Raw genomic sequence first — 54,010 nt, 5'->3', positions numbered from 1 at the left:
GAAGATACGGCTGGGATCGGTCAAACGGGATGAAGCGGCTCATCGCGACACTCTACAGCCTTACCCCTTCACAGGGTACCCCAACCCGACAGGCTGCTAAAAAATTTTATCATTCATGGCAATATTGGGCCGCACCTTGGCAGGGATTACTGTAATTTCTCGCTATCTTCATCCATGTCATGCAAAAGCGCCTGCGTCAGCGCCCGGTGGGACTGGATCAGCCGCACGTTATCCCGGTTCAGTTTCGGGGCCTTTTTCTTGTCTGCCGGGGGCGCATCGCTCATGGTGGCCGTCATTTCAAAAGTGGTGAGGCTCATGACAAAATCCCGCGCCGACATATCATGCGCCTGCAGGATTGCCTGAAGGTCCGGCATGGCCTCGGTGCGGCGGATCGTGACGGCGAGCGGCATGTTTTTTGTCTGCATCGGCGGCGTGAGATGCGCCTGCCGGATTGCCCTGATGAGGGGCAGCATGCGGGCGAAAAAATCCTTGGGTAGCCTGTAATCGGCCGCGCTTTGAATATCATGCTGCATGGCCTCGTGCACGGCCTGTTCAATCTCGGCCCGCTGGGCGGCAGAGGGGCCGTGCGAATCAGCATCCTGCGCCTGTACATCCCGCAACCCGAGGGAAAAAACTGCAAGAGCGCCGGCGCAGAAGAAAAGAATTCTGCACGGAATAAACGAATTCATGCGCGTGCCTCTCTGATGCCGAGCTGTTCATTCATGACTGTTCTGCCGATTGTGCGGCAGATCGTGCATCAGTCAATATGGATTGGCAACTAACGCATGCGGCCTGTTGTAGACATGACCCATAATCGGTTCAGGAAAACGGGGTTTCAACATTAAATGGCAATGCATTTACGACATTAAAAATGATAATCAGTTATTGCGATTAATAAAGCGTTTTAAGAAAAGCCAGTTGCCAGATCGCTCCCTGAGCCTTTGTCAGGGCGATGGCCACGCTGAACGCGTAATCCATGCATGCCCGGCATGGATTTGTATAATGTAACAAAAATGGATACGATTATCGCTGGAACACAGCATGAGATCATTTTTTTATGGAAATTATACAGTAATGAATAAGTGCATATTTATAATTTTAGGTCTGTTTCTGGCAGCGTGCCATCCCTATCCTGATTCTATACGGGCACCAGCCAGTGCGCAGGATATGTCATGGTCTACCAAAGAGGGGACGGCCACCATCACCGGCTCGGCATCCAAGCGTGTTTTTGACCATCAGAGTGTTCCCAATCTTCATGGCGGACTTATCCAGTATGCTGTTGGCAAAGGGCATGAACTGACCTGTGCCGGGTACGACGTGCAACTGCTGCCTCAAAGTCCGGCTTCTGATCCTGTCGTGGATAATATGTTCCGTTACAATACGATGACCGGACCCAAGGTTGATTCTGCTGCTCTCGCGCCGTTCGTCCGGCATGCCACATGTGGTGCGGACGGAGAGTTTGCCTTCTCCCGCCTGCCTGCTGGCGTCTGGTATGCGGTTACGGAAATCGGCGCCATGAATATTGCCGTCAAGGAAATCCGGACCCAGCCTGACCAGACCACGTCAGTCATTCTGCAGCATCGCTGGAATTATCCCCCTTCATGGCGACATGGACCGTCGTTGTGGTAGGCCGCATGCGGATCATGCCCGTTACCCGGCACGAGAGGCGGTCCCCATTTTTCGGGCAGGTGGTTAAGCTATACCCCGACCTGAGCGAGGACGGGTTTTATGGGCAAGGTTACGCGGAAACGGTATTCGGGTGAGTTCAGGTCTCGTGTTGCGCTGGAGGCGATCCGGGGCGAGCAGACGCTGGCGAAACTGGCGTCGAAGCATGGCGCGCATCTTTTCTGGCAAGACCGCAGCGGAGGCGACAGCCCGCCCGGCCGACGTGGAGAAGCGGCATGCGAAGATTGGCCAATTGCTGGTGGAACGTGATTTTTTGCGCGATGCCTCTGTTCGGTTGGGTGTGATCAGGGGCGGTAAATGATCGACCTGAAGCGGCCCCGGGTTTCGGTCGTGCGGCAATGCACGTTGCTGCAACTCAACCGATCGGGCGTTTCCTGCCAGCCTGTGCCGCAGGGCGAGGCGAATCTGGAACTGATGCGGCTGATCGACGCGCAGTTCCTGGAGACATCGTATTACGGGTCCCGTCAGATGGGCCGACATCTTCGTCGTCTCGGCCACGATGTCGGCCGCAAGCGGACTCGCCGCTCATGGCGGGAAGGGGCCTGCGGGCGATCTACCAGAAGCCGCGCATGACCGGCGCCACATCCGGAGCATCGGAAATATCCGTATCTGCTGCGGGATCTGGTCATCGACCGACCCAGCCAGGTGTGGTGTTCCGACATCACTTATATCCTGATGCACAAGGGCTTTCTCTATCTTGGTGGCGGTCATGGACTGGCGCACGCGCAAGGTGCTGTCCTGGCGTCTGTCGAACACGATGGATGCGGAGTTCTGCGTCGAGGCCCGGAATGCGCTGGTGCGCTACGGCACACCCCGGAGATTTTCAACACGGACCAGGGTTCACAATTCCCGACGCTCCCGTTCACCGAGGTCCTGGAACGACGCCAGGTTCGCATCAGCATGGATGGGCGCGGTCGCTGGCTGGACAACGCGCTCATCGAACGTCTGTGGTGGCCGTTGAAATATGAATGCGTCTATTTGCACGCGTTCGAGACCGGATCGGAGCTACGGGCCAGGCTTGCCGGATGGATCGCCCATTATAACGGGTAACGTCCGCACCCGGCACTGGCTCGACGCACGCCCGATGAGGCGTATCATGATGTGCCTGGGCCATCTGGCCCGGTGTTAACCCCGGGCCAGATGGCCAATAGCAGCGCCGTCAGGATGGCGGCATAACGACAACCGGGTATAGCTTATCAAGCCCACAAAACTGTCCGAACGGACGGGCCACCTCTGTAGGCTGGTGACTGTGGAGGGAACTGAAATGATGGGGGTTTGGAACAGAGCCAGACAGCATAAGAAACCGGTCTGAACGTGTCAGCACGTCCCCGGAAAGCGCATCGCCCATCGCGGGTTCAGATTTGACGAAATCCGTAACCTACTGATCTAACACTAATTTTTAAAGAAAGGTGGCTCCCGAAGTAGGACTCGAACCTACGACCCAGCGATTAACAGTCGCTTGCTCTACCAACTGAGCTATTCGGGATCAGCGTTGGTGAGCAGCTTATAGCCACACTGATGGGGGAGCGTAAACCCCTCTTTTGAACTTTTTTTAAAAAAGGGGAAAAAAGGGAACCCCGGCAGGCTAAAAGAAGGGTAATGCCTTCGCATCTCAGGAGAAACCGCAGCCAATGGTCGAACAGAACAGGGAAGGAAAGCCGCGTCAGCTGCTCCGTCGCGCCGTAGTGCCCATGCTGGTGGCGGGTGGATGCGCCGTGTTGGGCTCGCAATGGGTGCAGAGCCGCCAGCAGGCGCGCCTCGTCCGCCGCGATGATGCCCTGCTTGATGGCCAGCCCCATGACATGATGCTGTCATGGCCCTACGCCCAGTCCTCCACCCTGTACAATGTGGCCCTGCGGCAGGATTTCTTTTTGCAGTACCACCTGAACGTGCAATTGCGTGAAAACGTGGCCAACGGGCGCGACGCCATTGCCGATGTGCAGGCCGGGCGCGCCATGGCGGCGGTAGCGCCCGTGCTGTCATGGCTGCAGGCCTGGCAGGCCAGCCCTGATCTGCCGGTGCGGCTGGTCATGGGGTTGCAGGCGGGCACCTTCCGCCTGCTGGTGCGGCGGAAGCTGCGCATTGCCAAGATCGAGGATCTGGTGGGCCGCCGCATTGCCGTGCTGAATGCCGATATGGCCGACCGGCTGTTCTTCTCCATCATTCTGCGCCGCAAGGGGCTGAACCCTGACACCGCGCCCAACTGGGTCATCCTTCCGCCAGATGAAATTGATGACGCGCTTGCCGCAGGCACGGTCGATGCCGTGGCCCTGCACGATCCCCTGGCCTGGCGGCTGCTGCGCAACCCGGCGCTGGATGTGGTGGAACTGGTCAATAGCGTAAACGGGTTATATGCCGGGCGCACCAATCTCGCGCTGGGTCTTTCCACCGATGTGCTGCGTGATACGCCTGCGGCTGCCGTAGCCCTCGTGCTGGCGCTTTATAACGCTGCCCACTGGCTCCCCGCCCATATGGCCGAGGCGGCCAGCCTGCTCGATGGTCGCGTTGATGGTATGGAGCAGGACGCCATATTGCAGATGATGCGCCATGAGGTGCTCGGCATCAGCCCCGTGGGTAATGACCTGAAAACCCAGATCGCGCGTTATGTCGATGAACTCAAGCTGCTCGGCCAGTTTCCCGACAGCCTCAATTCCGCCAGCTACGCCCGCCGCATCTCCGCCGATATCCTGCACCCTGTCCAGCCCCTGCCATAAGGCGGGGCTAACGCACGTCGCGGTAATAGGGCTGGGCCAGGGCGGCTGGCGCTGCCATCACCCGGCGCATGCGGTGCCATACCACCACCGGCACGATGATGAAGGCCATGGTGCCAACATAGGGCAGCATGTTGAGGAAGGCGGGGTCAATCGGCCAGTTATGCGCCTGTCCCACAAAGGACAGCGCCGTGACCAGCCCGAACAGGAGCGCCGAGAGGGTGACGATAACAGGCCGGTAGCCCGCGAAGATCACCAGCGCCAGCGCAATCCATCCACGTCCCGCCACCATGCCCTCCGACCAGACCGGCACATAGGTCAGTGTCAGGTAGCCGCCTGCCATGCCCGCCATGGCGCCGCCAAGGGTTACGTACCAAAAGCGCATGGCCATGACCGGAATGCCCGCCGCATCCGCCGCCGCCGGGTTCTCGCCCACCGCGCGCATGTTCAGCCCGTGCCGGGTGCGGAACATGATGAAATGCACCGCCAGCGGCAGCAGCACGTAAATCGGTATGATCAGGATATTCTGCCCGAACAGCGCCGGGCCGATAACGGGAATGGAGGAAAGCAGCGGGATGGTGACATGCCCGAACGTTGTCTCCACAGGCTGGCCCGCGTAGCTGTGGCCCAGCGCGGTTGACAGCCCCAGCCCCATGAAGGTCGTGGCCAGTCCGCACAGCACCTGGTTGGCCCGCATCACCACTGCGCCAAAGGCAAACACCATGCCGCCAATAGCGCCAACCATGATGGCCACCAGCAGCCCGACCCACGGCGAATGCACCGCCGAGACGGTCATCACCGCCGTCACCGCGCCCAGCGCCATGAGGCCTTCCACCCCGAGGTTGGTCACGCCCACGCGCTCGGCCAGCACTTCCCCAAGGGCTGCCAGCGCCAGCACGCCACCAGCCAGTACGGCGGTGGCCAGCATGCCTGTCAGCAGCATGATCATGAGGCTTTCCCCTTCGCTGGCGTGGTGGCGACGGGCCGGTAATGGGCCAGTTCATCGCCAATGGCGATCATGAACAGGATCAGCCCGGTAATGGCCAGAATGACCGAGGCCGAGAGCTGCTGCGTTTGCATGACAATGCCCGAGTCAAGGATCAGCGCCATCAGCAGCGCCGCCGGGATCACGTTCAGGCACGACCCGCGCGCCAGCACCGCCACCACAATGCCCAGATAGCCAAAGTTGTTGGCCATGCCGCCCTGCAGCCGGTGCACCGTGCCCGCGACCTCGAACATGCCAGCCAGCCCCGCCAGCCCGCCAGAAAGCAGCATGACCGAGATGATGCGCAGCCGCACCGGAATGCCTGCATAGCGCGCGGCCTCCGGGTTGGCCCCGCCAATGCGGATCTCGTACCCCCACCGCGTGCGCGACAGCACCAGCGCCAGCCCGACCACGATCACGATGGCGACCGGAAAGCCCCAGTGCACGATGCCCCACATCTCGGGAATGGAAACCGAAAGCCGCCGGGTCGAGACCTGCGCCCCGCTGATCCGGTCACGCCACGGCCCCGTGGTCAGGTAATAGGTGAGCAGGGATGCGATGAAGTTGAGCAGAAGCGTGGTGATGATCTCGTTCACCCCGGCATAGGCGCGCGCCAGCGTGGGCACGGTAATCCACGCCATGCCACCCAGTATGCCCGCAATGGTCATGAGCGGCAGCATGACCAGCACCGGACCATGCAGGCCAAGGGCTACGCCTGTCGCGGCAATGGCGCCTGCATAGAACTGGCCCTCCGCCCCGATGTTCCATAGCCCGATGGTGCCGCACACCGTAACGGCCGCCCCCGTGAGCAGCAGCGGGCACATGAACAGCGCCAGATCCTCCAGCCCGAAGCGCGAGCCAAGGGTGGAGCGCAGGATCAGTTCCGCCAGCATGACGGGGCTGTGGCCCGAAAGGGCCAGCACGCCCGCGATGATGCACAGCGAGACCACGATGGCCACCAGCCGCAGGGCAAGGATGCGACCCGCGGGGGCAGTGGGCAGACGCTGGAAGGCGCGTGTCGCCATTACTGCGTCCCTCCCGGCTGGAGGTCGGTGGGCTCACGCCCGCCCATCAGCATGCCGATGGTGGCGATATCCGCGTTTTCGGCATCAATCACATCCATCATGCGCCCGTGGAACATGACCCCGATGCGGTCGGACACGTTCAGCAGGTCTTCCAGATCTTCTGAAATGAACACGACAGCCACCCCCTGGTCGCGCAGGTCGGTCAGATAGCCCAGCATGGTGGCGATGGCCCCGATATCGAGCCCGCGCGCGGGGTAGGCGGCCACGAGCACCCGGCTGGCGATGCGGATCTCGCGCCGTGCCACCAGCCGCTGCTGGTTGCCGCCCGAGAGGTTGCGGATGGGCATGGCAAAATCGGGAATGGTCACGTCCGCCAGGTCCGCAATGTCGCGCGCCAGCATGCCTGCCGCTGCTGCATCATACAGGCCGTGGCGGCCAATGGGTGGTTCGGCATATTCACGCAGCGCCATGTTGGTGGTGATGGACAGCGAGGGCGCCAGCGCGCTGCGCAGCCGGTCCTCGGGGATGTGGCCTATGCCTGCATGGGCAAACAGGGCCGGGTCGGCACGTTCCACCACGCTGCCATCAAGCATGATCTCGCCCGATGTCCGGGCCATCAGGCCGGTCAGCACATGGGTCAGTTCGCGCTGGCCGTTGCCCGCAACGCCTGCAATGCCCAGGATCTCGCCGCCATGCAGGTCAAGGCTGACATCGCGCAGCGTTTCCACGCCCCGGTCGTCGCGCACGCTTACGTGGCGGAGTTGCATGATGGGCTGCGGGGCGATCGGGGCAGCCCCTTCAGGCCGCGCGCGCATGTTGCGCCGCACGATGTCGCGCCCCACCATGGTGGCCGCCAGCATGGTAGGATTGCAGTCCGCCGTTCTGAACGTGCCCACCTTGCGCCCGCCGCGCAGGATGCTGACGCGATCGGAGATTTCCATCACCTCATCAAGCTTGTGGCTGATGATGATGACCGCATTGCCCTGTGCGCGGAAAGCGCGCAATGCGCGGAACAGCTCGCCCGTCTCCTCCGGTGTCAGCACGGCGGTGGGCTCATCCATGATCAGCAGCCGCGCCCGGCGCGCCAGAACGCGCAGGATTTCAACGCGCTGCTGCTCGCCAGCCGAAAGGTCTGCCACGCGTGCCGCCGGATCGACAGGAAAGCCGAAGCGCTCCGAAATCTCGCGCGTGCGCGCCTCCATTACGGCAGGCGAGGCGAGGCGGGGGGCCTCGTCCCACCCCAGATGGATGTTTTCGGCCACGCTGAAGGCCTGCACCAGCTTGAAGTGCTGGTGTACCATGCCGATGCCCGCGCGGATGGCCTCCTGCGGGGCGGTGAAGGTCTGGCCATAGCCATCGAGGATGATCTCGCCTTCCTCGGGCTGGTAGATGCCGGTCACCACGTTCATGAGCGTGGACTTGCCAGCCCCGTTCTCACCGAGCAGGGCATGGATCTCGCCCGGCCACACGTCAAGGTCCACATCCTTGTTGGCGATCACACCGGGGAAGAACTTTCCAATACCGCGCAACTGCAGCACCGGCGGCGTGCCCGGCGCCATGCCGGAGGGAGCAGCGGGATTATTCAAGGCCCGATACTCCCGCCACCGCCCAGTCGGAGTGATAGATCTCGAGATCGCTCAGCGCCGTGCCCGCAGGCACGCGCAGGCGGCCATGGTTATCGTGTAGTGGGCCGACAAAGGGGTTGTGGCCCGCCAGCATGCGCGTGCGCATGTCATCGGCGCGCGCGGCGACCTCGGGCGGCACGGTCGGCCCCCAGGCGTCGCGGTCCACGCCATGGCCCAGCGTGAGGAAATGCCCCTCCGGCTGCCATGTGCCCGCCAGCAGGTTGCGCACCTGACTTATGTAATACTCATTGAAGTCGAGGCACACGGAGCTGACATAGGCCTGCGGCCCGTAATCGAGCATGCCGGTGTTCCACATGGCGGCTTTCAGCCCACGCTGCACGGCCACGCGCAGATAGGCGGGCTCATCCATGATGCCGCACAGGAAATCACACCCGTTATCGGCCAGCGCGGTGGCCGCCTGCGTTGCCGCCTGCGGGTCGAACCAGGCATTGATGGTGATGCTCTGCAGCGTAATCGCCGGATTGACCGACTGCGCGCCCAGCAGCGTTGCATTGGCCGAAGCATAGACCGAGGGAATGGGAAACGCGCCCAGAAAGCCAATCTTGTTCGTTTTGGTCATGAGGGCCGCGGCAATGCCGATAATGTAGCTGGCATACCAGTGCGCCACGTAATACCAGCCGAGATTGCCGGTTACATTGGTGCCATCGCATTCCATGAACGCGACATCGGGCGCACGATCTGACACATCCTTGATGAAGTCGCCATATTCCGACGTGGCCATGACCATCTGCGCACCCTCGGCCACGAACTGGCGGAAGAGGCGCGTGGCATCGGCGGAATAGGGCACGCTTTCCACATAGATGGTGCGCAGCTTGGGGAACGTGCGGCGCACGGCCTGCACGCCCCGGTCATGCACCATCGACCAGCCGCCATCGGTAATGGGGCCGGTATGGCCAAACGCCACGATGGCGTCGGATTCAGCCAGTGGCCTGCGCCATGCGGGCTGGGCCTGCGCCCGTGCGTGGCGGGGCAGCAGCAGGCTGGAGCCTGCGCCACCCGCAAGGCCCAGCATCTCGCGGCGCGTTGTCAGCAGCCGCCCCCGCGACCCTGAAACTGTCATAAGATGTCATCCCTCTGAAAATCCATGCCGCGCCCCGTTGCGGCGGTCTGGCGTGCTGGTCGGTCTGGTGCTCCCGCGCGTGTCAGCCTGTATTCGGTTCCGGCATAAATGTTACGCGACAGGACCATGCAAGGCCACAGTTATGTTGTGCATCAGGGTGTTGCCTTTTTTCAAAAAAGGCGGTGGACCCCGATGCATCAGGAGTTCTTTCCGTAAATCTCTACAACCAGTTCCGGGTCATCAAAACTGCCCCATGTCCGGATCGGGATGACGCCGTGCCCGAGCAGGAGCGCGATCGTGGCCCGTTCGTCGAGTGTCAGGGCCATGCCACTTTCGGGCTGAGCGGCATAAAATGCCTGCATGAGGCTTTCCGCCCGTGCGGGCGGCAATATGTGGCGGGAGAGGACAATAAAACTGTATCGCGCCGATCGAACGGCGCCCGCCATGTCCGCCGTGCTGTCCGGGTCGCAATAGACATATTCAGCAGTCCGTAATTGCGGTTGATCTGCGTCAGCCTGTGGCGGGTAGGGGCGGAGAGGAAAAAGGTAACATCTGAATTCCTGCGCCCGGCACAATGTCTGCACCCGTGCCGAGGCGCATCGGGTCACGACTGGCCAGCGAGTTCCGGCGGCCCGATGGAAAGTCAGGCTCAATCATATCCTGAAATTATAAAAGTTTTTATCAATTACTTGTTTTCAAACAATTTTTTAAGCAGGCCACACATGTCCAGGCTGCGGTATGGGCCTGTCAGCCCTCGGCCTCAGGGGCAGGGGGCATGTCCGCAAGGATGCGCCAGCTTGCCTCATCCATGGTTTCAATGCCCAGTTCGGTGGCCTTGCGCGCCTTGGAGCCCGCTTTTTCACCCAGCACCACAAGGTCGGTCTTTTTCGAGACACTGTCCGACACCCGTGCGCCCAGCCGCTCGGCCACGGCACGGGCCTCGGGGCGGGTCATGGTGGTCAGCGTGCCGGTAAACACGATGGTTTTGCCCGACAGGTTGCCTTCCTCGGGTGCTTCCTCATCAAGCACGCGGGTCAGTTCGCCGGTCAGGTCATCAAGGGTCGCGCGGTTATGGGCCTCGGCAAAGAAGGCGACCAGTTCATCGGCAATGGTCGTGCCGATGCCGGTGATCGAGCCGAGCTCCAGCCGCTCGTCCGACCCTACGACGGCGGCCTTTTCCATCTGCGTGCGCCAGTTGGCCAGCGAACCATAATGCCGCGCCAGCAGGCGTGCATTACTGGTGCCAATGCGGCGGATGCCCAGCGCATAGATCAGGCGCGAGAGTTCAATGGTGCGCCGGGCGGCGATTGCGTTGACCAGATTGCGCGCCGAGACCTTGCCCCAGCCGTCACGGGCCGCGATATCTTCCTCATGTGCACCAAGGCGGAAGATATCGGCTGGCGTGCGCAGCCAGCCGAGTTCATGGAACTCGACAATGGTGCGATCGCCCAGGCCATCAATATCGAACGCATCACGCGAGACGAAATGGATCAGCCGCTCCATCACCTGCGCGGGGCAGGTCAGCCCGCCCGAGCAGCGCCAGACCACCTCGCCCTCGGGCCGCTCGGCATGTGCCCCGCAGGCTGGGCAGGTATGGGGAAAGGCGAAGGGTTGCGTTTCACGGTCACGCGGCAGCACCACGCCGGTTATCTGCGGAATCACATCGCCCGCGCGCTGCACATGCACAAGGTCGCCCACGCGGATGTCCTTGCGCGCGATTTCATCCTCATTATGCAGGCTGGCGCGGGTCACGATCACGCCGCCCACATTGACCGGCTCCAAAAAGGCCACAGGCGTCAGCGCGCCGGTGCGGCCCACCTGAATGTCGATCTTTTCCAGCCGGGTAATGGCCTGCTCGGCGGGGAACTTCCACGCCACCGCCCAGCGGGGCGCACGCCCCGCAAAGCCCAGGCGCTCCTGCAATGCGCGGTCGTCAAGCTTGTACACCACGCCGTCAATGTCGTAATCCAGCCCCGAGCGCTCGCGCGTCAGGCGCTCCATGAAGGCTTCGGCGGCCTGTGCGTCCTTGACCTGCGTGCTTAGCGGGTTGACCTGAAAACCCCAGATCCGAAGCTGTTCCAGATAGCCATGATGCGTGGCGGCAAGCGGTGCATCGCAATAGCCCGCGGCATAGGCAAACAGCGAGAGCGGACGTTTTGCCGTAATGGTGGGGTCTAGCTGGCGCAGCGAGCCTGCGGCAGCATTGCGCGGGTTGGCAAATGGCTTCTCGCCCGCTTCTTCCTGTGCTGCGTTCAGTTCAAGAAACGCCTGTTTGGACAGGAAAATCTCGCCCCGGATCTCGATCGTGTCGGGGAAGGGAGTGGCAAGCTGGTTGGGAATATCGCGCAATGTGCGCAGGTTGGCGGTTACGTCCTCGCCTTCCGTGCCGTCGCCGCGCGTGGTGCCGCGCACGAAACGCCCGTGCACGTAGGTCAGGCTGATTGACAGGCCATCGATCTTGGGTTCCGCCACGAAGGAAAGCGCGCGTGCCTGCTCATCGCCCAGGCCAAGAAAACGGGCAATACGGCTGACAAAGCCCTCGAATTCCTCCCGCGAGAACACATTGTCCAGCGACAGCATCGGCACCATGTGCCGGTGGCGGCGGAAGGGGCCGCTGGCCGGTGCCCCCACCGTGGCACTGGGGCTGTGGGCCAGGGCGTGGCGGGGAAATTCCAGCTCCAGCCGCGTGTTCAGGCGGCGCAGCGCGTCATAGGTCGCATCATCAACCACCGGCGCATCGTGCTGGTGGTAGGCGGCATCGAGTGCTGGCAGCAGGGCGGCAAGCTGCGTCAGCGTGGCTGCGGCATGGGCTTCAGTCTGCGCGTCTGCCGCGTAATCGGCCAGCAGCGCGCGGGCCTGCGCGGCCAGTTCATCGGTCGGGGCGGCGGCCATGTCAGCCTCCTTTCAGCAGGCTGTCGGCTGCGGCACGGGCGGCAGGGGTTATGGTGTCGCCTGAAAGCATGCGGGCGATTTCTTCACGCCTTGCCTGTGCGTCGAGCGGGGCTGCATGCGTTTCGGTGCGGCCTTTGTTCACGCTCTTGCTGATGCGCAGATGGGCGTCACCGCGTGCGGCCACCTGCGGGCTGTGGGTCACCACCAGCACCTGCACGCTACGGCCTACGGTATAAAGCCGCTCGCCAATGGCCGAAGCGGTAGCGCCCCCCACACCGGAATCGACTTCATCAAACACCAGTGTGGGAATGGCCGAGCGCCCCGCCAGCACCACCTTGAGCGCCAGCATGAGGCGTGAAAGCTCGCCACCCGAGGCCACCTTGGCCAGAGGCCCCGGCGGCTGGCCGGGATTGGCCGCGATCAGGAACGAGGCCTGTTCCTTGCCTCGCGCGTTCCACGCCTCGGCCTCAAGCGGCACCAGGGATACGATAAAGCGCGCGCGCTCCAGCTTGAGCGGCTTGAGTTCGGCCATGACCGCCTGCTCCAGCCTGCGCGCCGCCTTCTCGCGTGCGGCGGTCAGTTCAAGGGCGATGTCCTCAAACCGGTCGCGGGCTTCGGCCACGGTTTTTTCCAGCCCTTCAATGCGGGCATTGCCCGAATCGAGGGCGGCCAGCCGTTCGGTAAAGGCGGCGAGCAGGCCCGGCAGTTCAGGCACGGATACACCATGCTTGCGGGCCTCGGCACGGAGCGCGAACAGGCGCTCCTCGGTCTGTTCCAGCAGGCGCGGGTCGGCCTGTGCGTCCGACGCCAGGCGCGAGAGCATGTTCTCGGCCTCGGCCAGGGCCTCTTCCGCGCGTTCCAGCGCATTGAGCGCTTCCTGTGCCGCGACCTGCTCGGCCGCGCCTACGGCCTCGGGGTTGAGGTCGGTGGGGGCGGGCAGCAGGCGTTGCAGGGCGCGGCTGGCATTGCGCAGCGCCGAGGCCGGGCCGGGGGAGCGTCGGTCACGCGGGGCAAGGTCGGCCAGGGCCGCGGCAATGGCCTCGGCGCGGCGTTCGCCCTGCTGCAGCGCCTGGCGCAGGCCGGCAAGCTGGGCTTCCTCGTCATCCTGCGGGGCGAGGGTGCCCAGATCATCCACTGCCTGGCGCAGCCAGTCTTCCTCGCGCGCGGCATTTTCCATTTCGGCGCGTGCGGCGGCGAGTTCCGCTGTGGCCTCGATCCATGTGCGATAGGCGCCCGCCGTGCGGCCGCGCAGCGGGCCGGGCACGCCAAAGGCATCGAGCAGGTCGAGATGGGTGGCCTGATCGGCCAGGCCCATCTGCTCGTGCTGGCCCTGTATTTCCACCAGCAGGGTGGCGGCCCGGCGCAGCAGGCTTACGGCCACGGGCTGGTCGTTGATATAGGCGCGCGAGCGGCCATCGGTCGTGACCACGCGGCGCAGCAGGATTGGCTCACGCTCGTCATCGAGCATGATGCCCTGCTCGCGCAACAGTTCATGCAGCGGGTGGTCGGGTATGATCTCGAAACTGGCGCTGACACTGGCCTGCCCGCAGCCCGCGCGCACGAGCGAGGCGCTGGCCCGCTCGCCCAGGGCCAGGCCAAGGCTATCAAGCAGGATGGACTTACCCGCCCCGGTCTCGCCCGTCAGCACGGTCAGGCCGGGCGGGAAGGCGAGGTCCAGTTTTTCGATCAGGACCACATCCCGTATCGAGAGCTGTGTCAGCATGCTCGGTTCCTGTTCAGCACGAAGGATCGTTTGCGGAAATCAGAAAATCGAGTGCCAGGCACGCTGCAGCGCGTTGCGTCCCTGCTTGTTGTCCTTGCTGTCCACGCCCTTGATGAGGTGGTGGGCGCGCAGATGATCGTACGCATCCTCATACCACTTGCTGCTGGGGTAGTTATAGGCCAGCACGGAGCCGGTCTTGCGCGCCTGTTCCAGCAGGCCCATGTCCAGATACACTTCAACCAGCCGCTCGAGCGCCTCAGGCACGTGGTTGGTGGTCTGGAAATCCTGCACCACGCGCTGGTAGCGCCCGGCGGCGGCGGGGAAGTCGTTCTGCTGCTGGTAGTAGCGGCCCACCAGCATTTCCTTGCCCGCCAGATGGTCGCGGCACAGGTCGATCTTGAGCTGCGCATCACGTGCATAGGGGCTCTGGGGGAAGCGGGTAATCACCTCTTCCAGCGCGTCCATGGCCTCGATGGTGCCCTGCTGGTCGCGTTGCACGTCGGCAACCTGCTCGTAATAGCATAGCGCGCGCAGGTAGAAGGCATAGGCGGCATCGGTGCTGGTGGGGTGCAGTTCCAGAAAGCGGTCAAGCTGCTGCACGGCCTCGGGGTATTTGTTGAGCAGGTAGTTGGCATACCCCTCCATCAACTGCGCATTGGCCGTGTACTGCGAGTAGGGGTAGTTGCGCTGAAGCGTGTCGAACTGGTTGACCGACAGCAGGTAGCGGTCCGAACGCAGGGCATCGACACCGTTATTATACAATGTTTCGGCCGAGCCGACGCGCGGCGCGCGCTCGTTGATGGTGCTTGCGCTGTTGCCGCATGCCGCCAGCAGGCCCGCCAGGGGCAGGAACGCCAGCCAGCGTGCCGACTGGCAGGGGCGGCGCGAAGGCTGCGGGGTTTGTTGTGATATGCGTGCGAACATGCCAGCTCTTCCAGTTACGGGAGCTTTATATCATGTGCCGGGTGTGGGTGAAGTCTCCGCGTGCGGATTTCACACTCCTTCATCACGCGGCCTGCGTGCAGGGCTGGTCCGCGGGCGCGCCAGCGGGGGTGACATGCCAGTTCGCCTTATCGGCAAACAGCTTGCGCAACAGGCGGTTATTGAGGGTATGCCCCGATTTGTGCCCCCTGAAGCACCCTTCGATCAGGCCGCCCGCCAGATACAGGTCGCCAATGGCGTCAAGCACCTTGTGGCGCACGAATTCATCCGGGTGGCGCAGGCCCGCAGGGTTGAGCACGCAGTCGCCATTGACCACCACGGCATTGTCGAGCGAGCCGCCTTGCGCGAGCCCGATGGCGTGCAGGTGCTCGATCTCGGGCTGGAGCACGAAAGTGCGCGCCCGGCTCAGGTGCTGGCGGAACAGGTGGCTGTTAACCTGCGTTGCATAGCGCTGCTGGCCTATGGCGGCAGCAGGAAAGTCGATGGAAATATCAATGGCAAGCCCCGGCTGCGTGGCGGGGGAGAGTTCGGCGAAGGCATCGCCTTCCTCCACCCGTACGGGCCGGGTGACATGGATATGCTTGCGGCGCGCCTCCTGCCGCCTGACCCCGGCGCATTCAAGCAGAAACACGAACTCGGCGGCTGACCCGTCAAACACCGGGATTTCCGGCCCATCCACTTCGACAAGCACGTTATCGATGCCGCAGCCCGCGAGTGCCGCCATCAGGTGTTCCACCGTGGCAATGCGCGCGCCCTGCGGCCCGTGCCCAAGCACCGTGCTCAGCTGGGTGTCCACCACCGTATCGTAACGGGCGGTGACGGGCGGCATGGCGCAGTCGGTGCGGTGAAAAACGATGCCGGTATTCTCTGCCGCGGGCGAGAGGCGCAGGCTGATTCGTGCGCCGGTATGCAGGCCGGTACCCACGCTGCTGATCGGCTGGCTCAGGGTATGCTGCATCTGCCCATCATGGCTGGATGGCGGCATGAAGGAAAAATGTGCGTGCGGCACCATGCCGTTCATTGCCTGTATCCTTGACGGGAAAGTGGGAGAACTCGCGGTAACTGGCATGGTCTCATGCTAGCGCCTTGTTCCCCGTCGGAATAGTCAAGGATTATTGCCTATTGTTACCTGCCTGCAAGGAACAGGCGTGGCCCGAGGGGGCCACGCCTGAAGCGTATCAGTTCGAGCGCCGCCGCAGGAAGGCGGGGATATCGAGCCCGCCATCTTCAGGCGGCGTGGCGTTGCCCGGCGCAGGCGGGGCGGAAGGCTGCGCCATGGGTTGCTGCTGCACCGAAGGCTCGGTGCGCTGGGGTTGTGGCGCCTCGGGCTGCGGCGGGGTGGAATGGCGCCGCAGCGCACCGGTCACGATGCCAAACAGGCTGCGGGGCGCTGCCTGCGGCTCGGGCGCCTGAGCGCGGGCGTTTTCCGTAAACAGGGGCGAACGGGGCGAGCTGCGCTGCACCTGCGGCGGCACGGCATGGGGCGAGGGCGCGCGTGGCGCGGCGGGCGGCCGCTGTGCCGCACCGTGCGCCGGGGCATGGCCCGGCCGTGCGGGAGCGGCAGGTTGCTGCGCGGCGGGCTGCTGCGGTGCGGCCTGTGCCGTAGCAGGGGCCACGGGCGCTGCGGCCGCTTCCGGCGCGGGCTGCGCCGGGGTGGCGGGGGCTGCCGCCTCGGCAGGCTGGGTGGTGGCCCGGCCCGCTGGCGGGTTGTCGATGCCCGTGGCCACGACCGAGACGCGAATCTTGCCATTGAGCGAGGTGTCGATGGCAGAACCGAAGATGATGTTGGCGTCTTCCGCCACTTCCTCGCGGATGCGGTTGGCCGCCTGATCCACCTCGAACAGGGTCAGGTCCTCGCCGCCGGTAATGTTGATGAGCAGGCCCTGCGCCCCCTTCATCGAGGTGTCTTCAAGCAGCGGGTTGGAGATCGCGGCCTCGGCGGCGGCAATGGCGCGGTTATCGCCCTCGGCGTCGCCCGTGCCCATCATCGCCTTGCCCATTTCCGCCATGATGGTGCGGATATCGGCAAAGTCGAGGTTGACGAGGCCCGGCGCCATCATGAGGTCGGTCACGCCGCGCACGCCCATGTACAGCACGTTGTCCGCCATCTTGAAGGCGTCACGCCAGCTCGTGCTTTCATTGGCCATGCGGAAGAGGTTCTGGTTCGGGATCACGATCAGCGTGTCAACGAACTGCTGCAGCTCGGCAATGCCTGCCTCGGCCGACTTGGTGCGGCGCATGCCTTCGAACATGAAGGGCTTGGTCACCACGCCCACGGTCAGGATGCCGCGCTCGCGCGCCATGCGGGCAATGACCGGGGCTGCCCCCGTGCCGGTGCCGCCGCCCATGCCTGCGGTAATGAACACCATGTGCGCGCCATCGAGGTGGCGGGAGAGCTCATCGCACGCTTCTTCCGCCGCGGCGCGGCCGATCTCGGGCTTTGCGCCCGCGCCAAGGCCCTGCGTCAGGTGCGGGCCAAGCTGGATGCGGCGGTCGGCCTTGCTGTGCGAAAGCTGCTGGGCATCAGTGTTGGCGACAATGAATTCCACCCCCTGCAACTGCGACTGGATCATGTTGTCCACCGCGTTGGTACCACCACCGCCAACCCCGATCACTGTAATGCGGGGGGTGAAATCGGAATGATTCTGCTGCGGGATGGTCAGGTTGAGGGTCATGCTGGGCTCCCGATGGATGGGGGGTAGGCGTGCTGGCATACTAACGGCAAAAGTACAATAAAGGGTTTCCGCGCAAGATCATACCCTATCACGTATGAAATCCACAAAACGTCTTACAAGACCGCCGGGGCGGGCATCGCGCGTGTCGGGTTCGCCCATTTCATCGGCGGCGCCCGCAGCCCAGGCCAGCAGCCCGGCCGATGTGGAGAACATGGGCCATGTGGCTGAATTTTCAGGCAGGCCCACAATGCGGCGCGGGCGGCCAAGGCGCACCTGCCGGTTGAGGATGCGCGCCGCCATGGGGCCGATTCCCTCAAGCAGCGAGCCGCCGCCCGTCAGGATCACGCGGCCGTCCGCCGCGGGGCCTACGGCTGCCATTTCCAGCCTGTCACGTATCATTTCCAGGGTTTCCTCCACGCGTGGATGTATGATCGAGACAATTTTTGAGCGTGAAATTCTGACATAATGATGGTCGTTGTCGCCAATAAGCTGCACGAGAATGGGATCGTTATCATCGCCCGCAAGCAGTTCGGCCGAGCCATACATGGTCTTGAGTCGCTCGGCGCTGTCGATCGAGGTGGAAAGCCCCTGTGCAATATCGCGTGTGATGTGCAGCCCCCCCACCGGAATTGTGGCGGTGTGCAGCAGCCTGCCTTCACCAAATACCCCGATCGAGGTCAGCCCGCCGCCCATGTCCACCACGGTTGCGCCGAGGTTGCGCTCGTCCTCGCTCATCACCGCAAGGCCCGAGGCCAGCGGTGAGGACACCATGCCCGCGATCTTGAGTTCCACGCGTGACAGCACGGCCTCGAGGTTGCGCAGCGCGGTGGTGTTGGCGTCGATCACATGCAGTCGCGCCGAGAGCAGGTCGCACAGATGGCCACGCGGATCGAGCACTTCCTGCGTGTCATCCACCGCATAGTCGAGCGGCAGGGTGTGGATGGCCGAGCGCCCTTCCGATACGGCGCGCAGCCGCCCTTCGGCGATGATGCGGTTGACATCGGCCTTGGTGATCTCGCGCCCGCCAATGGGCCAGCGCGCGTTGATGTGCCGGCTTTCAGGGTGGCCGCATGACAGGTTGACGAAAATCGAATCGCGCCGCTCCGTCGCCATGTCCTCCGCCTGGGCCACGGCGTTGCGGATGGCCGATTCCGCTTCGCGCAGATCCACGATTCCGCCCGAGCGCACCCCGTGCGAGCGCCGCCAGCCATGGCCAAGGATACGGATGGTGTTGTCTGGCTCGCCGCGCCCGATCAGGCAGACGATCTTGGTCGAGCCGATATCAAGCACGCTGAACGGCCCGGTACGCAGCTTGCGCGCGGGCATGCGCTCGGCGGCGGGCACAAGGGGTGCGGGCGCGCGCGGGCGGGGCACGCGGGCTGGCACGGCAGGGCCACGGATGGCTGGCACCGCAGGGGTTGCCGGTGTGGTCGTGCGCGTTGCGGGAAGGGTCGTGCTGACCGGTCCCGGCACTGGATAAGTCATGCCCGCCTCCGTCTCAGGCCGTTATCGGGGGAAAGCCATGGCTGCTGCCGGGGCGTCTGGTCGCTCGTGGGGGCCGCCGGTGGCGGGCTATCGCCCTGGTCTGGTCCATTGTTGTTGTCATTCGGCGTCACGGGGTTCTCACGGATGATCAGGCGGTCTGGCAGGCGCATGTCTATGGCGATAACGGGCCGGTCGAGTATTTTTATGGTTTCCTGCATTTGTGCAAGGCGCTTGAGTGCTGCCACTTCCTGCCCCTCGGGCAGCAGGATGGTCGTGCCGTTGCGCAGCGTCAGGTTCCACCGGCGCTGCCCCACGCGGGCCGCGGCCACGACATGGCTGCTCACCTCGGGCTGGGCCGTGAGTTCATCGATCATGGCGGCGGCGGCGAGATTGGCATCCGGCCCGACCACGAGCGGCAGCTGGCGGAAGGCCTCGGCATCCTTGCCGGTCATGCCCTTGTCGCGCACCTGGTTGCCCGCCCGGTCGATCAGCATGAAATGTCCGTGATTCTGCCACACGGCAAAGGGCTGGCGCTCGAACAGATGGATGAGAATGGTGCCCGGCAGGTGGCGCTCGACTACGGAATGATCGACAAAGGGCAGCGCGTCGATGCGCTCGCGCGCCGCCTTGACCGAAAAGCCGAGAATGAAATCCCCCGTGCGCACGCCCAACGCTTCCTGCAGCGCGCTTTCGCTGGTCAGCACGCAGCCGGTTACGTCAATCTCGGTAATGCGCAGCGGCAGCATGTTGATGATCCGCCCCCTGAGCGCCGCAAAGCGCGGGTCCGAGCCGACATGGCGCAGCATTGTGATGCCGCCCGCCACCAGCCCCACCAGCACCAGCACCAGCAGGGCCGGGCGGAGCAGGCGTTTCTGGCGGCGCAGGAAGATCGACAGCCTTGATGGGCGGTCGCCGCTGTCGGTCGGTCGCCTCATGTACGGCAGGTCGCCTGGTCGATCATCCACTGGCACAGCGTGGCATAGTCCATGCCACAGGCGGCGGCCTGCTCGGGCAGCAGTGATGTGGGCGTCATGCCCGGCTGGGTGTTGGTCTCGAGGATCACCAGACGGCCGGGCAGGTCCGTGCCCGCCGTGTCGTCATAACGGAAATCAGTGCGGCTCGCGCCCCGGCAGCCCAGCGCGCGGTGGGTCGCCAGGGCCAGTTCGCGCGCCTGCTCGAAGGCAGTAGGGTGGATGCGCGCGGGCAGTTCATGGCATGAGCCGCCAGCGGCGTATTTGGCCTGATAGTCATAGAAGGTGGGGCCGCTGCCGGTCGGCGTGATGTCGGTTACGGTCAGGGCGCGGTCATGTAGCACGCCCACGGTCAGCTCGCGGCCGGGAATGTATTCCTCCACCAGCATATGGGTGCCGAATGTCCAGCCCCGTGCGATCTCGGCACGGCGGTTGCTGCCCGCGTGGAGGATCTCCACGCCCACCGATGACCCTTCATTGAGCGGCTTGACCACGTAGGGCGCGGGCAGCGGGTCGGCGGGTTCGAGTTCGGCGGGGGTCAGGCACATTCCGGTGGCGATGGGCAGGCCGGCGGCGGCAAACACGGCGCGGGCGGCATCCTTGTCCATGGCGGTGGCCGAGGCCCGCACGCCGGAATGGGTGTAGGGGATGCCCATCCAGTCGAGTATGCCCTGGATCGACCCGTCCTCGCCAAAGCGGCCATGCAGGGCGTTGAACACGGCGTCGGGCCGACTGTCCTGCAGGTCGCGCACCAGGGCGAGCAGGTCCGTGCCGGGGTCGATGGTGTGCACGTCATGGTCCAGGCTGCGCAGCGCCTCAGCCACGTTGCGCCCGCTATCAAGGCTGACCGCGCGCTCGGCGGAGAGACCACCCATCAGCACGCAGATGCGGCGGCGTTTCATGTGTTTTCTCCCATGCCGTGGGGGGCGGTCCGCCCGATGCGCTTTATCTCCCACCGCAGCATGACGGCCGTATGGTCATGCACGCGCTGGCGCACGACATCACCAAGCCGCTCAAGGTCGGCGGCGGTGGCGGTGCCGGTGTTGAGCATGAAGTTGCAGTGCTTTTCGCTGATCTGCGCACCACCCACCATAAGCCCGCGGCAGCCGGCGGCGTCGATCAGTTCCCACGCCTTGCGCTCCGATTCGTCAGGGGCGGGGTTGCGGAAGGTGGAGCCGCCCGTGCGCGCGCGCACAGGCTGGGCGCTCTCGCGTGCCGTGCGGATCTCGTCAATGCGCTGGCGGATGACGGCAGGCGGCGCCTCCTGCGCGTTGAGGCGTGCGCGCACAACCACGGCCTGCGGCGGCAGGCTGGCATGGCGGTAGCCAAAATCGAGCGAGGCGGCGGGCAGGCGCAGCAGCCCGCCATCGCGGGTTACGATTTCCACCCAGTCCAGCACGGTGGCCATGTCCGAGCCGTAGGCGCCTGCGTTCATCGCCACCGCGCCGCCGATTGAGCCGGGAATGCCCGCCAGGAATTCAAGCCCCGCCAGCCCGGCTTCGGCGGCATGTTCGGCAACCGTCATGTCCAGGCAGGCAGCGCCTGCGATCAGGCCATCGCCATCGCGCCGGATGGTCGAAAAACCACGGGCGAGGCGGATGACCAGCCCGTCAATCCCGCCATCGCGCACGATCACGTTCGAGCACGCGCCCAGCGGCAGCACCGGCACCTCAAGCGGCAGGCGCCCCAGAACCTGCGCCAGATCCTCGGCGCTGGCGGGTTGGAACAGCAGCTCGGCCGCACCACCTACGCGGAACCACGTGCGCGGGCCAAGGGCGGCCTGCGGGGTCAGGCGGCCACGAGGGCGGAAGCCGTCCGTGTCCAGACACTGCGCCCATTGCGGCAGGGGCATGGTGGCGGTCATGAATGGGCATCCGCCTTCTGGGCGGGGGCATGGGCAATGCCCTGCAGGTCCGCCAGTTGCTCGGGCAGGGCCTGCGCCCAGTTGGTGATGCTGCCCGCACCAAGGCAGACCACGAAGTCACCGGGGCGGGCGATGGCGTTGATCATTTCCGCCAGATGCTCCGGCCCCGGCAGCGGCACGACCGAGCGGTGCCCGCGCTCGCGCAGCCCCTCGACGAGCGCATCGCGGTCAATGCCCTCGATCGGCTGCTCGCCAGCGGCATACACATCGGCAATGATGACGGTGCCCGCGTCGTTCATGCAGGTGCAGAACTCGTTGAACAGGCTCTTGAGGCGTGAATAACGATGCGGCTGCATGACCGCGATTACGTTGCCGGCCCCCGCCTGCCGCGCCGCCTTGAGTACGGCGGCGATCTCGACGGGGTGGTGGCCGTAATCATCAATGATGGTGATGCCACCGGTCTCGCCCGTGCGGGTGAAGCGGCGCTTGACGCCCCTGAAGGCAGCGAAGGCCGAGCGGATGGTGGCGTCGTCGATTTCCATCTCGGTGCCCACCGCAATCGCCGCCAGCGCGTTCTGCACGTTGTGGTGGCCCAGCATGGGCAGGCGGAACGGCCCCGCCCGGCGCGAGCGGTTGCGGTTGCGGTTGGTGATCACGACCTCGAAGGTGGCGCCCAGCTTGTCGGTAATCACCTTCTCGGCGCGCACATCGGCCTGCGGCGAAAAACCGTAGGTGACGATGCGGTGGTCGGACAGGCGCGGGATCATCTGCTGCACGGCGGGGTGGTCGATGCACAGCACGGCAAAACCGTAAAACGGAATGTTCGAGACAAACTGGTCATACGCCGCCTGCATCGCCTCTTCCGTGCCCCAGTGGTCGAGGTGCTCGGGGTCCATGTTAGTGACCACCGTAATGACCGAAGGCAGGCGCAGGAAGGAGCCATCGCTCTCATCGGCCTCGACCACCATCCAGTCGCCCGAGCCCATGCGGGTGTTGGTGCCATAGGCCTCGATAATGCCACCATTGATGACCGTGGGGTCCAGCCTGGCGGCCTCGAGCACGGCGGCGACAAGACTGGTGGTGGTGGTCTTGCCATGCGTGCCGCCAACGGCCACCGACCAGCGCAGGCGCATCAGCTCGGCCAGCATCTCGGCGCGGCGCACCACCGGGATCAGGCGCGCGCGCGCAGCCACGACTTCGGGGTTGTCGCGCTTGACGGCGGTGGAGGTGACCACCACCTGTGCACCGCCAAGGTTGGCCGCGTCATGGCCGATGGTGACGGGAATGCCGGAGGCACGCAGGCGTGCGACATTGGCGCTCTCGGCAATGTCGGAGCCCTGCACCGCATAGCCAAGCATGTGCAGCACTTCGGCGATGCCGGACATGCCAATTCCGCCAATGCCGACGAAATGAATGGTGCCAATCGAAAGGGGCAGGGCTCTCATCTACTCAGGTCTCCGTATTCGCGCTGCCGGGAATTAAGCGGTGCGGGGCGTGTCAGGCAAGCGTGCTTCTATCATGTCGGCCAGAAGACTGGCGGCATCGGGGCGGCCAAGGCGGCCCGCGGCCTGCGCCGTGCGGGCCAGCAGGTCGCGATCGGCCAGCAATGTGGTCAGGCGCTGCGTAAGGGCCGGGGCGGTAAACTCGGGCTGGCGGATCATCCACGCAGCTCCCGCATCAACCAGCGCCTGCGCGTTCGCACCCTGTTCATCACGCGCGGCAATGGGCAGCGGTACCAGCAGGGCGGGGCGGCCCGCCACCGTCAGTTCCGCCACCGATGAGCCACCCGCGCGGCCAATTACCAGGTGCGCGGCCCGCAGCAGGCCGGGCACGTCATCAAGGAAGGGGGCTATGGTGGCGGGAATGCCAGCGGTTTTATAGGCCGTCTGCACGCGCGCGACATCCTCCGCGCGGGCCTGCTGGGTCACCTGCAGCCGCGCGCGCAGCGCGGGCGGCAGGGCGGCAAGGGCAGGGGGCACCACATCGCTGAACACGCGCGCACCAAGCGATCCCCCCCACACCAGCAGGTTGATTACGCCATTCGAGGGTTCATAGCCTTCCCCCGCCAGGGCCGCGATATCGGGCCGCACCGGCATGCCGGTCAGTGTGGTGGGCACCTTGGCGGGCACGCCCCCCACCGTGGGGAAGGAGGTGGCGATGCCATCCATGCGCGGAGCCAGAAAGCCATTGGCCTTGCCCAGCACTGCATTGCCTTCATGGATGAACAGCAGCGGGCGGTTCGTGCCCAGCAGGCTGCCGCCCAGCAGCGGCGGCACGGAAGGATAGCCGCCAAAGCCGATGATGGCGGCGGGGCGCGTGCGGCCAATGATGCCGCGCGCCTGCAACGTGCCCCGCGCCAGTGCGAGTGCCGCCCGGCTGGCCCGCACCAGGCCGCGCCCGGCAATGCCCGCGCCGGGCAGCACGAATTGCTGGCGGCCGGCAAACACGCCACTTTCACGCCCGCCGGCGCGCCGGTCGGTCATGAGGATGATGTCATGCCCCCGGCGCACCAGTTCGCAGGCCAGCGCCTCGGCGGGGAAGAAGTGGCCGCCGGTGCCCCCGGCCGCCACGGCAATGCAGTGTTGGGTCATGACGATCCTCTCGGTGCGGGGGAAGGGGCTGGCGTAAACTGCCCGAAGCGGTTCTCGTTGGGCCGGTTGCGGGTCAGCGCCAGCACCAGCCCGATGGTCAGCGCCACCGACATGGCCGATGAGCCGCCATAGGAAATGAACGGCAGTGTCATGCCCTTGGTCGGGATGAGGTGCAGCGTCGAGCCCATGTTGACAAAGGCCTGCAGGCCGAAGCCTGTCACCAGCCCCGCCGTGGCCACCGCAATGAAGGGATCGTTCTCGCGCAACAGCTTGAGCAGCGTGCGGATGACGATGGTGGCGAACACGCCAATAATGAACAGGCACACCAGCATGCCGAATTCCTCGCCCGCCACCGCGAACACGAAGTCGGCATGCGCATCGGGCAGCAGGTCCTTCACCCGGCCTTCACCCGGCCCGCGCCCCAGCAGGCCGCCATTGCCAAAGGCGCGCAGCGCAGTGTCGATCTGGTAATGGTCACCCACTGCGGGGTGCAGGAAGCGCTCCACGCGTGAGCGCACGTGCGGAAACACCATATACGCGCCAATAAACGCCGCCACCATGCTGGCCACACCCGCCCCCACCAGGAACAGGCTCAGCCCATCGACGAACAGCTGGGCCAGGAACACGGTGGTAATCACGCTCAGCATGCCGATATCGGGCTGCGACTTGAGCAGCAGCAGCACGAGCGCGAACAGCCCCAGCGCCACCAGCAGGCCGGGAAAGTATTGCCGGGTCTTGCGCTCGGTCAGCAGCCAGGCGGTGACCACGGCAAAGAAGGGCTTGAGAAATTCAGATGGCTGGACCGACATCATGGGCAGCGCGATCCACCGCCGCGCGCCCTTGATCTCGATGCCATGCACAAGGGTGAGGAAGGTGGCGCCGAGCGCCAGCACAAAGCCGATCCACCCCACCACCCGCACCCCGCGCAGCGAAAGCAGCGAAGTGGCGCACACGATCGCTGCCGCGAGCATCAGAAAGACGACCTGCTTGAAAATGAACATGTCGCGCGAGGCGCCAATGCGCACGGCCACCGCCGGGCTTGCCGCGAGCATCAGGATATAGCCGAACCCGATCAGGATACACACGCAGATCAGCGTGACCCGGTCGATGCTCCGCCACCACCGCGCCAGATGCGAGGTGTTTATGCGCGACAGGTTGCTCATTGCGCGCGGGTCGCCTCCGGCCCTGCCGCAAGGGCCTGCACCAGTGCCGCAAACCGCGCGCCACGGGCTTCAAAACTGGCGAACTGGTCAAAACTCGCGCAGGCGGGCGAGAGCATCACCACGTCCACGCCCAGCGAGCGGGCGGCTTCAAGCGCCTCGGGCACGGCGCGCTCAAGGGTTTCGACAATGCGGTAGGGCACCTTGTGCTGCGCCAGTGTCCGGGCCAGCACCGGCGCGTCGTGCCCGATCAGCAGAGCCAGGGCCACGGGTCCGAACAGGGGGGCAAGCGGCTCGATCCCGCCCGCCTTGGCCGTGCCGCCCGCAATCCATATCATACGCTCATGGCAGGCGAGCGCGCGGGCCGTGGCATCGGCATTGGTGGCCTTGCTGTCATTGATGAAGCGGATGCCCTCAATGCTGCCCACGGTTTTCTGCCGGTGGTCCAGCGCGCTGAAGCTGCGCAGCGCTTCTTCCACCGCCGTGCGTGGCAGGCCCAGATGCAGCGCCATGGCCGTGGCGGCAGCCGCGTTCTCGCGGTTATGGGTGCCGGGCAGGTCGGGCACGTGGGTCAGCTCGGCAATTACGCCATGGCGGTCGCACAGCGCATGCGGCGTGCAGTAGAAATCGCATTGCGGTATGTCCGCGCCGCTGATGCAGGCCACGGTGGCGCGGGTTGGCGCAAGCTCGCGGTTCAGACTGGCGTAATCGGGCAGGGTCGCGCCCAGCACGGCCAGATCGCCCGGCCCCTGGTGGTCGAACACATGCATCTTGGCCCGGGTGTAGCCGGTCATGTCGCCATGGCGGTTGAGGTGGTCTGGCGTCAGGTTGAGCAGGCAGGCGGCATCGAAATGCAGCTGCTCCAGCCGCTCGAGCATGTACGATGACATTTCCAGCACGTACACACCATCATCAGGCAGAAGCGGCAGGCTGAGGGCCGCGGGACCAAGGTTGCCGCCAGCGGCTACCGGAATGCCGCCACAGGCCAGCATGTGCGCCAGCAGCACGGTGGTGGTGGACTTGCCATTGGTGCCGGTAACGCCCGCAAAGCGGGCCCGCCCGCCCGCCGCCCGCACGGCGCGGAACAGCAGTTCGGCATCGGACAGGATCGGCACGCCCGCATCCATCGCCATGGTGGCCAGCGGGTGCGGGCTGGGCAGGTGGTGCGGAATGCCGGGCGAAAGCACGAGGGCGGCAAGCCCCAGCATGTTGGTGAAGGGGGCGACCTTCAGCCGTGCATGGGCAGCGAGGGTCGCGCGCGCTTCGGGCTGGTCATCCCAGGCCTGCACGCTAGCGCCCATGGCCAGCAGGGCGGTGACAGCCGCATTGCCGTTACGGCCCAGCCCCGCCACGCCATAATGATGGCCCGCGAACAGGGTAGCGGGAAAGGCGCCGCTCACCGCAGTTTCAGCGTGGCCAGACCACACAGCCCCAGCACGATGGACACGATCCAGAACCGTATCACGATCTTGGATTCCGCCCAGCCCTTTTTCTCGAAATGGTGGTGCAGCGGCGCCATCAGGAACACACGCCGCCCGGTGCGCTTGTACCAGAACACCTGGATGATGACCGAAAACGTTTCCACCACAAACAGCCCGCCCACGATGCACAGTACCAGCTCATGCTTGACCGCAACGGCCACGGCACCGAGCGCGCCGCCAAGGGCGAGCGAGCCAGTATCCCCCATGAATACGGCCGCAGGCGGCGCGTTGAACCACAAAAAGCCCAGCCCCGCGCCTACAAGGGCGGAGCAGAACACCCCGAGCTCACCCGTTCCGGGCACGGCGTGCAGTTGCAGATAGTCGGCAAACACATGGTTGCCCACAAGGTAGGAAATCAGCGCGAACACGAGGGCCGCGATAATGACCGGCACAATGGCCAGCCCGTCCAGCCCGTCGGTAAAGTTCACGGCGTTGCCAAACCCGGTGATGGTGATCATGGCGAACAGCGGAAAGGCGTAGCCCAGCGGCAGCAGCAGGTCTTTCACGAACGGAAAGGCCAGATGGTTGGCAAGATCGGGTGGCATCATGTGCTCGAGCCAGATGCCGCCAATCAGCGAGGCCCCGAATTCGCAACCCAGACGCATGCGTTTGGAAACGCCATCGGTATTGCGGCGTGACAGCTTGAGGTAGTCATCGGCAAAGCCCACCGCGCCAAAGGCCGCCGTGGTGAGCATGACAGCCCACACGAAGCCGTTGGTCAGGTCAGCCCAGAGCAGGGTTGAGCCGAATAGCGAAAGCAGGATCAGCACGCCGCCCATCGTGGGGGTGCCGACCTTTTCAATCAGGTGGCGCTCCGGCCCGAGCTTGCGGATGGGCTGGCCGCCGCGCTGGATGCGGCGTAGCTGCGCGATCAGCGGGTTGCCCAGGCACAGGCTGATGACCAGCGCAGTCAGACACGCGGCCCCCGAGCGGAACGTGATGTAGCGGAACAGGTTGAGCACGGAGGTATGGGCCGTGGCATGGTGCTCGAACAGGTCATAGAGCATCAGGCCGGTCCCACCCGGGCATCATCGGCCTTCAGGGCGGCAACGACATGGCGCATGCGGCTGCCAAGGCTGCCCTTGATCATGACCGTGTCGCCCGCGCGCAGGGCAGTGCGCACCAGAGGAGCAAGTGTGGAGGAATCCGGCGTCCACGCTCCGCGCAGGGCAGGAGGCAGGCTGTCAAAAAGTATTTTCATATTCGGGCCGCAACAGAAGACAGCATCCGCGTTTGCACGGACGGCAGGGAGAAGGGAGGCATGCTCATGCCGCGCAAACGCGCCGAGTTCAAGCATGTCACCCAGCACGGCGATGCGCCGCCCCGTGGCGACAAGCCCGAGCAGGTCGAGTGCGGCACGGACAGAGGCCGGTGAGGCATTGTAGCTCTCATCAAGCAGGGCGACATTGTCATGCATCACCTTTGCAATCGCGCCCCGCCCGGCACCGGGGCGGAAGGTGGCCAGACCGGCCACGGCACGGCCCATGTCAGCGCCCGCCGCATGGGCTGCCGCGAGCGCCAGCAGGGCGTTATCGGCCATGTGTCGCCCCGGCGCGTTGACGCGCGCCACACCCTGCCATTCAGGTAGGTGCAGATAGAACCCGCTACCCTGCGTGTCAGATATCACATCGGTTGCCTGCACGGCGCAGTCAGGCGTATGTCCGGCCCACAACAGCCTGGCTTTCATAAGTTCGGCAATGCGTCTGAAATATTCCGCACCGGTAACGTCTGCTGGCACGATACCGGTTCCGTTTCCCTGCGGCAGACCTAGCAGAATTTCTGCCTTTTCGCGCGCAATGGCATCACGGCTACCCATTAGCCCGAGATGCGAGGAGGCAACCGTCGTCACTACTGCGACATCCGGGCGCACCATGGCGGCTAACGGGTGGATCTCGCCTGCATGGTTCATGCCGATCTCGCACACGCAATAGGCACTTGCGGCAGGCAGGCGGGCCAGCGTGAGCGGCACGCCCCAGTGGTTGTTGTACGATGCCACGGCGCAATGGGTCGGCCCGCATGCGCTGAGTGCCGCATGCAGCATGTCCTTGACCGAGGTCTTGCCCACGCTGCCGGTCACGGCCAGCATGTGGCCTGCAAAACGCGCGCGGGCGAAGCGGGCCATGCCCTGCATGGCGGCCAGCGTGTCATCCACCATAAGAATGCGTGGATCATCACCACAGGATTCATGCGCCACCACGGCGGCAGCGCCCGCGGCAAGGGCGGCGGCGGCATGGGCGTGCCCGTTGCTGTTCTCGCCAATCAGCGCAATGAACACATCGCCCGGCTGGAGCGTGCGGGTATCGATCGAAACGCCGGTGCCTGCAATGGCTACTGCGCTGGAGGGTGGAAAACGCCCCGATGTCGCGGCCTCAAGGTCCGCGCGGCTCCATAGCACTGTCATTCAGTCCCCGTCAGGCCACGGATCACCGTGGCATCATCAAATGGCAGCACCGCATCACCCACGATCTGCCCCTGTTCATGGCCTTTGCCCGCCACCACCAGCACGTCGCCTGGGCCCAGCATGTCAAGGCCCGCCGCAATGGCCTGCCTCCGTTCACCGATCTCGATGGCGCCTGGGCTGGCGGCCATGATCGCCGCGCGAATGGCGGCGGGCGGCTCGCCGCGGGGGTTGTCATCGGTCACGATCACCGCATCGGCCAGTTGCGTGGCGGTGGCGCCCATGACGGGCCGCTTGCCCCGGTCGCGGTCGCCACCGGCCCCCATCACGATCACCAGCCTGCCCGGCGTGTGGGGGCGCAGCGAGTGCAGCAGGCGGGCGATGGCATCGGGCGTATGGGCGTAATCGACATAGGCGGCGGCCCCATTCGGCAGCACGGCGGCGCGCTCGAGCCTGCCACGCACACCATGCAGCCGGGACAGAAGCGCGAGCGCGCGCGCGGGGGCATCCTCCGCGCTGCCTGACAGGGCCGCGGCCATGAGCAGGTTGTCGACCTGAAAGCGCCCGACCAGCGGCACGGTTATCTCGTATCGGCCAGAAGTGGTTGCGATGTGCAGCTCCTGCCCGGTGGGTGTGGCGCGGGCACCAAGCAGGCGCAGCGTCTCGCCCTGTGTGCCCGTGCTGCGCAGCACGAGGTTGCGGTTCCGGGCAATGGCGCGCACGGCAGCACAGGTTTCGGGGTCCATGTCCGCGTTGATGGCGGCAATGCCCCCTTCGGGCAGGACGGTGTCGAACAGGCGCAGCTTGGCGGCACGGTAGTGCCCGGTGGTGCCGTGATAGTCCAGATGGTCATGGGTGAGGTTGCTGAAGCCCGCGGCATAGGGCGTGATGCCATCCAGCCTGCGCTGTTCCAGCCCGTGCGATGAAGCCTCGATGGCCACATGCTCGACCCCGCCCGCCGCCATCGCGCCCAGCAGGCGCATCAGGCCCACGCTGTCTGGTGTGGTGAGCGCGGGGCCGCAATCAGGCAGCGGGCAGGGGGCAACCGCGCCCAGCGTGCCGATGGTGCCTGCCCGCAAATCCTGCAGCGCCCAGATCTGACGCAGGAATTCCGCCGTGCTGGTCTTGCCGTTGGTGCCGGTAATGGCCGCGATATGGGCAGGCAGGCGGGGAGCAAGCGCGCGTGCGATCAGGGCCATTGCACGGCGTGCATCGGCCACCTGCACGCAGGCAATGCCCGGTGGCGGCACGAAATCGGGATCGGCCTGCACCAGCAGGGCCGTAACACCCCTGGCCACGGCCTGCGGGATGTACGCCCGCCCATCCACCCGTGTGCCACGCAGAACGGCAAAGATCACGCCGGGGCCGGTTGCCCGGCTATCTGCCGTAATGGCGGTAACAGGACCGGTTGCAGCAGGTTCAGGCCGCACGACCTCCACGCCCGCGCGATGCAGGAGTTCGGCTAGATTCATGTCCATCATCCCCGTTCGCGCTGATGGTGGCCGGGCGCGTGCCCGGCTTCATTGCGGGCATGCTGCGCATGGCTGGTGGCCGTGGCCTCGGTCACGTCGCGCGCGGCATGGGGGCGGGCTGCGGCACGGGGGGCGGTTTCATGCTCGTGCTCGTGCAGCCTGGCCGTGCCGGGGTCGTAGCCCGGCCCGAGCGCGCGGTAGCCACGCGGCACGGCGGGCCGCATGGGAATGGCCAGCGAGGCTTCGATCGCGGCTTCATGCTGCGTATCGGGGAACAGGCCGAGCATGGGGGCGATGCGCGTGATCATCTGCGCGGCGGTGGGGGCCGCGTTCCACCCTGCCGTGGTCCAGCCATGGGTCTGGGCAGTGGGCTTGGGGCTGTCGAGCATGACGTAAATGGCATAGCGCGGCGCGTTCATGGGGAAGATGCCGGTAAAGGCCGAGACGTTGACATGCTTGAGGTAGCCGCCATGCGCGCCGATCTTTTCCGCCGTGCCGGTCTTGCCGCCCACGTAATAGCCCGGTGATTCCGCCTTCTGCCCCGTGCCCTTGGCCACGTCGAGGCGCAGGATCTTGCGCAGGATATCGGAATTGGCGGCCGAGATCAGGCGCTCCGCATCAGCGGGCATGGCGGAATCGGCATCGGCGGGCGCATCCGTCGTGGCAGGGCTTTGTGCTGCGACAAGGGTGGGCCGGAGCAGAAAGCCGCCATTGGCCGTGGCCGCCGTGCCACGCACGATGGAAAGCGGCGGCTCCGCCACGCCGTGGCCGAACGCCACCGTCATGGTGGTCGAAACCCCCCAGTTATGCACCGACGGGATGATGGGCCGTCCGGCCTCGGGCAGCTCGATCGGCACGCGCGAGAAAAAGCCCATCCGGCGCAGCCAGTCCTGCTGGCGGGGCGCACCTGCATCGAGCGCAATATGGGCGGCGGCGGGGTTGGAGGAATAGGCCATGACCTCGGGCAGGGACAGCCACGGGGCGAAATGGTCGTTCTTCATGTCCGATATGGTAAAGCGGCCGATCTTGATGGGCGTGCTCGAGAAGCTGTCCCATATATGGGCGACGCCTTCCTGCAACGCCATGGCCACGGTCTGGAGCTTGAAGGTCGAGCCGGGTTCGTACATGCCCGTCACGGCGCGGTTGAAGCGTGCATCGGCGGCAGCGCGGCCAAAGTCATTGGCGTCATAATCGGGCAGGCTGACCATGGTGATGATCTCGCCGGTATGCACGTCCATCACGATGGCGCACGCGCCGATGGCCTGGAACATGTCCATCGCGGACTGCAGTTCATCATGCACCACGTTCTGCACGCGCACGTCGAGCGACAGGCGCAGGGGCTGGCTGTCGCTGTCGAGGCGCTTGTCAAAATACCGTTCGATGCCCGCAACGCCGTGGTCATCGATATCCACCCCACCCAGAATGTGCGCGCCCACGCGGCCCATGGGGTAGCGGCGGCGCTCGCCGGGTTCGAAATAGATGCCGGGAATGCCAAGGTTGTTGATGGCAAGTTCCTGCGCGGGCGAGATGTCACGCGCCAGATAGACGAACTGCTTGTTCAACGACAGGCGGCGCTTCGTCTCGGCTTCGTCCAGGCTGGGCAGGGCGTGCTTGAGCCGGTGGGCGGCATCGGCCGCGTCGATCATTTCCTGCGGGTTGGCATAGACCTGCGCGACCGGCAGCGACATGGCCAGCACCTGACCGTTGCGGTCGGTGATCGAGGCCCGGTGCACCTGAGGCAGCACCACGTCGCCTGCGATCATTCCCTTGGGGTCGCTTTTGGGAATGGGGGGCACCTGCGGCGCGATCTGCTGCTGCTGCGGCGGCAGGGGGTTGATGATCGTGGCCAGTGTCAGCTTGAGCGCAATGGCTGAAAACAGCAGGCAGAACCCCCCGGCCACAACCACCAGCCGCGCATGCATGCGGTCCTGCGCCATAAGCGTGCGCAGGCTCCCCCCGGGGGAAGCCTGTCCACCTCTGTCTGGCTGGTTGCTCAAAGGGTTTTGCATACGGGTTCCGGGCTACAGGGCCGGTAGAAAAAGGACGATCAGTTGCTGACGGGCACCGGCGGCGGCAGGCTTGTCACATGCGGCGTGCCCAGTGAACTCCCTCCCATGCGGGGCGCCGCGGTGGGGTGCCATGCCGCCTCGGCTATGTTCTGGCTATGAGGGTGGTAGCCTGTGGCCATGTGAGCGGGGGTAATCATGCTCTCATGCGGGCTGGGCGGCAGATGCACCGGCTCGGCGGTTGCCATGCGTTCGGGCAGGCGGGCGTGCTCGGTGGCGTGCATGGGCGCGCGCGGCTCGATCTGGGCCATGGCGTGGGCCAGTCCGTCATGCGGGGGGGCAGGGTCGGCATGGCGGGGGAGGGCCGCCATGGCGCGCTCGACATGGGCGGGCGTTGCAGGCGTGGCAACTGCGGGCAGGGCCGCCACGGCCTCATGCACGGGCGAAGGGGCCGCATGATCGGCCGCAAGGGTGGCCACCATCGTGGCGCGGGGGGCGGGCACGGGGTGGTGCGACGGCACGCCAACAGGCGGCAGGTGGGCGCTGAGCGCCGACATCTGAACGAACTGCGTGGGCGAGACAGGCTGGAGCGCCTTGTCGTAACGGCTGGCCAGCGTGCCCAGCCGGTCGGGCTGGTTTAGCATGGCCCATTCGGCGCGCAGCATGGCGGTCTGGGCGCGGGTGCGCTCCGTCTGCTCTACGATCTGGGCAATCTGGTGGTCGAGAGCCGTGGTCTGCTGTTTCTTGTTATAAAGGAACAGGCCGGACACGGCCGCCACCACGGCAAAGAAAAACGTTACAAACCGACTCATGCGGCAGGTTCCGATGCTGCGATGGATGGGGGAGCAATGCATTCCATCGCGCGCAGTCTTGCGCTGCGTGCACGTGGATTACGACGGGTTTCTTCCTCTCCCGGCCGGATGGGGCGTCCGGTCAGGAGCCTGAAGTTGGTGGGGCCCGTGCGCTCGGTCATGGCGCGGGGGTCATGGCGGGAGGGGGCGGGCACGCGGCCTGCCGCATGCAGCATGGCCTGCTTGACCAGCCTGTCCTCCAGCGAATGGAACGAGACGACAACCAGCCGCCCGCCGGGCGCCAGCAGGCCGGGGGCCTGTTCCAGCACGGCGCGGATCTGGCCAAGCTCGTCATTGACATGAATGCGCAGCCCCTGAAACGTGCGCGTGGCGGGGTCGATGCCCGAACGGTCGGGGCGCACGACCGAGCGCACCACGTCGGCAAGCTCGGTGGTGCGCAGCAGCGGGGCCTCGGCGCGGGCCGTCACGATGGCGCGCGCCACGCGGCGTGACATGCGTTCTTCGCCATAATGGTAGATGATGTCGGCCAGTTCTTCCTCGGGCAGGGTATTGACCACGTCGGCCGCGGTTGGCCCCGTATCATTCATGCGCATGTCGAGCGGGCCATCCATGCGGAAGGAGAAGCCACGCTCGGCTTCATCGATCTGGTAGGACGACACGCCAAGGTCGAGCACGATGCCATCCACCTTCGTCACACCATCTTCGGCCAGCAGGGCCGCCATGTCGGCAAAGCCGCCATGAAGCAGGTGCAGCCGCGTGCCGCCCTGCCCGGCAGGGAAGGCGGGGGCAAGGGCCTCGCCGCGCGCGATGGCGGTGGGATCGCGGTCGATGCCCCATAGCTGGCAGTTGCAACTCGCCAGGATGGCGCGCGCGTAGCCACCACCGCCAAACGTGCCGTCCACGTAACGGGCGTTCTCGTGCGGGGCGAGGTAGTCCATCACCTCGGCCAGCATCACGGGCACATGGCCGGGGTCGTGCGGGGGGAAAGGGCCGTTCATGACGGCGTGCCCGTGGGCAGCGTGCCCCGGCCCGTGGTGAGGCCGCGGGCGCGCAGGCGGGCATCGGCCCGGCGGGCGCTCGCTGCCTGCGGCTCCCAGATCTGGAAGGTGCGGCCCAGCCCCATGAAGGTGGCCTGGTCGGTCAGGCCGGCATGGGCGCGCAGGGATTCGGGCAGCAGGATGCGGCCTTCGCGGTCAGCCTCGAACGGATAGGCATCGGCATAGAGGGCGGTGGCGAGGTCGTCGTGGTCTTCGGAAAAAATGTCCATTTCATCCAGCGGGCGGGTCAGTGCGGCAAAAGCATCAGCGGGCCATGCCTCGAGGCAGGGATGCAGATGGGACGGACGCAGGATGGCCAGCGGCTCGCCCGATTTGGCCCGGGCACGCAGCGCGGCGCGGAATGCGGAGGGAATGGAAACGCGCCCCTTCGCATCCAGCCGGTTCTGGTGTGTGCCCAGGAATACACTCACGCTGCGCGATGCCCTCCCTCGGCAAATTTCGAAAACCCAGTGCTCAGCCCCCGTGGCGCCTGTTACCGCGCCCCTTTCTGAATCTGGTGTGAGCATGGGATAACATGGGATTTTATGGGGGGTCAATTAAAGATGCAGGAAAGATGGCCAAAAAATACTGTTATTCCAGCACAGGTGAGTGATGCGGCATGTAAAACCACTTCAGTCGCCCGCAATATGGCAGGAATGTGCGTTGTTTATGTTTTGTTCCATGGCGTTAATACTTGTAAACGGCTCTGGGTAGAACGCCCCGCACAGGGCGGTTGAATCATGAAAAATAGGGAAAATGCCAGACGGTCTGTAAGCCGGGTTCTGTCCGCCCCCTGCGGGGCGGGACGATCATTCCTCTGCGATGCGCATTGCTACGCACCTGACGCGACCAACCCGAACGACAGGGCGGAAAAACCCCTGATGGCGCCTTGCGGCCCATCCGCCGTTCCTATTCGGTCTTGCTCCCGGTGGGGTTTGCCCTGCCATCCATGTTACCATGCATGCGGTGCGCTCTTACCGCACCGTTTCACCCTTGCCCCCAACGTCGCCCGCATTGCTGCGTGCGCCGCCGTGAGGGCGGTCTGTTTTCTGTGGCACTGTCCCTGGGGTTGCCCCCGCCGGCCGTTAGCCGGCACCGTTCTTCCGTGGAGCCCGGACTTTCCTCCATCACGTGTATGACCACGTGGCAGCGACCGTCCGACCGTCTGGCATGCGGAAACTGGCGGTGCATGCGCGCAGCGTCAAGCGATAAATGAGGGGGGCTGTATTCTTTCAATCCGTTTTGCTGCCGGAAAGGCGTTCCATGCCCGATTCAACCGCCGCCTCCCGCCCTGGCCTGCTCACCCGCGCACTGCTGGGCGGCATGCACTGGTGGCACGCGCGGCGGCGCAACGTCGAGCCCCACACGCTGGAGGACATGCGCCGCAAGCTCGACCGCCCATGTTTTCCCATGGCGCTGTCCTCGCTACAGGTGCGGCGCGTGGTCAGCTGCCGCGTGCCGGGGCGTGACGGCCTGCTGGCTGCCCGGCTGTACGTGCCTTATGGGCGGGTACACGGGGTGGTGCTGTTCATGCATGGGGGCGGTTACGTGCATTGCGGGCTGAACTCGCATCACGGCATATGCTGCAGGCTGGCGCGGCAGTCAGGGGCTGCGGTGCTGTCCATCGATTACAGTCTTGCCCCCGAGAACCGCTTTCCCCATGCGGTAGAGGACTGCTGGGCGGCCTTGCAGTGGCTGGCGGGCGAGGCGCATCGCTGGGGTGGCCCGATTGCGGTTGCGGGCGATAGCGCGGGTGGCACGCTGGCTGCCGTGCTGGCCCAGATGGCGCGTGACCGGGGTGGGCCGGACCTGGCCATGCAACTGCTCTATTACCCCTCGCTGTATGGGGATCGTGACGTGCCCTCCCGCGAGACCTACGCCACGGGTTACATGCTCTCTACCAAGCTGATGGAATGGTATGCCGAGCAGTATATCCGTACGCCAGCCGACCTGCATGATCCGCGGCTTGCGCCCATTTTCGCATCCTCACTGGCTGGTCTGCCGCCTGCCGTGATCGGGCTGGCGCAATGCGACCCGCTGCATGATGAAGGCACCGGCTACGCCCACGCCCTGCAGCAGGCAGGCGGCCAGGCCGAGACCCGCACATGGCGCGGCACGGTGCACGGGTTTCTGAATTTCTATGCGTTCCTGCCCGCCGGCCGCGCGGCCATAAAATATGGCGCCCATGCCCTGCGGCGCGTGCTGCGGGGGCAGAGCTGACAAACAGGAGAAGTTTCCGGGGAGGCAGCTTCGATCAGAACATCCGGGCTGAAGCAGGCGCGGTGTCAGGGCTTTCTTGTGGTAACCCGCACGACCTTATAGGTGCCTTCTATTTTGATTTCAGTATCGCTTTTGATATTATTCATGAAAGCATTGAAACTTTGGGCAACCTTCGATATCGCATCTGGCCCATGTAGTCGCTATCATAATAATATATACAAGCGTCGCCTTTCTTTTTCATCAGGAAGTAAGTGCCGCCGCTGCCAAGCGCAAATGGGAAGAAATATTTTGACGTCTCGTTGTCTGCCATGAGGGAGATATGATTGGCTATGTCTTCTATTTCTATAAAATATCGAACATAAGAACTTTTCTGTTCGGAAATGTCATAATATCCATTCCTGATTTCAGCGCCGTTATGCTGACGGATGAACTGTAAATATTCATTATTGAAAATGGCATCGATATCCGCCTCACCTGCCGCGTTTCCTTTTGAGACGGCATGGATTTTGCATGGCTGAGCTTTATCATTTTTATCAATATTGCCCTTTCAGGGCAGCGGGTGGAACATGCCGGGCGACTGCCAGTCAGTCAGGGCCTTCTGGTCCAGCCGGTCGATGCGCAGCGTGAACAGCAGCGGCAGGGTGTTACGGTCACCGGGGCATTTGCCGGAATGTTTTTCCATGACCTGAATGCGGGTTGCATCGGCCGGGTCGTTGCCGTTGACCACAAAGAGCAGGCAGTCCTTCGCATCCGCCGTCATGCCGTTATGGGTGACGATGGTGCGGAAGTGCTCGACAAGGGCCGTGTTGTCGAACCAGCTCGTGCGCGAGAAGGTCAGCTTGTCGGCTGCCTGGTCCAGCCACCCCATCCGGCCCACGAGGATGACGAGGGCCGCCATGGGGATGAGCATGAGCACGCGGCGGACGATGCGCTGCTTCAGCGTGACCGGCGCGCGCCTGCGGCTCAGGCGCGGGGGGGAGGGCGGTGTGTCCTTGCTCATGCGGCGGTTATTTCTTCATGTCCTCGTGCCACAGATGGCCCGACTGCGAGAGCAGGTTGCGCGCGCCTTCCGGCCCCCATGTGCCAGCGGCATAGGGTTCGAGCGGGGCCTTGTTCTCGCGCCAGCCCTGCTCGATGGGATCGATCCAGCGCCATGCGGCGGCCACCTCGTCGCGGCGGATGAACAGGATCGGGTCACCACGCACCACATCGAGCAAAAGGCGCTCATAGGCATCGGGGTAGCGGATGTTGAAGGCTTTCTCGAACTCGATGTTGATGTCAGCCTGGCGCAGGGCAAGGCTGTCGGTGGGCGTGGGGTCCTTGGTCGAGACGGACAGCATCACCCCTTCATCGGGCTGGATACGGATGATCAGGCGGTTGGGCTCGGGCTTGTTGGTAAAGATCGAGCACGGAGCCGATTTGAACTGGATCACGATCTCGCTCGACTTTTCCGCCATGCGCTTGCCCGAGCGCAGATAGAACGGCACGTTGCCCCACCGCCAGGTCAGGATCTCTGCCTTCAGCGCCACGAAGGTTTCCGTCTCGCTGGTCACGCCTTCGCCAAGGTCTTCAAGGTAGCTGCTCACCGTCCTGTCGCCCGTGGTGCCGCGCATGTACTGCCCGCGTGAGGTATAGATGGCCACGTCATCGGCCGAGATGGGCTTGAGGGCGTGCAGCACCTTGAGCTTCTCGTTGCGCACGCTGTCGGCCTCGAGCGAGACCGGCGGGTCCATGGCCACGAGGCACAGCACCTGCAGCAGGTGGTTCTGGATCATGTCGCGCAGCGCGCCCGAGCGGTCGTAATACGCGCCGCGTCCTTCCACGCCCACGGTCTCGGCGGCCGTGATCTGCACGTATTCGATGGCATCGCACGTCCAGCGCCGCTCGAACACCGGGTTGGCGAAGCGGAGCGCGATCAGGTTCTGCACCGTCTCCTTGCCCAGATAATGGTCGATGCGGAAGATATGGTTCTCGGGGAAGTGGCGGCCCACGCTGTCATTGATGGCCTCGGCGCTGGCAAGGTCGGTGCCGATGGGTTTTTCCAGCACCACGCGCGACTGCCCGGTCACCAGCCCCTCGCGGCTCAGGTTCTCGCAGATCTGGCCATACAGCGAGGGCGAGGTGGCGAGGTAGTACACCCGGATGCGCGTTGCGGGCACCGCGTCGAGCAGGGTCTTTAGGGTGGGCCAGTCGCTATCGGCTTCCGCGCCGTTCAGGCTCACGTAATAAACCATGTTCACGAAGCGCTGTACCGTGGCTTCATCAAGGGCTTCGGGTTTTACGTGCTCGTGCAGGGCGGCTGTCGCGCGCTGCTGGTAGTCCGCGCGGGAAAGGGCGGAGCGCGCAGTGCCGATGATGCGCGATGCATCGGGAATCTGCCCGTCACGGTAGCGATGATACAGCGCAGGCAGCAGCTTGCGCATGGTCAGGTCGCCCGTTCCGCCGAAAACGATGTAGTCAAAGGTGTCAACGGGGGGAAGATGTGCCATCGAACGTGGGCCTCCTGCCTGTATCTGGTGCCCCGCATGGTCGGGCGGGCATGCTTGACGTATGCGGACATGACGCGAAAGCGGCATATGGGGTGCAGCTTCGATTACGGCCCGGCTCTCTGCCCTGTCAAGTTGGCATTGACCAGCGGGCGGCGGCACGATAATCCCGCCGTTCCATCCCGTCGCCTAGTGACATTCCCTTCATGTGCGCGCGCGGGCGGGAACGGCGCAATCACGATATCTGGAGAAACCTGCCATGAATGCTGACAATTTCGAGGCGGACGACAACCCCGCCGCTGTTGGTGGTATCGCAGCCGATCGCCTGCGCAGCATCATCGAGCGTGTTGAGCGGCTGGAAGAAGAGCGCAAGGCGCTTGCAGGCGACATCAAGGATATTTTTACCGAGGCGAAATCGGCAGGCTTTGATGTCAAGGTGATCCGCCAGATCATCCGCCTGCGCAAGCAGGAACCGGCGGAAGTGGAGGAGCAGGAAACCCTGCTTGATATCTACCGCCGCGCGCTTGGCATGTAACGGGCGCAGGTTGTAGGATCGTCCCTCCAACGCCCCCGCTGGCCGGTGCATGGCGGCAGGCCATGGCCGCGCCGGGGCAATGTCCGTTCAGGTTGCACGTTGCATGATGTCATCGCTTTTTCCGCAATGGATGCCCGCCTGGGCGCAGGCCGTGCTGCTGGTGGGCGGCATGCTGTTCACCCTGTTGTGGATGCTGGTGCCGTTTGCCGTGTTTGGCGTAAAGGGGCGGCTCGATAACCTGGCCATCCAGCTTGATGACCTGCAGGCCGAGCTGCGTGTGCTGGCGCTTGGGCTGAACGGACAGGCGGCGCAACCCCCGAGCGTGGCGGATGCGCTGGCCGACCGGGTGCCCGCGCCCACGCAAGCTGAAGCGCCCGTGTGGGAGCCTGCCCCGCCTGCTCCGCCCGCGGATATGGGCGCGCAAGCGGATGCGCATGACACGCCCGCCTATGAACGGCGCGCCCCGCGTGTGCAGTCGGCACCGCCGCCACCTTCCCGCCCTGTTGAGCCAGCTCCCATGCCGCCGCCGCGCAGGGCAGGGGAAGAGGATGGCTGGAACCCGCTGCCACCGCGTGGGCCATCGCCCGCCCAGCCTTATGCGCCCCGTCGTCCCGGGCCGTCCCATGACGTTGAGGCGGAACCTGGCCTGGCGGAGTGGAGCCGTGAACCGGTGCGCCCCGCCGCCCCGCGCGTAACACCTGCGCGCCCGGTCCGGGCTTCGGTCTGGCCCCCTGAGCGCCGTGCGCGCGCCGAGCCAACCCTGCGCTGGCCGCCACGCCCGGAATAGGTCCGCAGGGGGGGTGTTTTCATCAGCCCCCTGCTTGTAGGGTCAGCCCAGCATGCTTTCCATTTTCGCCAGGAGCACAAGGTCATCGCGGTGGATCAGTTCATCCGCGCCCTGCCAGCCCAGCAGGGTCTCGATCTCGTCTGACTGATGGCCCGCGATGCGCCGTGCCTCGTCTGCCGCATAGGCGGCCAGCCCACAGGCAATTTTCTGCCCGTTCTGGTCCACCACCGCAATCATGTCGCCGCGATCAAACTCGCCGGTCACGTCCATCACCCCTGCGGGCAGCAGCGAGGAGCCGCCCGCGAGCGCGCGGACCGCACCCTCATCAATCACAGCCTGCCCTGAAGGGGTCAGGCTGCCCGCAATCCAGTTCTTGCGTGCCGAGCGGGCATCGGGTGCGGGCAGGAACCACGTGCAGCGCCCGCCATCACGCAGGTGGGCAATCGGGTGCAGGCCCTCGCCTTTTGCAATGGCCATGGCGCAGCCCGCCTGGGTGGCGATGCGTGCTGCCATGAGCTTGGTGCGCATGCCACCCGATGAATAGCCCGGCGGGGGGGCGCCCCCCATGGCCTCGATGCTGGCGGTCAGTTCCGCGATTACGGGCAGGTGCCGGGCATCGGGGTTGGTGCGGGGGTCGGCGGTGTACAGGCCATCAATATCCGACAGCAGCACGAGCTGGTCGGCGTTTATCATCTCGGCTACGCGCGCGCCAAGACGGTCGTTATCGCCAAAGCGGATCTCGGTGGTGGCGATGGCGTCGTTCTCGTTGATGATCGGCACGCAGCCCAGGCTGAGCAGTGTGTTGAGCGAGGCGCGCGCATTGAGGTAGCGGTTGCGGTTCTCGGTATCATCGGGGGTGAGCAGGAGCTGGGCTGCTGTTATGTCGAAGCGCGAGAGCGCATCGGTCCAGGCCTGCGCCAGGCGGATCTGGCCAACGGAGGCGGCGGCCTGCTTTTCCTCCAGCCGCAGCACGGGGCGCGTCAGCCCGAGCTGGTGGCGGGCCAGGGCAATCGCGCCCGATGAGACGACCACAACTTCCGTGCCCTGCGCGCGCAGGGCCGCGATGTCCTGCGCCACGCTGTCCAGCCAGGGCTGGCGGGGCGCCGCCTGCTGCGGGTCCACGATCAGGGCGCTGCCAATTTTTATGACAACGCGCCGCGCATGGCTGAGCTGGGGCAGGGCGGTCTCGGTCATGCCTCGGGGGTCTCCGCTTTGTGCTGTTCGGCCTTCTCGGCGCGGTCGCGCGTCACGTAATCCTGCAGGCGGCGCAGCACGGTATCGACATGCATGTGCGCGACCGATGACATGGTCATGATCTTCTGCCCGCAGGCCTGCTCAAGGGCGGTGACCCGTTCCTCGATTTCCTCGGGCAGGAGGGCGTCGATCTTGTTCAGCACGATGATCTCGGGCTTGTCAGCCAGGCCGCCGCCATATTCGCGCAGTTCGTGGCGGATTGTGCGCCATGCGGCCAGCACCTCCTCCGTCTCCGCCGTGCCGTCGATCAGGTGCAGCAGCACCGCGCAGCGCTCGACATGGCCTAAAAACCGGTCGCCAAGTCCGCTACCTTCATGCGCGCCCTCAATCAGGCCGGGGATGTCGGCAATCACGAATTCTTCCGTTACCGACAGGCGCACCACGCCAAGCTGCGGGTGCAGCGTGGTGAAGGGATAATCCGCAATCTTGGGCCTTGCCGCCGATACGGTGGACAGGAAGGTGGACTTGCCCGCATTGGGCAGGCCGACGAGCCCCACATCGGCAATCAGCTTCAGCCGCAGCCACACCCAGCGTTCCTCGCCCGGCCAGCCCTTGTCGGCCCGGCGCGGAGCGCGGTTGGTGCTGGTCTTGAAATGGGCATTGCCGCGCCCGCCATCGCCGCCACGGCACAACAGCAGCTTCTTGCCCGCCTCATCAAGGTCACCGAGCATGGTCTCGCGGTCTTCGTCAAAGATCTGGGTGCCGATGGGCACCTTGATCACCACCGTCGCGGCGGCGGCACCCGTGCGGTCGGAGCCTGCGCCATTGCCGCCCTTGCGCGCGCGAAAATGCTGGGTGTAGCGAAAGTCGATCAGGGTGTTGAGGTTATCGACCGCCTCGAAGATGATATCGCCGCCACGGCCGCCATTGCCCCCGTCCGGACCGCCAAATTCGATATACTTCTCACGGCGGAAGGCCACGACACCGTCGCCCCCGTCGCCGGATTTTACATAGATTTTGGCCTGGTCAAGAAACTTCATTGCCTGCGATCCGGTTGGGGCGAGAATGCGTGCCCCGTGTGCATGCATGATACCAGAAAATGGCGTGCTGGCGTCATACGAAAAAGGGGGCGGCCAGAATGACCGCCCCCTTCAATTCGGGTAATCCCGTAGTGATAAGGCGTGTGCCTTATTCCGCTGCCAGCGGCAGGGCTTCCACGGAAACGTGCACGCGGCCTTCAGCGCGGCGCACGAACTTCACATGGCCATCCACCAGGGAAAACAGGGTGTGGTCGCGGCCAACGCCAACATTCACACCGGGCTTCATCTTCGTGCCACGCTGGCGCACGATGATGTTGCCTGCGATGACGCTTTCGCCACCAAACTTCTTGACGCCAAGACGACGCCCGGCGCTATCGCGCCCGTTACGGGACGAACCGCCTGCCTTTTTTTGTGCCATTGCCTGAACTCCTTAAAACTGAAATCTCTGATCAAACCTGCCCGGCCCGGAGGCCGGAGAGGGATCAGGCGGCGTTGATCGCGGAGATGCGCACCACGGTCACCGGCTGGCGGTGGCCATTCTTGCGGCGGCTGTTCTGCCGGCGGCGCTTCTTGAAGATGATGACCTTGGCCAGGCGGTCCTGCGCGATCACGGTTGCCGTGACGGTCGCACCCTTGACGGTGGGCGCGCCAATGGTCGTGCCGCTTTCGCCACCAACGGCGAGAACCTGGTCGAACGTGATGGTGGCGCCGGCTTCGGCTTCCAGCTTCTCGACCTTCAGGACGGCATCTTTCGCAACGCGGTACTGCTTACCGCCGGTACGGATAACTGCAAACATTCTCTATCTATCTTTCCGATCTCTTGGCGTGCGCGGCATTGCGGGAATGCAGGCGGCACGGCCCAGTCGCTTTTTTATATTGGCCACATTGCAGCAGCGCCCCGTCCGCGCGGGGTGAATGCGGGCTTTTACTGGCTGCGGGCGGGCAGGTCAATATTTTTATGGGGCTGCCGAATAGGTAAAAAAGACCCCTTGCGCGCTCCGGCGCGCCACCCTATAAGCCGCTGCATCACCGCGTGCAGTTGGAGAGGTGCCGGAGCGGTCGAACGGGGCGGTCTCGAAAACCGTTGTGCGTGCAAGCGTACCGTGGGTTCGAATCCCACCCTCTCCGCCACTGCATCGCGTGTGTTTTCCCAAAATACAAATAAAGTTTCTGGTAATGCTTTTTTTCAGAAGCGATCAGAAGAACACGGCCTTTTTTCAAAAAAAGCCGTTCTGGGAAACCTTTACTTTCAGGCTGTGGCGTCGTTCGCCCGGTCGTACACCTTCGTGCCGCCCGCGTAGGTCGCGCGGATGCTGCGGTCATCGCCCAGCATCATCAGCGTGAACAGCAGGTCGGCCGTGCTGTCGCACATCTGTGTCCGCAGCGCCTGCAGCGGCGTGGCCTTCGGGTCGAGAATGCACAGATCGGCATCCATGCCCGCAGCTACCGTGCCAATCCGCCCCTCAAGGTGCAATGCCTCGGCGCCGCCGCGTGTCGCCAGCCAGAAGGCCTGCACCGGGTGCAGGCGGTGGCCGCCCATCTGCGCGATTTTATAGGCCTCGTTCATGGATTGCAGGTGCGACAGGCTGGTGCCCGCGCCAATATCGGTGCCCAGTCCGGTGCGCACCGGGCGTTTGGCATCCATCACATCAAACAGCCGGAAGGCCCCGCTGCCCAGAAACAGGTTCGACGTAGGGCAGTGCGCCAGCGCGCAGCCGCTTGCATGGCAGCGGCACAGGTCCTGCTCGTCCACATAAATGCCGTGCCCCATCACGCTGCGCGGGCGCACCAGGCCCGCGCGGTCATATACATCGAGGTAGGAGCGGCTGTCGGGAAAGAGTTCGGCTACCCACGCCACCTCGGCCCGGTTCTCGGCCAGATGGGTCTGCATGAACAATGTCTCATCCTGCGCCAGCAGCGCGCCGGCCAGTTCAAGCTGTGCGGGCGTGCTGGTGGGGGCGAAGCGGGGGGTGACAGCATAGAACTGGCGGTTTTTGCCATGCCAGCGGTCGATCAGCGCACGCGATTCATCATAGCCGCGCTGGGCGGTATCGCGCAGGAAGTCGGGCGCATTGCGGTCCATCAGCACCTTGCCCGCCACCATCAGCGTGCCGAGGCGGGTGGATTCGGTAAAGAACGCATCGACCGATTGCGGATGCACGGTGCAGTACACCGCCGCCGTGGTGGTGCCACAGCGCAGCAGTTCGTGCAGGAACGTGCGCGCGATGGTGGCGGCATATTCCCCATCGGCAAAGCGGCGTTCGGTGGGGAAGGTGTAGCGCTCCAGCCATTCCAGCAACTGCTCGCCATAGGCCGCGATCATGGGCAGCTGCGGGTAATGGACATGCGTGTCGATGAATCCGGCCGAGATCAGGCACCCGCGGTAATCGGCCACGTCGGTGCCGGGCGGCAGGTGGGCCACGGTTTCGCTGTAGGGGCCGACATGGGTGATGCGCCCGTCGGTGATGATAACCAGCCCGTCAGGCTCCTCCACCAGCGCATCGGCAGGCGGCATGAGAAACGGGTTGCCCCGAAAGGTTACGATATGGCCGCGAAGGGCCGAGTGGACCGGAGGCGTGGGGGCAGGGGTCATGTTGGCTCCATCTCCCTGCCGGTCCGGATGTCGTGTCAGGACATCTCGCTGGTGCGGTAAGGCTGGGAGGCATCGAGGAAGGCGGCGTTGGCGCCAAGTTCATAGGAAATGACCAGCAGATACGCAATGGCGCGGGTGATCTCGATGCGCGACGTGATGTTGCCTTCCGCCGCTTCAAGCCGGCGCAGGCTGCGCGTGGCCCCGCGCGCCACGCGGGCCGTGCGGCCAAAACGCCCGTAGCGCCCGCTGAACTGCGACATGCGGTTGAGGAACAGTTCGATGGCGCGATCCGCCGCAGGTGGCAGTTGCCCGCGTTCGAGCACCGTGCGCAGGCGGATGATGTTCAGCCCGATGGTCATGGCCGAGAGCGTGCCCTGCAGGTAGGCCTCGATGGTGGGGGTTGGCGTGGGGCCTGCATGGCGGATCAGCCGCGAGAAGCGGTCGGTATTGCGCCCGATCCATGACTGCGTGCGTGGCATGGGCTGGGCGGAGGCCAGGTGGCGCAGGTCATGCAGCGTGCGGTTGCGCATGCGCCAGCGCTCTTCATCATTATCGAAGGGCAGTACCGCGCGGAAGATCAGCACCGCAAAGCCGATGCTGCACAGCAGCGCGAAGGAGGCGTTGAAGTATGCAATCTCGTTCAGGCGCGTCTGGTTGCCCGGGCCCACGAGGTTGGGCAGGAACAGGCAGTAAGAGGCAGCGGCCCCCGCCGTGGCCGGGTTGCGCGCGGCAAGTCCGCCCGCAATCATGGGCAGGGCCAGGACTGCCGCCAGCATTTCGAATTCAGCGGGTCGCGGCATGACCAGCATCACCAGGAAGCCGGACACAAGAACCGCCCAGCACGCCCCGCGCAGGAAGTTCATGGTGCCCACCACCGGGTTCTCACGCGTGGCGAACAGGCCGCATGTCACCGCGACCATGGTGATGAAGCCGATGCCGTTGGCCCAGGCCGTGACCTCCCATATCAGGGCGGATGCGCCAATGGCCACGGCGGCGCGGATGCCGTTATAGGCGGCTTCCTTGAAGTCGCGGTGCGCCTCGATGCGGAAATGGAAGTGATCGCCGCGGATCTCGTGCTGGCTGGCATCGAATTCGGCAATGGCCTGTTCAAGTTCGCCCAGCAGTTCATCAAGCGCGTTGTGCAGGATGCGGCAGTTCAGCAGGTCGTCCACCTCGGCGGTCTCGGTGGTGGCTTCCATGCTGATTTCGTGGCTCAGCGCGTCGATGATGCGCTGGCGGCACACGCCGCGCAGGTCTTGCAGGTCCTGCTGGATGTGGGGAATTTCGGAATCGTTTTCCAGCCGCGCGGGCACGCCGAGCAGGAAGGTGCGGGTGAGCAGCGAGGTCTCGGTAAACTGCTCGTTTGTGGTTTCCAGCGCCTTGATGCGCGCCATCATGCCCAGACCGCGTGAAAGCAGCACCGACACGGCGGCGAGGGCCGCGCGCGCGTGGTCGCCCTCATGCCCGTGCGGACCCATCTCGACTTCGCTGAATTCGATCTGGTCATTGATGCTCAGGATGGTGCCAAACAGGGCGCGCGAGCGCACGAAGGCGGCGTCATCGCCCGCGAGCAGGTTGGCCACGGCATCGGTTGAACTGCCCAGCGCCATCTGGATCTTCTGGCGCATGTTGCGCCGCGCGCTCGAGGCGAGGTTGTGCGCAAACAGCACCGCCACCAGCGTCTCGCACGTAATGCCCAGCACGATATAGGACGTGCGCGACATGGTGATCATGAAGATGTTGTCGGGGTCGCGCGTCGCGGCCAGGGCGATGATGGCGCAGGTATAGCCCGAAAGCACCAGCGCGTAGGAGCGGAAGTTGCGCACCAGGGTCGCGCACATGCAGCACAGCCCGATCCACATGCTGATGGCGGGAAAGAACAGCCATGGCGCCTGCGGAAACGAACAGACCAGGATCACCGCGCTGATGGCCCCGATGGCGGTGCCCACCAGTCGCCACCGCGCCTTGGAAAGGCTCTCCCCGCGTGAGCCCTGGGCTACGATCCATACGGTCATGGCGGCCCATGGGGGGTCGTCGAGTTCCATCCACATCGCAATCGTCAGCGCCATCAGGGCCGCGACCGTGGTGCGCACGGCAAAGCCCAGGGCTTCAGGCGTTGGGGCGTAGAGCCATTTCAGGCCGCTCATGCGCGCATAGCCTGGCGCGCGGATGGTGGGGAAATGCTTTCCGCTGAAAAGGCGGGTCAGAAAAGAAGGCAGAAGATTGAGGTCTGCAGGCACGATATACGGCTTCCGGCGGCAAGGGGCCCCATACCCATAACCCATCTTGGCATAACGTAATGGTGTTGCGAGTGCATATCAGGCATCGGCTTTCCTCGTGACGGATTATGTCATGGCGGGGTCAAGGCAGCCTGCGGCCAGGCGCAGGTCGTTGACAAAGCGGTCATATTCGCGTGTCCGCGTGGTTTCATCGGGCAGGCGCAGCAGGTAAGACGGGTGAACCGTTACGAGTCCGTTCGATCCATCCGCCAGTGTAATGATGCGCGAACGCTCGCGGCTTATGGTCACGCTGCGCCCCAGCAGCGCCGAGGCCGCCGTGACGCCAAGCATGACCACCACCGCAGGGCGGATGATCCGCCGCTCGGCGGCAAGCCACGGAGCGCATGCCGCAATTTCCGCCGGGCCTGCCTTTTCATGGATGCGGCGCGTGGGGGTGCGGCGGAATTTGAAGTGCTTGACCGTATTGGTCACGTAAGTGTCATCCCGCTCGATTCCGGCCTCATGCAGGGCGCGGTCGAATAACTGGCCCGCCGGGCCGACAAAGGGGCGGCCTGCGCGGTCTTCAATGTCACCGGGCTGTTCACCCACGAACATCATGCGCGCCGTTTCCCGGCCTTCGCCAAACACGGTCTGGGTGGCATGCGCGGCCATGGGGCAGATCAGGCATGTTTTCGCCGCCAGCGCCACCGCGCGCAACGATGTGATGCGGGCAATATCAAGGTCGGGCACCATGGGCAGGGCGGGTGGCGGCAGGCTGGTCGGGTCAAGCGGCTGTGGCACCTGGCCGGGGGCTTCGTGCAGCATAGCCTTTCCGGTCCAGCGCAGGGTGCGGTCCGGCATGTCAAGTTGCCAGGGGGCGAACGAGAGCTGCAGGGTCAGAAAGCGCGCATTGCTTTCGGGCACATGGCTGGTGGTGTCCACGTGGCTCTGATAGGGGGCCGTGCCATCATGGCGGGAAAGGGCATGGCGGATTTCATCGCGCAGGTGCCGGGTCCGGGTGAGGACGTCTTCCTTCGCTCCGGCCATGCGGGCTGCCTCATCTTCATCAGGGCGATCGGTCGGCGCGCCCATGACATGGTCATAAACCAGCGTATAGGCGAGGGCGAAGCGGTCGGGCAGGGCGGACTGCACCATGATGGCCGCAAGCTGCATGACCGCGCGCGGCACGGTAAAGCGCGCGGCTGCCGGGTCTGGCGCGGGCAGGGCTGCGGATTCGGTATCGGTTGCGATCCGCCATGCAATGTTGGCAGGCGGGGTGTGGCGACCGGCAAGGCTGCGCGTGGCGGATCGCCAGCCCGCGAAGTCGGCTTCATGGGCGAGGGTGACGGTTACATGGGGCATGGCAGCGGTCTCATCGCGGTGGCAGGCAGGCGCGGTAGCGCCCGCGCGGTGTCAGACAAGGCCCATGGCCCGCACGCTGCGCCACATCATGTAGACTGCCACGATAAAGATCAGGCATGCAAAGATCAGCCGCAGGCGTTGCGGCTGGCGGCCCAGCGAGCGTGCCGCCAGCGTGCCGCCCAGGCCGCCGGCCATTCCGCCCGCCACCAGTATGGCCGCCATGGGCAGGTCAACCATTCCGGCCGCAGCATAGCTGAGCGATGTGGTCAGCCCGAAGGCGCACACTGCCACCAGCGAGGTCGCGATGGCATTAAGCATGGGCATGCCCGTTGCCGCCAGCAATGCGGGCACGATCAGGAAGCCGCCGCCAATACCGAAGAAGCCCGAGCAGAAGCCTGTCGCCACCCCATAAAGCAGTACCGGCGTCATGGTGGTGCGCTCGGCTGGGGCGGGGGGCTGCGCGCCCGTGCGGCAGCCACGCGTCATCAGGCCGCCAACACCCAGCATGACCAGCGCGAACAGGAACAGCAGGTGCTGCCCGTTGATGACCTTGCCGCACGCCGCCCCGACCAGCGCGCCGCCCACGCCTGCGCCAGCGAACACGCCCGCGCAGGCCCACCGCACGTTGCCTGCCCGGGCATGACTGGCGAGGTTGAACAGGGCATTGACCGTGACGGCGACCGCACTGGTGCCGATGGCGCGGTGCGGGTCGGCCATGCCCACCACGTAAAGCAGCAGCGGCACGGCCAGGATGGAGCCGCCCCCGCCCACAAGCCCGAGCGTGAACCCGATGATACCGCCGCTGCCCAGCCCGAGGGCGATCTGCGCCAGGTCAGTCATGGGGCATGCCGGGCGGCATCGGGCGCTGGGGCGGGGCGGCTGGGGGCATGCGGTAAGTCCGGTTCGCGGGGCCTGATAAATGGTTTATCTTTTTAGTATATTATGTATGTATTTTATCAAGCACTATATGCCTCCGGGCGGCAGCTTGCTGTCACGCGGGGGTAAATATGGTACAGCACGCGTAAACACCGCCAGCTGAGAGGGAATACCCATGCCCAAAATGCCAAGAACACGCGAAGTGGCCGAAAGCCTTGTGCAGCGCCTGCGGCTTCTGGCCCAGCCCCAGCGGCTCATGGTGCTGGCCTGCCTGCTTGAAGGCGAAAAGAGCGTGGGCCAGATCGAATGCGAGACCGGTATCGGCCAGCCAACCCTGAGCCAGCAGCTTGCGGAACTTCGGCGTGCCGAAATTGTTATAACCCGCAAGGAAGCCCGGCAGGTCATTTACAGTATTAAGGATAGTATGGAGGAGATGCGCGTGCGCCTGATCTGTGCCGTATGCGATCCGGATTTCGACATGGAGCGCCTCGCAGGCCTGGTGCGCCGGGGGGCGGCGGCCCCAAGCCCGGCAAAGGATGAGGCGGCGGCCTGCTTTGCCCGTATATATATGGAATCGTGATGGCGCGGTTCAGAACAATCTATTGACAGAAACAATAAAAGTTTTTCCGGAATGTCGCCTTTGTTCAAAATGGCGGCATTTTCCGAAGCGTTCTGATGAAAGCATCTCGCAAAAAACGTCCATATGATGGCCAGAAGTCCTGCGGTCGAGTGTTTTTGATGCGTTTTGAATCAATTTTATACAAATAAATGATTTTCAGTGGCGTCGTTATTTAATACTGGATGTTCCATATAATATAAGATGTATAGGAAAACAGAATAAGAGAAGTCGGTTCAATGCCGAGTATTGTATTAAAAAGTCTGTGCGTATATGTAGACGTAATGAGGGATCGTGAATAAATCACGAAATTTTATTGTAAGTTAAAGAGGCGCAAAAACGATGGCTGATACTGAACAGGATTTCTCGTGTCTGGAACTGACCGCACAGATCGTGTCGGCGCATGTTTCCAATAACAGTGTCGGCGCGGATGTGCTGCCTGACCTGATCCGTAATGTTTACACTGCACTGTCAACCGTGGGGCGCCCGGCACAGGAGCCTGAAAAGCTCCAGCCTGCCGTGCCCATCAAGCGCTCGGTGTTCGCCGATTACATCGTCTGCCTTGAAGACGGCAAGAAACTCAAGATGCTCAAGCGCCATCTGCAGAGCGCCTATGGCATGACCCCCGACCAGTACCGTGAGCGCTGGGGTCTGCCGGCCGAATACCCCATGGTCGCCCCCAACTATGCCGAGCGGCGTTCGAGCCTCGCGCGTGAGATCGGCCTTGGCCGCAAGATCACCGCAGCCTCCGCCGCTGCGGCAGCACCTGACGCCGGTGGAGCAGAAGGTGCCCGCGGGCGTCCGGGCCGCCGACGCAAGGCGTGATGCGGGCCTGCTTTTGCGTTTGATCCTGTCTTCGGTATGAGCGGTATCCATGGTATTGCCCTGACCATGGATACCAGCCCCGATATGTCTGTGCATGCCACGTCACGCCGCCGCCAGCTTCTGCTCTGGCGGGGAAGTGCCGTGGCTTTTTTTGTTCTTGCCTGCCTGTTCGCCGTTGGCCGCTCGGGCGGCCTGGCCGGTCACGCCCCGCATCTTGCGCACCTCAAGCTTGCGGGGGTCATTGGCAGTGATGAGCATGAAAATGTCGAGGCGCTGAAAAAGGCGGCGGATGATGCCTCGGTCAAGGGGCTGGTGCTTGAAGTCAACAGCCCTGGCGGCGCGGTAACGGGTGGTGAAGTGCTGCATGATGCCGTGGCGGCATTTGCGCGCCGCAAGCCGGTTGTCGTGTCCATGGGCAGTGTTGCGGCTTCGGCAGGGTATATGGTGTCGGTACCGGCCAGCCGAATTTTCGCCAACCGTTCCACCCTGACCGGCTCGATTGGCGTGCTGCTGGAATCGCCCGATGTTTCCGGCCTGCTTGAACGGGTGGGCGTGCATGTGGACCAGCTTGTATCCGGCCCCATGAAGGGCCAGCCTTCCGCCGTGCAGCCGCTCTCGCCACAGGGGCGTGAGATGTTGCAGGGTGTCATTGCCGATCTTTACGGTTTTTTCGTTACCGTCGTGGCGCAGGACCGGCACATGCCGCCCGAGCGCGTGCGTGAACTGGCCGATGGCCGCCCCTATACCGGCCAGCAGGCGCTCGGGCTTGGGCTTGTTGACCAGATCGGCTCGCTTGATGATGCGCGACAGTGGTTGCTTAAAACCACGCTTTTGCCCGATGATGCGCCGGTTACCGATATTGGGCCGCAGGCGACCCGGGTAAACTGGCGGCACTGGATTGCGGGCGTGCTGTCAGGCGTGCCGGGGGCACAAATGCTGTTGAAAGAAAGTAGTATGCTTGACGGGGCCGTTGCGATCTGGAAACTATAATTTCTTGTTTAATTTGAGGGGAACAGGATGACCAGATCGGAATTGATTGCCGAGCTTGCCGCAGCCCGCCCCCATATCCCCCCGCGGGATGTGGAACGTATCGTTCAGGTCATCTTTGCTGAAATCAGCAATGCCCTGATGCATGGCGATCGGGTGGAACTGCGTGGTTTTGGCGCATTTACCGTCAAGAAGCGTGATGCCCGCACCGGGCGCAATCCCCGCACGGGGGAGAGTGTATCGGTGGATGAGAAGGTGGTGCCCTTCTTCAAGGCAGGCAAGGAACTGCGCGAACGCGTCAATTCGGCCCCTGCCGCCGATTGAACGAGGCGGCGGGCATTCTGTTTTTTTAACGATATATTGAAACAGGAAGAGAGACGTTTCCGGGAGTCGCCTTTCTTGAAGGGCGATGCTCCTTCAGGCTTTTGGCAAAAAGCGGTCCGGAAGCTTCCGGCGCGTTCCTTGTCTGGCGCCGCGCGGGGCTGTGGGCAGTCCTGCGTCGGCACCTGTCCTGTCCGCGCCACCCGGCCGGAATGAACCGGCGCGGGTGAAATCATGCCCGCTTAGTGGCGGGCGTTGATTTCCGCGAGCAGGAAGTCACGGAAAACGGCCACGCGCTTGGAGGTGCGCAGTTCCTCGGGGTAGACGAAGTAGGCATCTACCGTGGGCAGCGGCACTTCGGGCAGAATCTTGACAAGGTTGGGGTACTGCGATGCCGCATAAAGCGGAATCGAGCCAATGCCGATGCCAGCCGCGATTGCGCCCGCCATGGCGGCGAGGCTGTTGACCTCAAGGCGGGCCTGGCGGCGCTCATCGGATGGCACGCCGGTCTCGGCCAGCCAGTTGATGTGCGGCACGGGCGGGTGATACCCCCCGAACAGGATCAGCTTGTGGGCGTTGAGTTCTTCCAGCGTGCGCGGCGTGCCGTAATCGTTGAGATACGACTGCGAGGCATAGATCGGCAGCGGGAAGTCAGCAAGATGCCGCTGGATCAGATCCGGCTGGCGGGGCGGGTGCATGCGCACGGCCACGTCGGCTTCGCGCATGCCCAGATCGAGGTCGTTATCTTCCAGGATCAGGGTGATCGAAATATCAGGGTTGGTTTCCATGAACCGGTGCAGCCGTGGCGTGAGCCAGCAGGTGCCAAAGCCGGTTGTGGTGGTGACCCGTAGCCGACCGGCCGCCTTTTCCTTGCTTTCCGTCAGCAGGGACTGGGTCATGGCGAGCTTGGAGAAGACTTCCCGAACCGTCTGGTTCAGCGTCTCGCCCTGCTCGGTCAGGATCAGCCCCCGGGCATGCCGGTGGAAAAGGGGAACCTGCAGCGCTTCTTCCAGGGCTGAAATCTGCCGCGATACCGCAGACTGGCTCAGGTTAAGCACGTCGCCGGCATGGGTGAAGGACCCTGCCTCGGCTACAGCATGAAATATCCGGAGTTTATCCCAGTCCACGCGTTGACTCCGCTTTCTATCTTATAAAGGGCGCGCCAAATGTTATGACACTAGCAGCCTGTCGGGTTGGGCATTTTGCGGCTGATAACGCCGAGGCTGACCCGGCTTATGCTGCCTGAAGCCGTGCCATTCTTTTGCAGTTGTATGCGAGAGCGACGAGGGTCCATTCAGTCGTGACTTTTGCAAGGCCACGCAGACTG

Annotated in this window: 48 protein-coding genes, 2 tRNA genes, 1 other RNA gene and 1 pseudogene; 12 read left to right on the top strand and 40 right to left on the bottom strand. The window is 64.4% G+C overall.

Annotated features, from left to right (window positions below; genetic code table 11):
• Positions 1-146: 146 nt before the first annotated feature.
• On the bottom strand, positions 147-473 hold the full coding sequence (locus CDI09_RS12045) for a hypothetical protein (protein ID WP_249034022.1): 327 nt from the start codon (positions 471-473) through the stop codon (positions 147-149).
• Between the two features lie 51 nt (positions 474-524).
• On the opposite strand from CDI09_RS12045, the gene CDI09_RS18205 reads away from it, so the two are divergent.
• The 3 genes and pseudogenes from CDI09_RS18205 to CDI09_RS12035 all read left to right on the top strand — a co-directional run bounded on the left by CDI09_RS18205 (position 525) and on the right by CDI09_RS12035 (position 2,862).
• Positions 525-782, top strand: a complete 258-nt coding sequence (locus CDI09_RS18205) for a hypothetical protein (protein ID WP_167370136.1) — start codon at positions 525-527, stop codon at positions 780-782.
• A gap of 259 nt (positions 783-1,041) precedes the next feature.
• Positions 1,042-1,629 carry a hypothetical protein gene (locus CDI09_RS12040; protein ID WP_146220877.1) on the top strand — a complete coding sequence of 196 codons (588 nt, stop codon included), beginning with the start codon at positions 1,042-1,044 and terminating at the stop codon, positions 1,627-1,629.
• Between the two features lie 99 nt (positions 1,630-1,728).
• Positions 1,729-2,862: pseudogene (locus CDI09_RS12035) on the top strand (IS3 family transposase).
• Between the two features lie 234 nt (positions 2,863-3,096).
• Here CDI09_RS12035 and CDI09_RS12030 read toward each other — a convergent pair.
• Positions 3,097-3,172: transfer RNA gene (locus CDI09_RS12030), tRNA-Asn, on the bottom strand.
• Between the two features lie 145 nt (positions 3,173-3,317).
• Here CDI09_RS12030 and CDI09_RS12025 point away from each other — a divergent pair.
• Positions 3,318-4,400: an ABC transporter substrate-binding protein gene (locus CDI09_RS12025; protein WP_078524364.1), complete on the top strand. Its 1,083-nt coding sequence runs from the start codon at positions 3,318-3,320 to the stop codon at positions 4,398-4,400.
• A 7-nt stretch (positions 4,401-4,407) separates the two neighbouring features.
• Here CDI09_RS12025 and CDI09_RS12020 read toward each other — a convergent pair whose 3' ends face one another.
• From CDI09_RS12020 to rnpB, 26 genes are all read right to left on the bottom strand, one after another.
• Positions 4,408-5,346, bottom strand: a complete 939-nt coding sequence (locus CDI09_RS12020; RefSeq protein ID WP_078524363.1) for an ABC transporter permease — start codon at positions 5,344-5,346, stop codon at positions 4,408-4,410.
• Positions 5,343-6,407, bottom strand: a complete 1,065-nt coding sequence (locus CDI09_RS12015; protein WP_078524362.1) for an ABC transporter permease — start codon at positions 6,405-6,407, stop codon at positions 5,343-5,345. Before CDI09_RS12015 ends, CDI09_RS12020 begins: the two co-directional genes overlap by 4 nt.
• Positions 6,407-7,966 carry an ABC transporter ATP-binding protein gene (locus tag CDI09_RS12010; protein WP_078524361.1) on the bottom strand — a complete coding sequence of 520 codons (1,560 nt, stop codon included), beginning with the start codon at positions 7,964-7,966 and terminating at the stop codon, positions 6,407-6,409. The genes CDI09_RS12015 and CDI09_RS12010 overlap by 1 nt, the downstream gene beginning before the upstream one ends.
• Positions 7,967-7,985: 19 nt before the next feature.
• A complete protein-coding gene (locus tag CDI09_RS12005; RefSeq protein WP_078524360.1) occupies positions 7,986-9,113 on the bottom strand; it encodes a BMP family ABC transporter substrate-binding protein in 1,128 nt (375 codons plus the stop codon).
• Positions 9,114-9,310: 197 nt separating this feature from the next.
• Positions 9,311-9,475, bottom strand: coding sequence for a hypothetical protein (locus CDI09_RS18200; RefSeq protein ID WP_167370168.1), 165 nt, complete (start codon positions 9,473-9,475; stop codon positions 9,311-9,313).
• A gap of 385 nt (positions 9,476-9,860) precedes the next feature.
• On the bottom strand, positions 9,861-12,005 hold the full coding sequence (ligA, locus tag CDI09_RS11995; RefSeq protein ID WP_078524358.1) for an NAD-dependent DNA ligase LigA: 2,145 nt from the start codon (positions 12,003-12,005) through the stop codon (positions 9,861-9,863).
• A gap of 1 nt (position 12,006) precedes the next feature.
• Positions 12,007-13,728 (bottom strand): DNA repair protein RecN, encoded by a 1,722-nt coding sequence (recN, locus tag CDI09_RS11990; protein ID WP_078524357.1) that lies wholly within the window; start codon positions 13,726-13,728, stop codon positions 12,007-12,009.
• A gap of 39 nt (positions 13,729-13,767) precedes the next feature.
• Positions 13,768-14,652, bottom strand: a complete 885-nt coding sequence (locus CDI09_RS11985) for an outer membrane protein assembly factor BamD (RefSeq protein ID WP_078524356.1) — start codon at positions 14,650-14,652, stop codon at positions 13,768-13,770.
• 82 nt (positions 14,653-14,734) lie between these two features.
• Positions 14,735-15,691 (bottom strand): UDP-3-O-acyl-N-acetylglucosamine deacetylase, encoded by a 957-nt coding sequence (gene lpxC / locus CDI09_RS11980; protein WP_408884496.1) that lies wholly within the window; start codon positions 15,689-15,691, stop codon positions 14,735-14,737.
• Positions 15,692-15,848: 157 nt separating this feature from the next.
• A complete protein-coding gene (gene ftsZ / locus CDI09_RS11975) occupies positions 15,849-17,345 on the bottom strand; it encodes a cell division protein FtsZ (protein ID WP_078524354.1) in 1,497 nt (498 codons plus the stop codon).
• A 78-nt stretch (positions 17,346-17,423) separates the two neighbouring features.
• Complete coding sequence (ftsA, locus tag CDI09_RS11970; RefSeq protein WP_110571338.1) at positions 17,424-18,830, bottom strand: cell division protein FtsA; 1,407 nt, start codon at positions 18,828-18,830, stop codon at positions 17,424-17,426.
• Positions 18,827-19,765: a cell division protein FtsQ/DivIB gene (locus tag CDI09_RS11965; RefSeq protein ID WP_078524352.1), complete on the bottom strand. Its 939-nt coding sequence runs from the start codon at positions 19,763-19,765 to the stop codon at positions 18,827-18,829. Before CDI09_RS11965 ends, ftsA begins: the two co-directional genes overlap by 4 nt.
• Positions 19,762-20,703 (bottom strand): D-alanine--D-alanine ligase, encoded by a 942-nt coding sequence (locus CDI09_RS11960; RefSeq protein WP_078524351.1) that lies wholly within the window; start codon positions 20,701-20,703, stop codon positions 19,762-19,764. Before CDI09_RS11960 ends, CDI09_RS11965 begins: the two co-directional genes overlap by 4 nt.
• Positions 20,700-21,665, bottom strand: a complete 966-nt coding sequence (murB, locus tag CDI09_RS11955; RefSeq protein ID WP_078524350.1) for a UDP-N-acetylmuramate dehydrogenase — start codon at positions 21,663-21,665, stop codon at positions 20,700-20,702. Before murB ends, CDI09_RS11960 begins: the two co-directional genes overlap by 4 nt.
• Positions 21,662-23,110 (bottom strand): UDP-N-acetylmuramate--L-alanine ligase, encoded by a 1,449-nt coding sequence (gene murC, locus CDI09_RS11950; RefSeq protein ID WP_078524349.1) that lies wholly within the window; start codon positions 23,108-23,110, stop codon positions 21,662-21,664. The genes murB and murC overlap by 4 nt, the downstream gene beginning before the upstream one ends.
• A 33-nt stretch (positions 23,111-23,143) precedes the next feature.
• Complete coding sequence (murG, locus tag CDI09_RS11945) at positions 23,144-24,256, bottom strand: undecaprenyldiphospho-muramoylpentapeptide beta-N-acetylglucosaminyltransferase (protein WP_078524348.1); 1,113 nt, start codon at positions 24,254-24,256, stop codon at positions 23,144-23,146.
• Positions 24,253-25,419 (bottom strand): FtsW/RodA/SpoVE family cell cycle protein, encoded by a 1,167-nt coding sequence (locus CDI09_RS11940; RefSeq protein WP_078524347.1) that lies wholly within the window; start codon positions 25,417-25,419, stop codon positions 24,253-24,255. Before CDI09_RS11940 ends, murG begins: the two co-directional genes overlap by 4 nt.
• Positions 25,416-26,816: a UDP-N-acetylmuramoyl-L-alanine--D-glutamate ligase gene (gene murD, locus CDI09_RS11935; RefSeq protein ID WP_078524346.1), complete on the bottom strand. Its 1,401-nt coding sequence runs from the start codon at positions 26,814-26,816 to the stop codon at positions 25,416-25,418. Before murD ends, CDI09_RS11940 begins: the two co-directional genes overlap by 4 nt.
• Positions 26,813-27,904 (bottom strand): phospho-N-acetylmuramoyl-pentapeptide-transferase, encoded by a 1,092-nt coding sequence (gene mraY, locus CDI09_RS11930; protein WP_078524345.1) that lies wholly within the window; start codon positions 27,902-27,904, stop codon positions 26,813-26,815. The genes murD and mraY overlap by 4 nt, the downstream gene beginning before the upstream one ends.
• Positions 27,904-29,298 (bottom strand): UDP-N-acetylmuramoyl-tripeptide--D-alanyl-D-alanine ligase, encoded by a 1,395-nt coding sequence (locus CDI09_RS11925; protein ID WP_078524344.1) that lies wholly within the window; start codon positions 29,296-29,298, stop codon positions 27,904-27,906. The genes mraY and CDI09_RS11925 overlap by 1 nt, the downstream gene beginning before the upstream one ends.
• Positions 29,295-30,767 (bottom strand): UDP-N-acetylmuramoyl-L-alanyl-D-glutamate--2,6-diaminopimelate ligase, encoded by a 1,473-nt coding sequence (locus CDI09_RS11920; protein WP_078527669.1) that lies wholly within the window; start codon positions 30,765-30,767, stop codon positions 29,295-29,297. Before CDI09_RS11920 ends, CDI09_RS11925 begins: the two co-directional genes overlap by 4 nt.
• Before the next feature lie 5 nt (positions 30,768-30,772).
• Positions 30,773-32,776 (bottom strand): peptidoglycan D,D-transpeptidase FtsI family protein, encoded by a 2,004-nt coding sequence (locus tag CDI09_RS11915; RefSeq protein ID WP_078524343.1) that lies wholly within the window; start codon positions 32,774-32,776, stop codon positions 30,773-30,775.
• 38 nt (positions 32,777-32,814) lie between these two features.
• A complete protein-coding gene (gene ftsL / locus CDI09_RS11910; protein ID WP_078524342.1) occupies positions 32,815-33,585 on the bottom strand; it encodes a cell division protein FtsL in 771 nt (256 codons plus the stop codon).
• A complete protein-coding gene (gene rsmH / locus CDI09_RS11905) occupies positions 33,582-34,583 on the bottom strand; it encodes a 16S rRNA (cytosine(1402)-N(4))-methyltransferase RsmH (RefSeq protein WP_078524341.1) in 1,002 nt (333 codons plus the stop codon). The genes ftsL and rsmH overlap by 4 nt, the downstream gene beginning before the upstream one ends.
• Positions 34,580-35,053 (bottom strand): division/cell wall cluster transcriptional repressor MraZ, encoded by a 474-nt coding sequence (gene mraZ / locus CDI09_RS11900; RefSeq protein ID WP_078524340.1) that lies wholly within the window; start codon positions 35,051-35,053, stop codon positions 34,580-34,582. The genes rsmH and mraZ overlap by 4 nt, the downstream gene beginning before the upstream one ends.
• A gap of 324 nt (positions 35,054-35,377) precedes the next feature.
• An RNA gene (gene rnpB, locus CDI09_RS11895) (RNase P RNA component class A) lies at positions 35,378-35,791 on the bottom strand.
• A gap of 94 nt (positions 35,792-35,885) precedes the next feature.
• Here rnpB and CDI09_RS11890 point away from each other — a divergent pair.
• A complete protein-coding gene (locus CDI09_RS11890; RefSeq protein ID WP_078524339.1) occupies positions 35,886-36,842 on the top strand; it encodes an alpha/beta hydrolase in 957 nt (318 codons plus the stop codon).
• Between the two features lie 142 nt (positions 36,843-36,984).
• Here the strand turns inward: CDI09_RS11890 and CDI09_RS18985 are convergent, their stop codons facing one another.
• The 3 genes from CDI09_RS18985 to zwf all read right to left on the bottom strand — a co-directional run bounded on the left by CDI09_RS18985 (position 36,985) and on the right by zwf (position 39,331).
• Entirely contained in the window at positions 36,985-37,305 is a 321-nt protein-coding gene (locus CDI09_RS18985) for an SMI1/KNR4 family protein (RefSeq protein ID WP_408884497.1), read from the bottom strand.
• Positions 37,306-37,389: 84 nt separating this feature from the next.
• Complete coding sequence (locus CDI09_RS11880) at positions 37,390-37,842, bottom strand: hypothetical protein (RefSeq protein WP_078524338.1); 453 nt, start codon at positions 37,840-37,842, stop codon at positions 37,390-37,392.
• Positions 37,843-37,849: 7 nt separating this feature from the next.
• Positions 37,850-39,331, bottom strand: a complete 1,482-nt coding sequence (gene zwf, locus CDI09_RS11875) for a glucose-6-phosphate dehydrogenase (protein ID WP_078524337.1) — start codon at positions 39,329-39,331, stop codon at positions 37,850-37,852.
• Positions 39,332-39,587: 256 nt separating this feature from the next.
• Here zwf and CDI09_RS11870 point away from each other — a divergent pair, with 256 nt between their 5' ends.
• Together CDI09_RS11870 and CDI09_RS11865 are read left to right on the top strand one after the other, a co-directional pair.
• Positions 39,588-39,863: a DUF2312 domain-containing protein gene (locus CDI09_RS11870; RefSeq protein WP_061275776.1), complete on the top strand. Its 276-nt coding sequence runs from the start codon at positions 39,588-39,590 to the stop codon at positions 39,861-39,863.
• 103 nt (positions 39,864-39,966) lie between these two features.
• A complete protein-coding gene (locus CDI09_RS11865) occupies positions 39,967-40,650 on the top strand; it encodes a hypothetical protein (RefSeq protein ID WP_078524336.1) in 684 nt (227 codons plus the stop codon).
• 42 nt (positions 40,651-40,692) lie between these two features.
• On the opposite strand, the gene proB is transcribed toward CDI09_RS11865, so the two are convergent.
• The 4 genes from proB to rplU all read right to left on the bottom strand — a co-directional run bounded on the left by proB (position 40,693) and on the right by rplU (position 43,681).
• A complete protein-coding gene (gene proB, locus CDI09_RS11860; RefSeq protein WP_078524335.1) occupies positions 40,693-41,844 on the bottom strand; it encodes a glutamate 5-kinase in 1,152 nt (383 codons plus the stop codon).
• Positions 41,841-42,884 (bottom strand): GTPase ObgE, encoded by a 1,044-nt coding sequence (gene obgE / locus CDI09_RS11855; protein WP_078524334.1) that lies wholly within the window; start codon positions 42,882-42,884, stop codon positions 41,841-41,843. Before obgE ends, proB begins: the two co-directional genes overlap by 4 nt.
• A gap of 148 nt (positions 42,885-43,032) precedes the next feature.
• Positions 43,033-43,302, bottom strand: coding sequence for a 50S ribosomal protein L27 (rpmA, locus tag CDI09_RS11850; protein ID WP_061275785.1), 270 nt, complete (start codon positions 43,300-43,302; stop codon positions 43,033-43,035).
• A 64-nt stretch (positions 43,303-43,366) separates the two neighbouring features.
• Positions 43,367-43,681, bottom strand: a complete 315-nt coding sequence (gene rplU / locus CDI09_RS11845) for a 50S ribosomal protein L21 (RefSeq protein WP_061275787.1) — start codon at positions 43,679-43,681, stop codon at positions 43,367-43,369.
• A 244-nt stretch (positions 43,682-43,925) separates the two neighbouring features.
• Here rplU and CDI09_RS11840 point away from each other — a divergent pair.
• Positions 43,926-44,015 (top strand) — tRNA-Ser (locus tag CDI09_RS11840).
• 118 nt (positions 44,016-44,133) lie between these two features.
• Here CDI09_RS11840 and guaD read toward each other — a convergent pair.
• The 4 genes from guaD to CDI09_RS11820 form a co-directional block, all read right to left on the bottom strand.
• On the bottom strand, positions 44,134-45,477 hold the full coding sequence (gene guaD, locus CDI09_RS11835) for a guanine deaminase (RefSeq protein ID WP_078524333.1): 1,344 nt from the start codon (positions 45,475-45,477) through the stop codon (positions 44,134-44,136).
• Positions 45,478-45,512: 35 nt separating this feature from the next.
• On the bottom strand, positions 45,513-47,717 hold the full coding sequence (locus CDI09_RS11830) for an FUSC family protein (RefSeq protein WP_078527667.1): 2,205 nt from the start codon (positions 47,715-47,717) through the stop codon (positions 45,513-45,515).
• 105 nt (positions 47,718-47,822) lie between these two features.
• The gene (locus tag CDI09_RS11825; RefSeq protein WP_078524332.1) at positions 47,823-49,058 is read right to left on the bottom strand and encodes a UdgX family uracil-DNA binding protein; all 1,236 of its coding nucleotides are present in this window, start codon (positions 49,056-49,058) and stop codon (positions 47,823-47,825) included.
• Between the two features lie 51 nt (positions 49,059-49,109).
• Complete coding sequence (locus tag CDI09_RS11820) at positions 49,110-49,898, bottom strand: sulfite exporter TauE/SafE family protein (protein ID WP_078524331.1); 789 nt, start codon at positions 49,896-49,898, stop codon at positions 49,110-49,112.
• A 211-nt stretch (positions 49,899-50,109) separates the two neighbouring features.
• On the opposite strand from CDI09_RS11820, the gene CDI09_RS11815 reads away from it, so the two are divergent.
• The 4 genes from CDI09_RS11815 to ihfB all read left to right on the top strand — a co-directional run bounded on the left by CDI09_RS11815 (position 50,110) and on the right by ihfB (position 52,686).
• Positions 50,110-50,514 (top strand): ArsR/SmtB family transcription factor, encoded by a 405-nt coding sequence (locus CDI09_RS11815; protein WP_078524330.1) that lies wholly within the window; start codon positions 50,110-50,112, stop codon positions 50,512-50,514.
• 378 nt (positions 50,515-50,892) lie between these two features.
• Complete coding sequence (locus CDI09_RS11810) at positions 50,893-51,375, top strand: MucR family transcriptional regulator (RefSeq protein WP_078524329.1); 483 nt, start codon at positions 50,893-50,895, stop codon at positions 51,373-51,375.
• Between the two features lie 66 nt (positions 51,376-51,441).
• Positions 51,442-52,365, top strand: coding sequence for a signal peptide peptidase SppA (gene sppA, locus CDI09_RS11805; protein ID WP_078527665.1), 924 nt, complete (start codon positions 51,442-51,444; stop codon positions 52,363-52,365).
• A gap of 27 nt (positions 52,366-52,392) precedes the next feature.
• The gene (ihfB, locus tag CDI09_RS11800) at positions 52,393-52,686 is read left to right on the top strand and encodes an integration host factor subunit beta (protein WP_078524328.1); all 294 of its coding nucleotides are present in this window, start codon (positions 52,393-52,395) and stop codon (positions 52,684-52,686) included.
• Between the two features lie 239 nt (positions 52,687-52,925).
• Here ihfB and CDI09_RS11795 read toward each other — a convergent pair whose 3' ends face one another.
• Positions 52,926-53,810 (bottom strand): LysR family transcriptional regulator, encoded by an 885-nt coding sequence (locus tag CDI09_RS11795; protein ID WP_014104779.1) that lies wholly within the window; start codon positions 53,808-53,810, stop codon positions 52,926-52,928.
• Positions 53,811-54,010: the final 200 nt, after the last annotated feature.

Source organism: Komagataeibacter nataicola, from assembly GCF_003207795.1.
GTDB classification, from domain to species: Bacteria; Pseudomonadota; Alphaproteobacteria; order Acetobacterales; family Acetobacteraceae; genus Komagataeibacter; species Komagataeibacter nataicola.
The sequence above is the reverse complement of the archived record's forward strand: the minus strand, read 5'-3'. Positions and strand labels throughout refer to the sequence as shown.

Coding starts and splice junctions, on each gene's coding strand:
- CDI09_RS12045 (WP_249034022.1), bottom strand. CDS start 473: ATGCTGCCCCTCATCAGGGCAATCCGGCAGGCGCATCTCACGCCGCCG.
- CDI09_RS18205 (WP_167370136.1), top strand. CDS start 525: ATGCTGCATGGCCTCGTGCACGGCCTGTTCAATCTCGGCCCGCTGGGC.
- CDI09_RS12040 (WP_146220877.1), top strand. CDS start 1,042: ATGAGATCATTTTTTTATGGAAATTATACAGTAATGAATAAGTGCATA.
- CDI09_RS12025 (WP_078524364.1), top strand. CDS start 3,318: ATGGTCGAACAGAACAGGGAAGGAAAGCCGCGTCAGCTGCTCCGTCGC.
- CDI09_RS12020 (WP_078524363.1), bottom strand. CDS start 5,346: ATGATCATGCTGCTGACAGGCATGCTGGCCACCGCCGTACTGGCTGGT.
- CDI09_RS12015 (WP_078524362.1), bottom strand. CDS start 6,407: ATGGCGACACGCGCCTTCCAGCGTCTGCCCACTGCCCCCGCGGGTCGC.
- CDI09_RS12010 (WP_078524361.1), bottom strand. CDS start 7,966: ATGGCGCCGGGCACGCCGCCGGTGCTGCAGTTGCGCGGTATTGGAAAG.
- CDI09_RS12005 (WP_078524360.1), bottom strand. CDS start 9,113: ATGACAGTTTCAGGGTCGCGGGGGCGGCTGCTGACAACGCGCCGCGAG.
- CDI09_RS18200 (WP_167370168.1), bottom strand. CDS start 9,475: ATGCAGGCATTTTATGCCGCTCAGCCCGAAAGTGGCATGGCCCTGACA.
- ligA (WP_078524358.1), bottom strand. CDS start 12,005: ATGGCCGCCGCCCCGACCGATGAACTGGCCGCGCAGGCCCGCGCGCTG.
- recN (WP_078524357.1), bottom strand. CDS start 13,728: ATGCTGACACAGCTCTCGATACGGGATGTGGTCCTGATCGAAAAACTG.
- CDI09_RS11985 (WP_078524356.1), bottom strand. CDS start 14,652: ATGTTCGCACGCATATCACAACAAACCCCGCAGCCTTCGCGCCGCCCC.
- lpxC (WP_408884496.1), bottom strand. CDS start 15,691: ATGAACGGCATGGTGCCGCACGCACATTTTTCCTTCATGCCGCCATCC.
- ftsZ (WP_078524354.1), bottom strand. CDS start 17,345: ATGACCCTCAACCTGACCATCCCGCAGCAGAATCATTCCGATTTCACC.
- ftsA (WP_110571338.1), bottom strand. CDS start 18,830: ATGACTTATCCAGTGCCGGGACCGGTCAGCACGACCCTTCCCGCAACG.
- CDI09_RS11965 (WP_078524352.1), bottom strand. CDS start 19,765: ATGAGGCGACCGACCGACAGCGGCGACCGCCCATCAAGGCTGTCGATC.
- CDI09_RS11960 (WP_078524351.1), bottom strand. CDS start 20,703: ATGAAACGCCGCCGCATCTGCGTGCTGATGGGTGGTCTCTCCGCCGAG.
- murB (WP_078524350.1), bottom strand. CDS start 21,665: ATGACCGCCACCATGCCCCTGCCGCAATGGGCGCAGTGTCTGGACACG.
- murC (WP_078524349.1), bottom strand. CDS start 23,110: ATGAGAGCCCTGCCCCTTTCGATTGGCACCATTCATTTCGTCGGCATT.
- murG (WP_078524348.1), bottom strand. CDS start 24,256: ATGACCCAACACTGCATTGCCGTGGCGGCCGGGGGCACCGGCGGCCAC.
- CDI09_RS11940 (WP_078524347.1), bottom strand. CDS start 25,419: ATGAGCAACCTGTCGCGCATAAACACCTCGCATCTGGCGCGGTGGTGG.
- mraY (WP_078524345.1), bottom strand. CDS start 27,904: ATGCTCTATGACCTGTTCGAGCACCATGCCACGGCCCATACCTCCGTG.
- CDI09_RS11925 (WP_078524344.1), bottom strand. CDS start 29,298: ATGACAGTGCTATGGAGCCGCGCGGACCTTGAGGCCGCGACATCGGGG.
- CDI09_RS11920 (WP_078527669.1), bottom strand. CDS start 30,767: ATGAATCTAGCCGAACTCCTGCATCGCGCGGGCGTGGAGGTCGTGCGG.
- CDI09_RS11915 (WP_078524343.1), bottom strand. CDS start 32,776: ATGCAAAACCCTTTGAGCAACCAGCCAGACAGAGGTGGACAGGCTTCC.
- ftsL (WP_078524342.1), bottom strand. CDS start 33,585: ATGAGTCGGTTTGTAACGTTTTTCTTTGCCGTGGTGGCGGCCGTGTCC.
- rsmH (WP_078524341.1), bottom strand. CDS start 34,583: ATGAACGGCCCTTTCCCCCCGCACGACCCCGGCCATGTGCCCGTGATG.
- CDI09_RS11890 (WP_078524339.1), top strand. CDS start 35,886: ATGCCCGATTCAACCGCCGCCTCCCGCCCTGGCCTGCTCACCCGCGCA.
- CDI09_RS11880 (WP_078524338.1), bottom strand. CDS start 37,842: ATGAGCAAGGACACACCGCCCTCCCCCCCGCGCCTGAGCCGCAGGCGC.
- zwf (WP_078524337.1), bottom strand. CDS start 39,331: ATGGCACATCTTCCCCCCGTTGACACCTTTGACTACATCGTTTTCGGC.
- CDI09_RS11870 (WP_061275776.1), top strand. CDS start 39,588: ATGAATGCTGACAATTTCGAGGCGGACGACAACCCCGCCGCTGTTGGT.
- CDI09_RS11865 (WP_078524336.1), top strand. CDS start 39,967: ATGATGTCATCGCTTTTTCCGCAATGGATGCCCGCCTGGGCGCAGGCC.
- proB (WP_078524335.1), bottom strand. CDS start 41,844: ATGACCGAGACCGCCCTGCCCCAGCTCAGCCATGCGCGGCGCGTTGTC.
- obgE (WP_078524334.1), bottom strand. CDS start 42,884: ATGAAGTTTCTTGACCAGGCCAAAATCTATGTAAAATCCGGCGACGGG.
- rpmA (WP_061275785.1), bottom strand. CDS start 43,302: ATGGCACAAAAAAAGGCAGGCGGTTCGTCCCGTAACGGGCGCGATAGC.
- rplU (WP_061275787.1), bottom strand. CDS start 43,681: ATGTTTGCAGTTATCCGTACCGGCGGTAAGCAGTACCGCGTTGCGAAA.
- guaD (WP_078524333.1), bottom strand. CDS start 45,477: ATGACCCCTGCCCCCACGCCTCCGGTCCACTCGGCCCTTCGCGGCCAT.
- CDI09_RS11825 (WP_078524332.1), bottom strand. CDS start 49,058: ATGCCCCATGTAACCGTCACCCTCGCCCATGAAGCCGACTTCGCGGGC.
- CDI09_RS11820 (WP_078524331.1), bottom strand. CDS start 49,898: ATGACTGACCTGGCGCAGATCGCCCTCGGGCTGGGCAGCGGCGGTATC.
- CDI09_RS11815 (WP_078524330.1), top strand. CDS start 50,110: ATGCCCAAAATGCCAAGAACACGCGAAGTGGCCGAAAGCCTTGTGCAG.
- CDI09_RS11810 (WP_078524329.1), top strand. CDS start 50,893: ATGGCTGATACTGAACAGGATTTCTCGTGTCTGGAACTGACCGCACAG.
- sppA (WP_078527665.1), top strand. CDS start 51,442: ATGGATACCAGCCCCGATATGTCTGTGCATGCCACGTCACGCCGCCGC.
- ihfB (WP_078524328.1), top strand. CDS start 52,393: ATGACCAGATCGGAATTGATTGCCGAGCTTGCCGCAGCCCGCCCCCAT.